Here is a 56,840-nt window from a genome sequence, read left to right as displayed (position 1 = left end):
CGACATCCCGATTGCACGTTCGGTCGGCCCGGTTGCGGACCTTCAGGTGCAGGTCCACCGAGGCACCCCGGACCACCTTCGCAGGCAGCGCCACAGCGGTCACCGAGAGTTCCGCGTCCGTGCAGGTGCCCTCGTCGGCCACGGGTGCGACGGCCGGCGGATTGTTTGTCAGGCTCGACCCGGGCTCGGGGGTCTCGGTCGGTGTGGCCGGACCGGCACCGGCGTCACCCGACGACGACGGCGGCGGCGAACCGGTCTGGGGCGTCAGCACCGAGGTAGTGGGCTCCGGCGTGCCGGAGACGCCCGGATCGGGCTGGTCGCCCCCGGTCGCATCGTTGCCGCCACGCGGGCCGTTGCACGAGTAGAGCAGCACAATCAGGAAAAGCAGGACCGCGCCGAGCACGACGGCGCGACGCCGCCAGTACACGGCGGGAGGCAGGGGGCCGACCGTCAGACGCATGATGCCCCCACCGTAGCGGCGTCGTGCAGAACGGACGGTAACGACGCGCCGAGGCAGAACGGAGCCATCGGAACCCATCCTCCACTGTCGACAGACCCGACCAGGGTCGTCACTCTTCGTACCGGCGCGGCCGGTTCAGAGATAGACCTTGCGCTGATAGATCGCGTGCGCGCCGGCCACCCGGTCCAGGAAGAGCAGCCCGGCGCAGTGGTCGATCTCGTGTTGCAGGGCGCGCGCCTCGAAACCGTCCGTCACCAGGCGGACCTGCTCACCGCTGCCGGGCAACGCCCCCTCGACAACGAGCCGGCTGGCGCGCTTGACGTCCCCGGTGAGATCGGGAACCGACATGCACCCCTCCCGGCCCGCCTTCCATCGGGTCGCCTCGACCACTCGGGCGTTGCAGAGCACGAACGTGCCGTGCACGGTGACCGCCTTGGCGTGCCCCGTCACGTCCACCGCGAACACCTGCGCTCCCACACCCACCTGCGGCGCGGCCAGACCCACGCAGCCCGGCGACACCCGCATCGTGGCGACCAGATCGGCAGCCAGCCGTACGGTCTCCTCCGCGGTCGGGTCGACCGGCGCACCGGCCCGGCTGAGCACCGGGTGCGGCGCGGAGACCACAGGCAACACCTGACCCGGGCCGAGCAGCTCCGGTGTCCAGTCACCGAGGCCCGTCGGTGACTGTGGGTCCAGATCCGGCCCGCCCACCTGCCCGCTCACAGCAGATCCGGGTCGGCGGGACGGAGAGTGACTTCCACGCCCAGGCCGGCGGCGACCTCCGCCAGCTGACCCGGAAGCGTGTCGGTGACATCGGCCGGCAGATCGACCTCGGCGACGACCACGTAGAGCGATCCCACCAGCCGGGTGCTCAGGTCGGTGACGTTGCCGCCGGCCACGGTCACGGCGCGGGTCATCGCGGCCACGATGCCCATCCGGTCCGCGCCGTGCACCGACATGACATAGCGCTCACCGGTGGGCGTGGTCTCCCCGTCCGGCCGCACCTGTCGTACGGTCGCCAGCAGCTGGCCGTCGGCGGTCAGCGGGCCCAGGGCGTCCTCGACCTCCGCGGCCGACGGACCGACGCAGATGAGGGTCATCGCGAAGTGCCCCCGTAGCCGGGTCATCGTGCTGTCGGTGAGGTTGGCCCCGAGCCGAGCGAGCACCTCGGCGACGTCGGCCACGATGCCGGGCCGGTCCCGGCCGATGACGGTGATCGCGAGCTCGTTCATCCGGGCATTCTCCCCGATCGTCGGTCGCCACTGGCCACGGCCCGCCCGGAGGTGTCCAATCGGCGGAACCGGAGCGCGTGACATCATCAGCGACGCGATGACGGAACCGACATTCGCCGGACTGGTGAGCCGGTGGTACGAGCACAACGCCCGGGACCTGCCCTGGCGCAAACCCGACGTCAGCCCGTGGGCGATCCTGGTCAGCGAGGTGATGCTCCAGCAGACCCCGGTGGTGCGGGTGCTGCCCGCCTGGCAGGCGTGGCTGGACCGCTGGCCCACACCGGCCGCCCTGGCACAGGACAGTCCGGCCGAGGCGATCCGCATGTGGGGACGGCTCGGCTATCCGCGTCGCGCGGTCCGGCTGCGCGACTGCGCGGTGGCGATCGTGGAGCGGCACGGCGGCGCGGTGCCGGACCGGTTGGAGCAGTTGCTCGCCCTGCCCGGCGTCGGCACGTACACGGCCCGGGCAGTGGCTGCCTTCGCGTACGGTCAGCGACACCCGGTGGTCGACACCAACGTACGCCGGGTGGTCTGCCGCGCGGTGGCCGGCGAGCCGGACGCCGGCCCGGCGACCCGCCCCGCCGACCTGGTCGCCACCGAGGAACTGCTGCCCGTCGAGCCGGCTGCCGCCGCCCTGGCCAGCGCCGCGATCATGGAGCTGGGGGCGGTGATCTGCACCGCCCGGTCACCCCGCTGCCCGGCCTGCCCGGTGGAGTCGATCTGCGCCTGGCGCGCCTCGGGCCAGGTCGCCCCGGCCGGGCCGACCCGACGACCGCAGCGGTACGCGGGCACCGACCGCCAGGTACGCGGCCTGCTGCTCGGGGTGCTGCGGGAGGCGACCGGCCCGGTGCCGCACCAACGCCTGGACCAGGTCTGGGACGACGACGTGCAACGGGCTCGGGCGCTGGCCGGCCTGGTCACCGACGGCCTGGTCGAGCCGGTCGGCGAGGCGTCCTTCCGCCTGATCGGCGACGGCCCACCGGCACCCGTGCCCGGCTGAGCCCGGCTCCGACGCGTCAGGGCCGGCCTCCATCCGGAGGCCGGCCCTGAGAGACTGTCGGGTAACTGGATGACTACGTCGTGATAAGTCGCTCGGCGTTGATGCGTCGGGCGGCTTCGCGGTCGGTTGCGTTGCTCCACCTGATCGCTTGACCGGCCAGACGTATCGCCATGAGTCGAATCATCGCGATCTTGATCATGGCCTCCGAGTTGACGGTCAGTCGTTCGTAGTCGCGGGCCAGGCGCCGGTTGCGGACCAGCCATCCGAGCGTCCTCTCCACCACCCAGCGGCGGGGTAGGACCTTGAAGCCTTTGATGTCGTCGGTGCGTTTGACGATCTCCACCAGGACGCCGAGCTGGGTCTTCGCCCAGGTCAGCAGCGTGGAGTCGATGCTGTTGGCGTAGCCGCCGTCGGCCCACACGAGGCCGATGGTGGTGAACGCCTCGGCCAGCCGCGCCAGGATCCGCCGGCCGCCGGGACGGTCGTTGACGGAGGCGGAGGTGACCACCACGACCAGGATCAGCCCCATCGTGTCCACGACCAGGTGCCGCTTGCGGCCGGTGGTCTTCTTACCCATGTCGAAACCGCGAGACTCGCCACCCTCACTCGACTTGATCGACTGGGCGTCCAGCACCGCGGCGGTCGGCTCCGGCTCCCGACCGGCCGCCACCCGCACCCGCCGACGAAGCTCGTCATGAACCCGGTCCCACGTCCCGTTCTTACGCCACGTCGTGAACCAGCGATGCGCCGCATCCGCAGGCGCCAGATCACGCGGCATCATCCGCCACGGGCAACCCGACCGCAGCACGTAGAAGATCGAGTCCAGGACCAACCGATCGTCGTACACCCGAGGCCGCCCACCTTTACGCAGGTCACGCACCGGTAGCAGCGGCGCGAGGACCGCCCACATCGCATCGGTCAGACTCGACGGATAGCATGAGCGGGCGTCATCCCCGCCGCGATCTTTGTTGCACACACATCAAGATCATGGCGGGGATGATCTATTTGTCGAGCACCCCACATCGACGCGTCTCGCCATAACCCATCGAGTCGGACCGGTTACCCGACAGTCTCTGAGAGTGTCTGGCCGATCAGGCTGCCAGCCGATCAGGCGGTCGACAGGTCGGGTGGCTGGCGGGTCAGGCGGAGTAGCCGCGGGTGGCGACCCAGTCGGCCAATGCCTCGATGTCGATCCAGTACTCGGCCTTCGCCGGGTCGGCGGAGTCAGCGATCTTCGCCTGGGCACCACCGTCCCGGTAACCGGTCACCGAGACGTAGTGCCCGCCCTCGAAGGAGTGCGTCCCGCCGTCGAGGTCGAACGCCGTGCCGGCGACGTTTGCCACCACACTGCGACCCTCGTCCACCGCGCGGACGATGTCGGCGCGCAACCGATCGGTCTCGGCACCGTCAGCGGCCCGGCCGGGGATCTCCACCGTGCGGTAGACGTCCTTACCGACCCGCTCGTTGAGCGCCTTGGTGATGTCGTACGCGGAGTCGGTGCCACGCTCGGTGGTACCCATCTCTCGGGCCAACTCGTCCTGCGGGACGTCCTTGTCCATGGCCGTCAGCGCGTTGCGCACCGCGGCCGGGCCACAGTAGTAGTAGTTGGGCTGCGCCTGATAGCGCACGTTGAGCTGCCGCTCACCCTTGGCGTGGCCGCGGTCGGCGACCGGCTGGCTGGAGTTCGGGGAAGCGGCGACTGCGCCGGTCGGACCGGCGACCACTCCACCAGCGACAACGGCACCGGCGACGGTCAGGGCGGCCTTGTAGATCAGAGTCGTCATGGTCATCGCCTTCCATCTCGGGGATCGACACGACACCCCGGAAAAGGGGAGGGGTGCGAATCGCGTCGGAGGGAAGTAGCAGCATGCCTCGGCGTCATTCGGCAAGGCCGCTGTCGGACGGCAACGGTCTCACCGGGTGGGTGCCGCCGCGTACCCCTCGTACAACCGCTCCTGGTGGGCGCACATGCCCCGGCAAACCGTGACCGTCGCCACAAGGTTGACGACTCTGACCGATGGCTCGGATCGTCTGCCCACGGTGGGGCCGGTCTGACGTTTTGTCCGGTATAGCCATGGCTGCCCGACGGGATCCGGTCGCTGCCGTGGCGCGAAAAGGCGGCGGCCCGGTGGCAGATGCCACCGGGCCGCCGTCGATGTGAGCTGGTAGAACTCAGGCCGCAGACTCGTCCGCACCGGTGGTAGCGGTGCCACCGAGATCAGCCGGGACGGCGTCCGGCACGTCGACCGGGCGCTCGGAGCCCTGGAAGACGAGCTTGGACTTGTCGATGTCGTTCGGGTCGCCCTCGCAGTCCACCACCACGATCTGACCCGGGGTCAGCTCGTTGAACAGGATCCGCTCGGAGAGGTTGTCCTCGATGTCGCGCTGGATCGTGCGGCGCAGCGGCCGCGCGCCCAGCACCGGGTCGAAGCCCTTGGCAGCCAGGTACTTCTTGGCGTTGTCGGTCAGCTCAAGACCCATGTCCTTGTTCCGCAGCTGGGTCTCGATACGGGCGATCATGATGTCGACGATCGACAGGATCTCCGTCTGACGCAGCTGGTGGAAGACGATGGTGTCGTCGATCCGGTTGAGGAACTCGGGCCGGAAGTGCTGCTTGAGCTCGTCGTTGACCTTCTGCTTCATCCGGTCGTAGTTCGACTCGGAGTCCTCCGAGGCCTGGAAGCCCAGAGAGACCGCCTTGGCCACGTCCCGGGTGCCCAGGTTGGTGGTCAGGATGATGACCGTGTTCTTGAAGTCCACGATCCGACCCTGACCGTCGGTGAGCCGACCGTCCTCCAGGATCTGGAGCAGCGTGTTGAACACGTCCGGGTGGGCCTTTTCGATCTCGTCGAAGAGCACCACCGAGAACGGCCGACGCCGCACCTTCTCGGTCAGCTGGCCACCCTCGTCGTAGCCGACGTACCCGGGCGGGGCACCGACGAGCCGGGAGACCGTGTAGCGGTCGTGGAACTCGGACATGTCCAGCTGGATGAGGGCGTCCTCGCTGCCGAACAGGAACTCGGCGAGCGCCTTGGACAGCTCGGTCTTACCCACACCGGACGGGCCGGCGAAGATGAACGAGCCCGAGGGGCGCTTCGGGTCCTTCAGGCCGGCGCGGGTACGCCGGATGGCCTTCGAGACCGCCTTGACCGCGTCCTCCTGGCCGATGACGCGCTTGTGCAGCTCGTCCTCCATGCGCAGCAGGCGCGAGGTCTCCTCCTCGGTCAGCTTGTAGACCGGGATGCCCGTCCAGTTGCCCAGCACCTCGGCGATCTGCTCGTCGTCGACCTCGCTGACGACGTCCAGGTCACCGGCCTTCCACTCCTTCTCCCGCTGCGCCTTCTGGCCCAGCAGCTGCTTCTCCTTGTCGCGCAGCTGAGCGGCGCGCTCGAAGTCCTGCGCGTCGATCGCGGACTCCTTGTCGCGACGCACCTGGGCGATGCGCTCGTCGAAGTCACGCAGGTCTGGCGGCGCGGTCATCCGGCGGATCCGCATCCGGGCGCCCGCCTCGTCGATGAGGTCGATCGCCTTGTCCGGCAGGAACCGGTCGGAGATGTAGCGGTCGGCAAGCGTCGCGGCAGCCACCAGCGCGGCGTCGGTGATGCTCACCCGGTGGTGCGCCTCGTAGCGGTCGCGCAGGCCCTTGAGGATCTCGATGGTGTGCGCCAGCGACGGCTCACCCACCTGGATCGGCTGGAACCGGCGCTCCAGCGCCGCGTCCTTCTCCAGGTGCTTGCGGTACTCGTCGAGGGTGGTCGCGCCGATGGTCTGCAGCTCGCCACGGGCCAGCATCGGCTTGAGGATGCTCGCCGCGTCGATCGCGCCCTCGGCGGCACCCGCACCCACCAGGGTGTGAATCTCGTCGATGAACAGGATGATGTCGCCGCGGGTGCGGATCTCCTTGAGCACCTTCTTGAGGCGCTCCTCGAAGTCACCGCGGTAACGGGAGCCGGCCACCAGCGCGCCCAGGTCGAGCGTGTAGAGCTGCTTGTCCTTGAGCGTCTCGGGCACCTCGCCCTTGATGATCTTCTGGGACAGCCCCTCGACCACGGCGGTCTTGCCGACGCCGGGCTCACCGATCAGGACCGGGTTGTTCTTGGTACGGCGGGAGAGCACCTGCATGACCCGCTCGATTTCCTTCTCGCGCCCGATCACCGGGTCGAGCTTGCCCTCGCGGGCCGCCTGGGTCAGGTTCCGGCCGAACTGGTCCAGCACCAGGCTGGTCGACGGCGCGGCCTCACCCGGCGCGGTGCCCGCCGCGGCCGGCTCCTTGCCCTGGTAGCCGGAGAGCAGCTGGATCACCTGCTGGCGGACCCGGTTCAGGTCGGCGCCGAGCTTGACCAGCACCTGGGCGGCGACGCCCTCGCCCTCGCGGATCAGGCCGAGCAGGATGTGCTCGGTGCCGATGTAGTTGTGGCCGAGCTGCAGCGCCTCGCGCAGCGACAGCTCCAGCACCTTCTTGGCCCGCGGCGTGAACGGGATGTGCCCGCTCGGCGCCTGCTGGCCCTGGCCGATGATCTCCTCCACCTGCTGGCGGACGCCCTCCAGGGAGATCCCGAGGCTCTCCAGGGCCTTGGCCGCGACGCCCTCACCCTCGTGGATCAGGCCCAACAGGATGTGTTCCGTACCGATGTAGTTGTGGTTGAGCATCCGGGCCTCTTCTTGGGCCAGGACGACAACCCGTCGCGCTCGGTCGGTGAACCGCTCGAACATGCCCTCGTGCTCCTCACGTGCCGTGCGCACTCGATCTTGGTGGTCAAGACTCTCGGCGGGGCCGGTGCGCGAGCGCCCGGGACGGGCGTCCGCGCCTCATTACTCTATCGCCGCGAACCGGCTCGGCTGACCTCGTGTGTCTGCGCGGTGGGCCCGGTACGCGTCGTTTTGCACAACCCTCCGCGCTCAGCGGGTGTTCCGGGCGGGGGGTCTGTACGCGCAGAGCGAAATTCGACGGACAGCCGTAAGCCATCGGGACCGCGCACGGAGGGGCCCCGGAGACCGGACGGCATCCCTTCCGACGCCATCCACAGGGTGTGGACAACACATCCACCGGCTGTGGACAACGCCCGACCCGCCGGCTTTAGTCCCCGCGGACGGGCCTGAAACGACGCCGACGCCGGCCCGGAATGTTCCTCCGGGCCGGCGTCGGCCGACGACCTTCGCGGGAGTCGTCTCAGTGACCCGCCTTGGCGTGGTACTCGTCGACGATCTCCTGCGGGATGCGACCCCGGTCGGAGATGTCCTTGCCGGCCTTGCGCGCCCAGGCCCGGATGGCCTTGTTCTGCTCGCGGTCGGCGGTGGCTCCACCGCGACCACGGGCGGCGCGCCCACCGACGACCACACCGCCACGGCCGACCTTGGTGCCGTGCGCGATGTACTGCGCGAATGCATCACGCAATTTGTCGGCGTTGGAACTCGACAGGTCGATCTCGTACTGAACGCCGTCGAGGGCGAACTTGACGGTCTCGTCCGCGTCCCCGCCGTCCAGGTCATCGACCAGCTTGTGAATGATCTGCTTGGCCACGTCCCACATTCCTTTCGAGCAGGGCTGATACTGCCATCTGCGACAGCAACAATAACCTGTCAGATGCTTGTCACGTCAATAGGACGCGGTAACGAGCCGACGAGTTCCGTACGACTACTCCGGGCGAACCAACGGGAACAGGATGGTTTCCCGAATTCCCAGGCCGGTCAGCGCCATCAGGAGTCGATCGATTCCCATTCCCATGCCACCGGCCGGCGGCATTCCATACTCCATCGCCCGGAGAAAGTCCTCGTCCAGCCGCATCGCCTCATCGTCGCCACGAGCGGCCAGTTGCGCCTGGGCGAGCAGCCGTTCCCGCTGCACCACCGGATCGACCAACTCCGAGTACGCGGTGGCCAACTCGAACCCGAACACATACAGGTCCCACTTCTCGGCCACGCCCGGCTCACTGCGATGTCCACGGGTCAGTGGGCTGGTCTCCTCCGGATAGTCGCGCACGAAAGTGGGCGCCTGAAGCCCTGGCACGACCAACTCCTCGAACAACTCCTCGGCCAACTTGCCCGGCCCCCACTTGGGGTCGACGCTCACGCCGACCTTGTCCGCGTACTCGACGAGGCGGGCCCGTTCGGTGCGGACCGTGACCTCTTCGCCGAGCGCCTCGGAAAGCACACCGAAGAGGCTCACCGAACGCCACTCGCCGCCCAGGTCGAACTCTTGACCGTCGGCGTGCGTCACCACGGTCGACCCGGTTGCCGCGATCGCCGCCTGCTGTACGAGATTCCGGGTCAACTCGGCCATCGTGTTGTAGTCGCCGTACGCCTGGTACGCCTCGAGCATCGCGAACTCCGGTGAGTGCGAAGAGTCGATGCCCTCATTACGGAAGTTACGGTTGATCTCGAACACCCGCTCGACGCCACCCACCACGGCGCGCTTGAGAAACAGTTCCGGCGCGATTCGTAGATACAGGTCGGTGTCGAGTGCATTGCTGTGGGTCACGAAAGGTCGGGCCGCCGCACCACCGTGCAGCAACTGGAGCATCGGGGTCTCGACCTCGATGAATCCCTTGTCGTGCAGCAAATCGCGCAGACTGCGTACCGCAGCCGCCCGGGTACGCACCATCTGGCGCGCCTGAGGGCGGACGATCAGGTCGACGTAACGCTGCCGTACCCGGGCTTCCTCACTGAGCGGCTTGTGTGCCACCGGCAGCGGGCGCAGGGCCTTGGCGGTGACCGCCCACTGCTCGGCCAGCACCGACAGCTCACCCCGCCGGCTGGTGATCACCTCGCCGGTGATGCCGACCAGGTCACCCAGGTCGATCAGGCGCTTCCAGTCGTCCAGTCGCTCCGCGCCGACCCGGTCCAGCGACAGCATGGCCTGCAGTTCCGTGCCGTCGCCGTCCCGCAGCGTGGCGAAGCAGAGCTTGCCGGTGTTCCGTACGAAGATCACCCGGCCGGTGACCGAGACCTGGTCGCCGGTCGCGGTGTCCGTGGGCAGGTCGGCGTAGCGCTCCCGCACCTCGGCGAGGCTGCTGGTACGCGGGAAGCTGACCGGGTACGGCTCGACGCCGTCGGCGAGCATCCGCTCCCGCTTCTCCCGGCGGACCTTCATCTGCTCGGGAAGGTCGTCGGCGGGGTCGACTGGCACGGGGCTCTGCTGGGTCACGGCACGCTTCCTCAGAGGGAGAATTCGGACGGGGTCAAGCCCAGAGCGTACTCAAGCCCCCGAACTCCCGTTACCGGATAACCCGCCCCCCATGACCCACCCCACCCAGCAAGCCGGTGCAGCCCGACTCAGACGTTCCGCTCATAGACCATGCGCAACCCCATCAACGTGATCATCGGCTCGTGGTGCGTGATCGTCCGGCACTCGTTGAGCACCAACGGCGCCAGCCCACCGGTGGCGATCACCGCCTTCAGCTCGCCCATCTCCTCGGCCATCCGCTCGACGATCCGGTCCACCTGGCCGGCAAAGCCGAAGTAGAGGCCCGCCTGCAGGCACTCCACGGTGTTCTTGCCGATCACCGAACGCGGCTTGGTCGCCTCGACCTTGCGGAGCTGGGCGGCGCGGGCCGCCAGCGCGTCGAAGGAGATCTCGATGCCCGGCGCGAACGCGCCGCCGAGGAACTCGCCACGACCGCTGATCACGTCGAAGTTGGTGGTGGTGCCGAAGTCGACCACGATCGACGGGCCGCCGTAGAGGGCGTACGCGGCCAGGGTGTTCACCACCCGGTCGGCGCCGACCTCCTTCGGGTTGTCGATGGCCAGTTGCACGCCGGTGCGTACCCCCGGCTCCACGATCACGCTCGGCAGTTCCCCGTAGTAGCGGGTCAGCATGGTCCGCAGCGACCGCAGCGCGGCCGGCACGGTCGAGCAGGCCGCCACCCCGGTGATCTCGACGGCGTCCCCGGCGAGCAACCCCCGGAACATCAGCCCCAGCTCGTCGGCGGTCGAGCGGGCGTCGGTCTTGATCCGCCAGGAGTGCACAAGCTGGTCGCCGTCGAAGGTCGCCAGCACGGTGTTGGTGTTCCCGATGTCGATGCAGAGCAGCACGCCACGCAGCCTAGACGGCCGGTCCTGCGGGGCTCACTCCGTACGCAGGTCCAGCGCGATGTCCAGGATCGGCGAGGAGTGGGTGAGCGCGCCGACGGAGAGGAAGTCCACGCCGGTCGCCCCGACCTCGGCGGCGTCGGCGAGGGTCAGCCCGCCGGTCGCCTCCAGCTCGGCGCGGTCACCAACAGCCGCCACCACCTCGGTGAGCAGCTGCGGGGACATGTTGTCCAACAGCAGGAACCTCGCGCCGGCCTCGACCGCCTCCACCGCCTCGGCGAGGGTGTCCACCTCCACCTGCACCGGTACGTCGGGGAAGGCCTCGCGGACCCGCCGGTAGGCCGCGGTGATCCCGCCGGCGGCGTACTTGTGGTTGTCCTTGATCATGGCGACGTCGTACAGGCCCATCCGCTTGTTCGTGCCGCCGCCCGCGCGGACCGCGTACTTCTCCAGCATTCGCAGGCCCGGCGTGGTCTTGCGGGTGTCGAGGACCATCGCCTTGCTGCCGGCCAACGCGTCCGCCCAGGCCCGGGTGTGGGTGGCCACCCCGGACATCCGGCTGAGCAGGTTGAGGGCGGTGCGTTCGCCGGTGAGCAGCACCCGGGTGGGGCCGGTCACCGTGGCCAGCACGTCGCCGCGGGCCACCCGATCGCCGTCGTGGGCCACCACGGACACCTCGACGGTACGACCACCGCCGGTCAGTTCGTCGGCCACCTCGAAAACGGCGGCGGCCACGGCCAGCCCGGCCACCACCCCGTCGGCCCGAGCCACCACGTCGACGGTGTCGGTCTGCGTCGCCGGGATGGTCGCCACGCTTGTGACGTCGAGCAGGTCCGGGCCGAGATCCTCGACAAGCGCGGTCTCGATGATCCGGCGCACCTGCTCGGGCGCAAGTCCGGCCGCGCGCAGCAGCCCTTCGGTCGCCTTGCTCATGCCCACCCCTGCGGCACCGTTGTCGCTCATCGTGTCTCCTCCCACCGCATGGCCAGCCGGTTCTGCGCCCCGATCGCGCCGACCAGGTGGCCGTGCCACCGCGCATCGGCCGACGGGTGGTCCTCCCGCCAGTGACAGCCCCGGGTCTCCTGCCGGGCGTACGCCGCGGCGACAAGCATCGTCGCCACCGTCAGCAGGTTCGTCGCCTCCCAGTCGGCGGTACGGGGCGTACCGCGCTCCGCGCCCAGCTCGACCAGTTCGGCGGCGGTCCCGCCGAGCGTCGCCGACGAGCGGAGCACGCCCGCGCCCCGGGTCATCGCCCGTTGCAGGACGGGTGTGGCCGCAGCCGGCAGCACCCAGCCGTCGCCGCCCCGCCAGGCCCCGGTCTCCGCCGGGCGGGCCTGCTCGGGCAGCCCGGCGGCGATGTGATCGGCGATCCGCCGGGAGAAGACCAGTCCTTCCAGCAGCGAGTTGCTGGCCAGCCGGTTCGCGCCGTGCACGCCGGTGCAGGCAACCTCACCGCAGGCGTACAGGCCGGGGATGGAGGTGCGACCGTGCAGATCGGTACGGACGCCGCCCGAGGCGTAGTGGGCGGCGGGCGCCACCGGGATCAGGTCCACGCCCGGGTCCACGCCGATGGCCTGGCAGGAGGCGACGATGGTGGGGAACCGGCGGGCCAGGAAGTCGCCGCCGAGATGGCGGGCGTCGAGGTGGACGTGGTCGGCACCGGTGGCCAGCAGCACCCGGTGGATGCCCTTGGCCACCACGTCCCGGGGGGCCAGCTCCGCCAGCTCGTGCTGGCCGAGCATGAACCGTTTGCCGTCGGCGTCCACCAGGTACGCGCCCTCGCCCCGCAGCGCCTCGGAGACCAGCGGCTGCTGGGCGTGGCCGTCGCCGGGCGTACGGGCCTGCTCGGGCACGATCAGCGCGGTCGGGTGGAACTGCACGAACTCCACGTCGGTGACCGCGGCACCGGCTCGCATGGCCAGGGCCACCCCGTCACCGGTGGAGACCGCGGGGTTGGTGGTCGCCGCGAAGACCTGACCCATCCCGCCGGTGGCCAGCACCACGGCCCGGCTCAGGATGGCGCCCACGCCGTCCTCGCTGCCCTCGCCGAGCACGTGCAGGGTGATGCCGCACGCCCTGCCGAGCCCGTCGGGGCCGTCGCCGGGGGCGCGGAGCAGGTCCAACACCAGCGCGTGCTCGACCAACCGGATCCACGGGTCACGGCGGACCGCCTCGTGCAGGGCCCGCTGGACCTCGGCGCCGGTCGCGTCGCCGCCGGCGTGGACGATCCGGTCCGCCCGGTGCCCGCCCTCCCGCGTCAGCATCAACGAGCCGTCGGGGTTGCGGTCGAAGGCGGCGCCGATGCGCATGAGTTCCCGCAGCCGGGTCGGCCCCTCCTCCACCAGCACACCGACCGCCGCCGGGTCGCAGAGCCCGACGCCGGCGATCTCGGTGTCGGAGGCGTGCATCGCCGGGGTGTCCGCCGGGTCGAGCACCGCGGCGATGCCGCCCTGGGCCCAGCGGGTCGAGCCCTCGTCGATGTTCACCTTGGTGACCACTGTGACGTGCAGGCCGGCCTCGCGCAGGTGCAGCGCGGCGGTCAGCCCGGCCACTCCGGAGCCGACCACGATCACATCGGTCGTCTCCACCCAACCCGGTGCCGGAGCGGACAGCAGGCGGGGCAGCGCCGGCAGGCCGACGGTCGGTAGCTCCATCCCCTCAGTCAACCCGAACGTCACTCGGCTCGGGCGGCGGGGGCGGGACGAGTGGTTCCGGCTACTTCGTCCGGACCGGCAGGCCGGCCGGACCGGCCCCCTTGAGCGAGCCGGTCACCTGCCGGTCGCTGAGCCAGAGGTAGCAACGCACCCCCCGGTCACCGGCCCGCCACCGCCCGGCGCTGGGCGGGCGGACCACCAGGTCGGTGCGGTAGAGCAGGTCGGTGCTGTCCGGCAGACCGGCGTAGCGGGCGAGGACGGTACGACAGCCGGCGTAGAACGGCGCCCACTCTGCACCGTTCGCCGGGTACGGGCGGTCAGGCGCCTGCCACACTCCGGCGAACTCGGCATTGTGGCGCTCGGCGCAGTCCACCTGCGCCAGGGCCTGCACCACCCCGGAGCGGTTGGTACGGGCCTGCTGGCACCCCAACCAGAGCGGTGACGGTGGCCGCAGGGCGTTGCGCAGCGAGCCGCTGCGGGTCACCACCTTGGCTCCCGCCTCGGCGGTGGTCACCTCCATCAGGTCGCAGCGGTACCAGCGCGACCCGGCGGCCCAGCCGGCCCCGGTGGGCACCGCGACCGCCAGTCGCAGCCGGCCGGCCCGCCAGTTGTCCCCCACGTAACCGTTGGTCCGCTGGTCACAGTCGGCGAAGGCGGTACGCAGTTCGGGTGAGGCGATCGGCGGCGGTTCGTTGCGTTCGGCGGTGAAGACCCCGACGTGCACCGTCTCCACCCGGTGCGGCGTGGCGCAGTCCACCGGCGCGTACGCCGCCACCGGCACCGCGTCGGCGAAGTCCGTCTCGTGGCAGACCTCGGCCGCCGGGGTGAACGCGCCGGGCGCAGCCATGGCCGGCCAGTCGTCGGTCAGGTCACCGTCGAGTCCGTCCGGCGCACCGCAGCCCGCCAGCACCGCCGCGACGGCCAGGGCCGCGGTCAGGGTTCTCGTCGCACGCTGCATGACGCCGCCTCCCCCAGCCAGCGGCCGTCCCCCGACGGCGGTCACAGCGTAACCAGAAATGACCTTCCGGTGACAGACCGGATTCCGGGGCACTGCGGGAGGCAGGCGTTAACAAGGGGCCCTTTCACCTCATGAGGCGTTAATAAGGTGCCCTTCCTTACACCGAGAGCGGGTTGGGGAGGGGGCTGCCGGCGGTGCCGGGGGCGGCGGTCGACGGGTCGGCACCCAGGTCGACGACCTTGTTGTCGGCGTCGACGTGCACCACCCGGGGGCGGTACGTGCGGGCCTCGGCGTCGTCCATCTGCCCGTACGAGATCAGGATGACCAGGTCACCCGGGTGCACCAGGTGCGCTGCCGCACCGTTGATGCCGATCACGCCGCTGCCCCGCCGGCCCGGGATCACGTACGTCTCCAGCCGGGCGCCGTTTGTGATGTCCACGATCGCGACCTGTTCGCCGGGCAGCAGGTCGGCGGCGTCGAGCAGGTCCTCGTCGACGGTCACCGACCCGACGTAGTGCAGATCAGCCTGGGTCACCGTGGCCCGGTGGATCTTGGATTTGAGCATGGTGCGGTACATCGGGACGCCTTTCGCGCTGATGTGTCTGGTCAGGAGGCCGGGTGCAGCAGGACGGGCGCGTTGTCGATCAGCCGGGTCTGGCCCACCCAGGCGGCGACGAGCAGCCGGGCCGGCCCTTCGACCGGCCCCGGTTCCAGGTCGGGGTCGGTGAGGACCAGGTAGTCGAGGCGGGCACCGGGCTCGCCGGCTCCGAAGGCGGCGTGCGCGGCGCTCAGCACCGCCCCGGCGTCGCGGCCCGCCTCGGCGGCCTCGGCACCGGCCCGCAGCGCCCGCGACAGGCCGAGCGCCACCTGCCGCTCCTCGCTGGAGAGGTAACGGTTGCGGCTGGACAGCGCCAACCCGTCGGGCTCCCGGACGGTGGGTACGCCGACCACCTCGACCGGCACGTCCAGGTCCCGACACATCCGCCGGACCAGGGTCAGCTGCTGGTAGTCCTTCTCCCCGAAGAACGTCAGGTCGGGGCGGGTGAGCTGGAGCAGCTTCAGCACCACGGTGAGCACACCGTGGAAGAAGCCGGGGCGGCTCAGCCCTTCCAGGTCCTCGCCGAGCGGGCCCGGGTTGAGCCGTACCTGCGGTGCGCCGCCGGGATACATGTCCGGCACCGCCGGGGCGAAGACCAGGTCGGCACCGGCCCGCCGGCACACCTCGAGATCAGCGTCGAGGGTCCGGGGATAGCGGTCGAAGTCCTCGGTCGGGCCGAACTGGAGCGGGTTCACGAAGATCGTCACGATCACGTGATCGGCGCGCTCCCGGGCCGCCCGCAGCAACGACTCGTGCCCCTCGTGCAGGGCCCCCATGGTCATCACCACCCCCACCGTCCCGGTGAGGGCGGCGCGGGCCTCGGCCAACTCGGCACGGGTGTGCACGAGCCTCGTCACGTGATCCATCGCCGCCCCACTCATGCCGCCACCCCGCTCTGATCCCGGTCGAGTACCCCGAACAGCGGCTCGGCATCCACCGGCCGCAGTCGGCCGGCGGCCATCGCCCGATCGGCGGTACGCCGGGCCAACGCCAGGTAGGCGGGGAGCGATTCGGGCGCGGTGGAGGCCAACTGCGTCAGGTGCCGGGCGACCGTACCAGCGTCACCCCGGGCCACCGGGCCGGTCAACGCGTCGTCGCCGAGGCGCAGCGCGTTCTCCAGCGCGGCCCGCAGCAGCGGAGCGAGCACCTTCTCGGGCTGCGCCACACCGGCGTCGCGCAGCCGGTCGGCCGCCTCGTTGACAAGCGTCACCAGGTGGTTCGCGCCGTGCGCCAGCGCCGCGTGGTAGAGCGGCCGGTCGGCCTCCCCGATCCACTCGGGCACCCCGCCGAGATCCGCCACCAGTCGGGCGGCCAACGGGCGCAGTTCGGCCGGCGCGGTCACCCCGTACGAGATGCCGGGCAGCCGGCTGAGGTCGTCGGGCGTACCGGTGAACGTCATCGCCGGGTGCAGCGCCAGCGGGCGGGCGCCGACCGCGACGGCCGGGGCCAGCACCGCGAGGCCGTGCGCCCCCGACGTGTGCGCGACCACCTGGCCGGGTCGCAACGCCCCCTCGGCGGCGAGCCCGGCGACCACCCCGGCCAGGGCGTCGTCGGGTACGGCGATCAGCAGCAGATCGGTGGCCGCCCGGGCGACCTCGACGGCCGGGCCACGGGAGACGGTGGGCAGCAGCAGCGCCACCCGCGCCTGCGATGCCCCCGAACTGCCGGTGGTGGCGACCACCCGGTGACCCACGGCCGCGAGCGCGGCCCCCAGGGTGGCACCGACGCGTCCAGCGCCGACGACGCCGACGGTGAGCACGGCGGGAATGGTGGCGAATGGCACGGTCGCGGGCCGCCGACGGGCGGCCGGGCGCGTGCGCAGCGGTGCGCTCATGTCACGATCCAGTCCTCGAGATGGGTACCGGTCGAGGCAAGTATGCGTCGCCGACGGGGATCCGAAACAAGGATGTGTGAAATCGTTCACCGCCGTTGAATCGGCGTGGTGGAAGCGCCGAAAGCGAGGACCGAGCTGATGGCAATGCGCTGGCATCAGGCGATGGAGCGGGCGCTCTACGGCACCGACGGGTTCTTCGTCTCCGGTGCGGGGCCGGCGGCGCACTTCCGCACCAGCGTGCACGCCTCTCCGGTCTTCGCGGGTGCGCTGCTCCGGTTGATCCATCACCTTGACGGGGTGCTCGGGTTTCCTTCCGTCTTCGACGTGGTGGATGTGGGTGCGGGGCGGGGGGAGTTGCTTCGGTCGCTGTCCGTTGGGGTTTCCGGGGAGTCCGCCCGCTCCGGGCGGTCAGGCTTGATCCCTGCGCGGGCGGGCTCCCCGGAAACCCCGACCACCACGGCCACCGTCCGGCCCTCACCCGTCAACCCATTGACGATCACGACGGGGTACGACGACAGCTGCGCGTCGGATCTCACCGTGGGCGGGTCGGTGCCGTTGGTCGAGCGGGTACGGTTCACCGCCGTCGAGCTGGCTCCGCGCCCCGATGACCTGCCCGAAGAGATCCGCTGGACCGACCGGATTCCCGCCGGTGTCACGGGTCTGCTGCTGGCCACCGAGTGGCTCGACAACGTCCCCCTGGACCTCGCCGTGCACTCCCAGCACGGCTGGCACTACCTCCTCGTCGACCCCACCTCGGGCGAGGAGACGATCGGAGACCCGCTCAGCCGAGCAGACCTCGACTGGCTCTCCACCTGGTGGCCCAGCCCTCTCGTACCTGACAGTGACAGCTCGACCGGGTCGGGTTTCCGGGCAACCCCCACGGACCGCACCCCAGTCCCGCTCGAACGAGTGGAGATCGGCAGGACCAGGGACGAAGCCTGGGCTGACGCGGTCGGCCACGTCGAACGTGGGCTGGCGTTGGCGGTGGACTACGGGCATCTGCGCGCGGAGCGGCCGGTCGACGGGACGTTGACCGGGTACCGGGCTGGGCGGCAGGTGCCGCCGGTGCCGGACGGGTCGTGTGACGTCACCGCGCACGTGGCCATGGACTCGGTCGCCTCCGCCGGTGAGCGGGTCGCCCGGTGTGCGTACCTCCTGGGGGCGCAGCGGGACGGGCTGCGGGCGCTCGGGGCCGACGGAGGGCGACCGCCGCTGAGCCTGGCCGCCGGTGACCCGGCCGGGTACGTGCGGGCGTTGGCCGCGGCATCGGCGGCGGCCGAGCTGACCGATCCGGCCGGGCTCGGTGGGCACTTGTGGTTGTGGCAGCCCGTCGGCCTGTCCACGGACCTGCTACCGGCGGGGTGTGCCGGACCGATCGACACCGCTGCGCCGTCGTGACCGGCCGGTCATGGCACGATGGCGGGCATGACCACGGGCGACCTGCGTGAGCTGACCGTCGGCACCGGCGCCGGGCTGGTGGCGGGCACCGGCGGGGAGCAACTCGGCACGGACATGGTGCTCAACATCGGACCGCAGCACCCGTCCACACACGGTGTGCTGCGGCTGAAGCTGGTCCTGGACGGCGAACGGGTGGTCGCCGCCGAGCCGATCGTCGGGTACATGCACCGCGGCGCGGAGAAGCTGTTCGAGGTCCGCGACTACCGGCAGATCATCGTGCTGGCCAACCGGCACGACTGGCTCTCGGCGTTCGCCAACGAGCTGGGCGTGGTGCTGGCCGTGGAACGGCTGATGGGCATGGAGGTGCCGGAGCGGGCGACCTGGCTGCGGATGGCGCTCGCCGAGCTGAACCGGGTGCTCAACCACCTGATGTTCCTCGGCTCGTACCCGCTGGAGATCGGCGCGATCACGCCGATGTTCTACGCCTTCCGGGAACGGGAGACGCTCCAGGCGGTGATGGAGGAGGTCTCCGGCGGGCGCATCCACTACATGTTCAACCGGGTCGGTGGGTTGAAGGAGGAGGTCCCGTCCGGGTGGACCGGTCGGGCCCGTGCCGCCATCGGTGAGGTACGCCGCCGGATGCCCGACCTGGACAACCTGATCCGGCGTAACGAGATCTTCCTGGCCCGTACGGTAGGCGTCGGGGTGCTCTCCGCGGCCGACGCCGCCGCCTTCGGTGCCTCCGGCCCGGTCGCCCGCGCCTCCGGGCTGGACCTGGACCTGCGCCGCGACGAGCCGTACCTGGCCTACGACCAGCTCGACGTGCCGGTGGTCACCCGCACCACCGGAGACTGCCACGCCCGGTTCGAGGTGCTGCTCGACCAGGTGTACGCCTCACTGGACCTCGCCGAGCAGTGTCTGGACCGGGTCGATCGGCTCACCGGGCCGATCAACACCCGACTGCCGAAGGTGCTGAAGGCCCCTGAGGGGCACACCTACGCCTGGACGGAGAACCCGCTCGGCATCAACGGTTACTACCTGGTGTCCCGGGGCGAGAAGACGCCGTGGCGGCTCAAGCTGCGCACCGCGTCGTACGCGAACGTGCAGGCACTTGCCACGCTGCTGCCCGGCTGCCTGGTGCCGGACCTGATCGCCATCCTCGGCTCGATGTTCTTCGTGGTCGGCGACATCGACAAGTGATCCGGCGGCCGGTGGCGCGGCGATCCGATCAGCGCCAGCGGTTGTTCGGATCCTGGACCGGCTGCCCGTAGCCGGTGTCCTCGGCCCGGTGACGCCGACCGTACGGCTCCGGTTCGGGCTGGTACGCCCGGGGCGGCTCGGGCTGGTGTCCGCGCTGTCGTGGAAGACGCCACTCGTCCGGGACCGGCACACCCCCGGCGGGCAGGCCGGGCCGCCGCTCCGGTTCGCCCCGGCCGTCGCGCCATCGCTCGTCACCGTCGGCGGCACGACGTGGTTCGGCGTGGCGCACGCTGGCCCAGCGGTCCGCCATCCGGTACTCGGTGCCGGTGTGGTCCGCGTTCACCTCGGCGTGGCGTTCACCGACCCGCAGTTCACGCCCCCGATCGTCGTCGCGTACGGCGGCCCAGCGGTCCCCGGCACGTAACTGCGCCCAGTACTCGCCGGTGTCGTCCGGACGCGACGGACCAGGTTCCACCTCGGCGGCGGCCGCCCACTGCTGCCCACCGTCATCCCAGCCCTGTTCGCCCCGGTACGCGGAGCCGCCCTGGTGTGCCGAGCGGTCGTGGGGTGCAGAGCCGTCCTGATACGCGAAACGGCCCTGATACGCAGAGCCGTCCTGGTAAGCGGAGCTGTCCTGGTGTGCGGAGCGGTCGTCACGGTAGGCGGACCGCTCGTCGGGTGGTGCGAACCGGTCGTCACGAGACCCGGACCAGGGACGGTCGTCGCGGGGCTCCGACCAGGCGGCGTGCTCGTCCCGGGCCGGTCCCGACCAGGCTCGCTCGTCGTCGCGGCGAGGGCGCTCGTCGCTGTCAGGCCAGTGTCGTTCGGCAGGGTCCGCAGGTCCGCCACGTGACCGCTCCCCTGCCGACCATGGGGTGGCGTAGCCGCCATAGCGGGGTGCCTCGCCCATCCCGCCACCGTCCACGATGGTGTGCCGGGTGGTGACATGCACGGTTTCGGTGTGGCGGACGACGCCCTGGCCTGTCGGCTGGGCCGAGCCGTAGACCCCGCCGGGGCGGGTCTGCCGCTCCCCCGCCACAGCCGGCGCGGGCCGCTCCCCGAAGGGAGGGGAAGCAGGCCGGTCTCCGAAGGGAGGTGACGACGCAGGCCGGTCTCCGAAAGGGGCTGACGGGGGCCGGTCCGTGAAGGGGGCGGACGGTGGAGGTTCCGGTGCCGCGACCCGGGCGCGGCCTCCGCCGACCGGTTCCGCACCGGCGGGCACAGCATCGACGGCTGAGGAACCGGCGGCGTCCGCAGTCCGGCGCAACCCGGCAATCGTCTGCTGGACCCGTTGGAGCTCGTCCAGCGCCTGATTGCCCCGCTGCGCGGCCGCCACGATCTCACTACGCAGTTCCCGCCGCAGTTCGTCGAGTTCCGCGCGCAGTTCCTCGGCGTGTTGCTCGTGACCGTTCTCGCTGCGCAGCGTGATGGAGAGCCCGATCAACACCACCGCCAGGATGGCCAGCAGCGCGGCGAACCGCAGTGGACCGTTCCCGTCGGCGACCAGCAGAATCAGCGCCGCGACCGGGGCCAGCGCCACCCCGCCCCAGAAGAGAGCGGTGAGTAACTGCTTGCTGCGCGGATCGGTGGGCACCGTTGCGGGCATGGGTCCGGAGCCTACCGAGAGTTGCGTTGGCTGGGAACGGGGCCAGTGGCAGCGATCGCTGCCGAAGTTCGACGCCGGCCGCTGATCTACCCGTGAGCAGCAACGACGGGCCGCCCCCGACCACCAGTCCGGCCGGGGGCGGTGTCGGTTCAGCTCGTGGCGTACGCCGCGTCGGTGGAGAAGACCAGGCCGACGCTGATCGTGCCGTTACGCAACCCGGTCTTGGTCAGCGGACCACCCTGGTCCAGCGAGGAGAACGAGCCGACCGAGAGGCCGTAGGTCTGCTCCAGCCCCGGCTTGCAGAACGGGCGCTCCTGGCACTCCGGCGGGCCACCCAGCACCGTGGCGGTACCCGAGCACTTCGTGGCCAGCTCGGACAGCGTCCGTACGCCGTACTTCTCGGCGAACTCCTTGGTCACCGCGAAGGCGTTCTGGTTCTGCGCCGGTGCCGGCTGGCCGAAGCTGAGGCCCACCTGCTCACCGAGACCGCGCAGGGCGGTGACGGTCTTCTCCACGTCGGGCGAGGAGACGGGGTCACTGCCGCCGCCGGTCTTGCCCTTGAGGAACTCGGCCATCGTCGCCGCGTACTCCGGGACGACCTGGATCTCACCCTTCTCCAGCGCCGGCTCGTACAGCTCCCGGTTGCCGATCTGCTGGACGGTCACCTGGTAGCCGGCCGCAGTCAGCTGGATCTTGTAAAGCTCGGCGATGATCTCGCTTTCGGTGAAGTTGCCCGCGCCGACCGTGATCTTTCCGCCTGGGCCCTTCTCCACCCCGTCGGCGAGCCCGTTGGCGTCGCTGAACTCCTGCGCCGCCGCCTGTGCGCTCTTGCGGTCCACGTCGACCGCCTTGTTGAGCTGCACCAGCTTCGGAGTGTCGAGCACCGCCGAGACCTTGTCGAGCGCTGCGACGAGCTGCGGGGTGGCGACCTTGGTGTTGATCGCCGGAATGATGTTGTCGGCATTCTGCAGGGCTTTGTCGTCCGTCAGCGCGATCAACTGCTCCCCGGCGACCGGGGCGCAGCCTTCGCCCGAGGCGGACTGCTGTGGCGCCTCGGTGCCGGACGAACCTGCCTCGCCGCAGCCCGCCAGCACGCCTGCCGCCGCAACGGCGCCGACAACGGCGATGGACAGTCTTCTACCTGCGCGCATGGACCCGCCTTCCGTGTCCCGGCGCGGCCCGTTCGGGCCGGCCGCGTGTCCGACGGGCGGCGATCTTGCGGCGGATCATCCCGCCGTCCCGCCTTCCGGCCGCCCGCTGATCCACCCAACATCCTGCCGAGCGCCACCGACAACTTCTGCGCCACGTTCGTCACCGGAACGTCACCATCCGTCGGCGCGACAGCGGACGTGACCCCGCGCCGCCAGCCCTTCATCGACCGTGGCGGGCGTCACCATCCAGGCGCGGCGCCACCACAGGGGCGCGACGTCACCACCGTGGCGGGCGTCACCATCCAGGCGGCGGCGTCACCATCCAGGCGGCGGCGTCACCAACCGAGGCGATCCGGTCAGCCGCCGGTGACCGCGTCCGCGGCGCGACGTGCGGCGCGGCGCCGGGCGCGGCGCAGCGGACGTGGGGTGACCAGCCGCTCGACAAGCCCGAAGATCAGCTCCGCGCTGACCGCGAGCCCGGCGACCAGCAGGCCACCGGCGAGGATCTGACCACCGCCCACCGCGATGCTCAGGCCGAACCCGAGCCGGATGATCTCGCCAAGGCCCCCGCCGTTGACGAAGGTCGCCAGGGCCGCCGTGGCGACCACCTGGACCGCGGCGGTCCGGAACCCGGCCGCCAGGTACGGAATCGCCAGCGGCAACTCCACCTGACGCAGCACCTGCGGCCCGGTCATCCCCATGCCCCGGGCCGCCTCCCGGGTCTGCGGATCGACCTGCCGTACGCCGGTGTAGGCGTTGGCCAGCAGCGGTGGCACCGCGAACACCGCCAGGGCGACGACCACGGCCGGTCGACCGAAGCCGAGGAAGGTCAACGGGAGGATGGTGAGCAGGGCCAGGGTGGGCACCGCCAGCGTCACGTTGGAGACGAGCACGACCAGCCCGCCGCCCCGGCCGACATGGCCCAGCCACAGCCCCAGCGGCCAGGCCACCAGGCAGCCCAGCAGCACCGCGGCGGCCGAGATGGTGACGTGCTCGCCGAGCCGATCCAGGATGCCACCCGGGTTCGTCCAGTTCAGCGGGTCGTTGAGCCAGACCACCGCCTGCTGTACGGGATTCATCGGCACCTCCGCATCACGCCCGCCGGGCTCGCGACCCTCATCCGACCCGCCCGCGCAGCCACGGGGTGAGCAGCCGGCCGACGCCCATGAGGAGCAGGTCGAGCACCAGGGCCAGCAGTACGCAGAGCAGCGTCCCGGTCATGATCTGGGCCTTGTAGAAGTTGTTGTTGAACCCGGCGAAGATGATCTGCCCGAGCCCACCCCGCCCGATCACCACGCCCACGGTGATCAGGGCGACCGTGGAGACCGTGGCCAGCCGCAGGCCGGTGAGGATGCCGGGCAGGGCCAGCGGCAGTTCGACCCGCAGCAGGCGACCCCAACGGCCGTACCCCATGCCCTCGGCGGCCTCCCGCACTTCCGCCGGCACCTGGTTGAGCCCGGCCACGGTGTTGCGGACGATCACCAGCAGCGCGTACAGCACCACCACGCTGAGCACGGTAGCGACGCCGATGCCCAGATAGGGCGCGACGAACGCGAACAGGGCCAACGACGGGACGGTGTAGAGCACCCCGGTGAGTGCGACAATCGGCCCGGTGAGCGGTCGGAACCAGTACGCCACCACGGCCAGCGGGACGGCGATGAGCGTGGCGATCAGCACCGCGCGCAGGGTGAGGGTGGTGTGGTCCCGTAGGGCGGCCAGCACCGTGTCAGAGTTGTCCCGCACGTACTGCCAGGAGAACCACGGGTTACCCGGGTCGGCCCGGTAGCTCAGGCGGAAGGACATACGTGGACGGTACCCCGGTCGCCGACGACGGCCAGCGCGCGGCGTCGATCACTCTCGACGGCATCGGTAAGCGTTATCCGGACGGCACCGAGGCGGTCCGCGACCTCAGCCTGCACGTCGACGCGGGTGAACTGGTGGTCCTGATCGGGCCGTCGGGTTGCGGCAAGTCGACAGTGCTGCGGATGATCAACCGGCTGATCGAGCCGACCAGCGGGCGGATCATGCTCGGCGACGCCGACGTCACCCGGACCGATCCGGTGCGGCTGCGCCGACAGATCGGTTACGTGATCCAGAACGTCGGGCTCTTCCCCCACCAGACGGTGGCGGCGAACGTGGCCACCGTGCCCCGGTTGCTCGGCTGGTCCAGGGACCGCGCCCGGCGGCGGGTCGACGAGTTGCTGGAGTTGGTCGGGCTGGACCCGACGCAGTTCGGCCGGCGCTACCCGCACGAACTCTCCGGTGGTCAGCGACAGCGGGTGGGCGTGGCTCGGGCGCTCGCCGCCGACCCGGTGGTCCTGCTGATGGACGAGCCGTTCTCCGCCGTGGACCCGATCGTGCGTACCCGGCTCCAGGAGGAGTTCCTGCGCCTGCAGGCCGAGGTGCGTAAGACCATCGTCCTGGTGACCCACGACCTGGACGAGGCCGTCCGGCTCGGTGACCGGATCGCGGTGCTCTCCGAGGGGGGTCGGCTGGAGCAGTACGACACCCCGGCGACGCTGCTCGGTGCGCCCGCCACCCCGTTCGTCCGCGAGTTCGTCGGCGCCGATCGGGGCATCCGCCGGTTGGTGGTCACCCCGGTCACCCGGGAGGTGCTCGCACCGCTGCCCAGCGACGGTGTGGCGGGCCTGCCGGCGGTGGTCCTGGGCGGCTCGGCGTACGACGCGCTGGCCGTGCTGCTCACCTCGGCCGGTGGACAGGCCGTGGTGACCGAGCAGGGCCAGCCGGTCGGTCTGCTCAGCCGGGAACGTGTCCTGGCGCTCGCGGAGCCGACCGGCTGATGTGACTGGCACCGGGCCGGCCACCTGAACCAGGTCACGGGGCCGGCCACGGCGTCAGCGACGTCCCCGCCAACCGCCCAGCGTGGCGATGCCGATGATCCAGCCGGTGAACAGGCCGTACTCCGCACCGTCGCCGGCGGCCTGCAGCGCGCCGAGCAGCGAGGGGTTGCTCCGGATCAGTGCGGTGAGCAGGGCCGCCAGGGCCGCTGCGAAGACGTACGCGGCCCAGCCGGCGAAGAACTGGCTGAGCGTGCCCCGGGCGCGGGCCAGCTGGGAACCCGGAAGCAGGTAGAGGAAGACGAAGGTCAGGACGACCAGGAGGATCGCCTTCAGGTCCGCCGCGATGATCTCCTGAATGGAGTCGGACGAGTCGAACCGCCAGGCGGGCCAGGCGAGCAGTCTGAGGAACCACCCGCCGGCGCTGTCGGGATCGGTGTTGTCTCTGGCCCAGTCGGCGTACCAGGGGCTGCCGAAGACCAGGACCAGCAGGAGCGCGGCGAGGGTGCCGGCCCCTGGTGCGGACTTGTATCGGTTGGTGAGAGCCATGGCCCGCTAGTTCCCAGCGGATCGACATGAACAAACGCGAGGGCGCGTTTTGTGACGGTATGCCGGGACGAGCGGATGTCGCGGTCAGCAGCCCTCGGTCAGTGCTTCATCAGATAGTCGATGAAGGCGGCGCGCAGCAACGGCGCGGACTCCTCGTAGCCGTGACCGGTCATCTCCCGCCACAGCGCCACCGCCTCGTCGACCGTCGGCCCCACCGAGTTCGGGGCACCGTCGAGCGCGGCAGCCTCGTCGGCGTTCGGCAGATGCCGGAGCACCGACCAGAAGAACTTCACGTCCCGGCGCTCCCGAGCCACCGTGAACGCCTGCTCCCGCAGCTCCTCGGTGCTGAGCGCGTCCAACTCCTCGAACGACCGGCCGCCGGAGCTCGATGATGTGTCGGTCATGCGCCGAGCCTAACTGCCGAGATCACATCCGGCTCGCCGACGACGCGCCAGACCATCGTTCACCTGTCGTCGGCCTGCCAGATCGGCGAGTTGGTCTCCCAGCGGCGCGGGCCCCACGGATCGGTGGGGTCGCCCGTCGACTGCGCCGGCAGGACGGGCGGCCAGTCGCCGACCGGCTCCGGCTGGGACATCGCCCAGCCGCCGGCACCGCCCGCCGGGTCCCCGGCCGCCGGCGGAGACACCGGGCGGGGCGGTCCGACGACCGGCCGACCGTACCGCTCGACCAGCCGGGTCACCGCCAGTCCGACCGCCAGCGCCGCCCCGCCGACGACCCACCGGCTCACCGTCCAGCCGCGGGCCTGCGCGTAGGCGAGGAACAGGCCGACTGCGCCGACCGTCAGCAGCGTGCCGAACACGCCACCCCGCAGACCGAAGGCGCTGGTGCCGGCGAGCAGCACGGCACCGACGGCCAGCACGGTCCAGTCCAGCCCGTCCCCCGGCGTGACCGCGTCGTCGCTCGACGCGAGCAGAGCGCCCGCGAGCATCGCCAGCACGGTGGAGCAGACGTACCCTCCGGTGGTGACGACGGCGGCCGCCACCCCTCGCCGTCGGGCCGGGTCCGCGACCGGGCGAAACCGGCCCACCAGCCGGCGGATCGGTCCGATCGCGCCGAACAGCCCGCCGATCACGGTGAGCGCGGCGAAGCCCACGAAGAGCTGCCCGGCGATGTCGCGCGGGTCGTAGTCCCCCTGGACCAGCACCGGAGCGGCACGCTGCTCGATGTAGACGACCACGCCGGCCGCCGCACCCAGGCTCGCGGCCCAGCCGGGGACGTGCAGCAGCACGACCACCAGCCCCAGCACCAGGCCACCGACCGCGGCCACCGCGGCGGGGGTGCCCACGGCGATGAGCAGGCCCCGGTCGCTCTGCTCGGCGAAGTTCAACCCGGCGGCGACCGCCACCGGCCCGATCGCGAGGTTCACCGCCGCGGTGCGCAGGGTCAGCCCGGCAGCCAACGCCAGCAGACCGAGGGCGACCACGTCGACGATGAGGGCACGCAGCCCGCTGCCGCGCAGTGCCGTCGGGTTCTCCAGCCAGAGCAGATAGACCAGGGCGGCGAAGCCGAGCAGCAGGAGCGTCTCCCAGAGCACGTAGACCCCGAAGCGGTCCCCGCCCGGCTCACCGTTCTGACGGTCGTCGACGACGGTGTCCGTGTCGACGGTGGATCCGACCGGAGCCGACTCTGACTGCCCACTGCGGCCTGGTTCGTCGTACGCCATCATGCCTGCCTTCCAGCGGCCGCCCGGACTGCTTCGACGAAAGGGCATATTGGTGGTGACCGCTTGCCCTGCGGTCGCAGGCACCGTACCCGCGAGCGCAGCCGGACGTAACCCCTGTGCGGCAGGTGGGTCTAGCGTCGACCCGGCTGCGACTCCCAATCGTCGGGCTCATGGTCGTCGTCCGGCCGTTCCGGAACCCGGCAGGACCGCTCCAGCCAGAGCGCCGCCGCCACCAGAGCGGCCGAGGCCACCAGCCCGGCGATGCCGGCCGGCCGATCCTGCTCGGCGGCCCGCGTGGACTGGACCAGCAGCCAGCCGGCCAGCCCGGCGTAGAAGCCGGCGAAGATCGCCCCCACCAGGGCGGAGGCCTTGGCGAGGACGACGAACCGGGCGACCATCAGCGGGTTGACCGGTTCGCGGCCCGGTCGCCGCTCGATCCGCCCCCGGGTGTTGATCGCGGCGTACGCCTCAAGCACGGCCAGCCCGGCCAGGGTGACCACCGGCAACCACGGCAGCGGCGGCAGCCGGTCGTAGTAGATGCTGCTGATCAGCAGCCAGGCGACCGCCGCAGCGGCCAGGGCGGCGACCACCAGGGTGGAGATCCGCGTGGGGCGCATCCGCGACTCGTCGGGCGGTGGGGTCTGTGTCATGTCCGCCGCCTGCGCGGCGTGCCGTCACGACGTGCCACGGCACCGCGTTGATCACTCGCTCGCTGCCGCTCGCTCATGTGGTCGACTCTAACGCCAGATCCGGTCGGGGACGCAGTTCCGCGACCTCGGCCGCCGCCGGTCCGGAGGTCAGCAGATCGGTCAACCAGCCGTGTCCGGGCAGCTCACCGTACGGCTGGATGTCGATCCACGGGCGCAGCACGAAGGCGCGCAGGTGCGCCCGGGGGTGCGGCAGGGTCAGCTCCGGGTCGGCACTGAGCACCGGCTCGCCGTCGTCGGTCCAGACCGCGATCACGTCGACGTCGAGCGTGCGGGGGCCGAACCGACGGTTCGGGTCGCGTACCCGCTCGGCCGCCTGTTCGGCGGCCCGCGCCCGGGTCAACCAGTCGTACGGTCCGGCCTGCGGGTCAGCCACCAGCAGCACGGCATTCAGGTACGCCGGCTGGTCGGTGTCGCCCCACGGCGGGGTCTCGTACACCCCGGACGCCATCAGCACGTGCTCGCCGAGCACCGTCACGGCGGTACGCAGATGCGCCATGCGGTCCCCGAGGTTGCTGCCCAGGGAGAGGACGGCCCGGCTCATCGGGCCCGACGCATCGTGACGGCCACGTCGGTGAAGGTGTGCGGGATCGGCGCCTCGGGTTTGCGCACGGTGATCGTCGCGGCGTCGACCCGTGGGTCGGCCAGGCACACCGTGATCAACCGGTCGGCGAGGGTCTCGATCAGGTTGACCGGCTCCCCGGTGATCACCGCGACCAGCCGCTCGGCGAGTTCGCCGTAGTGCACGGTGTCGCTCACCTCGTCGGAGCGGGCCGCCGGCGCGAGATCCAGTTCCAGGACCGCGTCGACCACGAACTCCTGGCCGGCGACGCGTTCGAAGTCGTACACCCCGTGCCGCCCGTGGGCCCGCAGCCCGGTCAGCTCGATCCGGTCCGTCATCGCCATACCCCCTGCTGATCGCCGGCGGAACCCGCGCCCGCCAGCGCGGTGCCGGCTGCCGGAGCCAGTCGTGGACGACCGGTCGCCTGCCAGACGGCCAGGGCGTCCACAGTGGCGCGCACGTCGTGCACGCGTACACCCCAGGCGCCGGCGGCGACCGCCAGCAGGCTGGTGGCGACGGTGGCCGACTCGCGACCGCCGGTGGGTCGGGGTACGCCGTCGGGTCCGGCCAGCAGCAGACCGAGGTACGACTTGCGGCTCGCGCCGAACAGCAACGGATAGCCGAGTTCCAGCAACTCGGGCAGCCGAGCGCTGAGCTGCCAGTTGTGGGCGGCGGTCTTGGCGAATCCGAGCCCCGGATCGATCACGATGCGATCGGCGGCCACCCCGGCGGCGAGCGCGGCCTCCACCCGCTGGCCGAGTTCGGCGCGTACGTCGGCGACCACGTCGTCGTAGGCGGCCAGTTCGGTCATCCGCCGGGAGTGACCTCGCCAGTGCATCAGCACCCACGGGCAGCCGGCGTCGGCGACGACCCGGGCCATGTCGGGATCGGCGAGCCCACCGGAGACGTCGTTGACCACCACCGCACCGGCCGCGAGGGCCGCCGCGGCGACCCGGGCACGGGTGGTGTCGATGCTGACCGGCACGCCGGCGCCGGCCAACTCCCGGATGACCGGGACCACGCGGGCCACCTCGGTCTCGGCGTCGACGCGCTCGGCACCGGGCCGGGTCGACTCGCCACCGACATCAACCAACCCCGCACCCTCGTCACGCAGCCGGACGCCGTGTGCGACAGCGGCCCCGACGTCGGCGTAGCGTCCGCCGTCGGAGAACGAATCGGGCGTGACGTTCAGGACGCCCATCACCACCGGGGCCGGGGCCCGCACCAGATCGGTCACGACTAGACGGTACCGGTCGCCGAGACCGCCGTGATCGACCCGGGTCAGGGCACTGACATGCGAATTGAAACATGTGTACGATCGGTCGTCCGGGCGGTATCGGGCAGACTCTTCGCGGCTTGTCGCAAAGGGGGGCGGCCCGTACGCTGTGGAATTGCCCAGCATCGAGATGGCGACGCTTGGAGGGAGGGCCAAAGCGGGGTAATCCGCCCAAAAATCGCCACCTACCGTGGCGAGCTACGCACGCAGGGTCTCGGCCGCTGCGCAGAGTAAGCACCGATCCCGCAAGGCTTGCCTACTGCACCACCGCGGCGCCGCCGGCCGCGACTTGGGGAGGTTCCAGTGATCGCCATCGAGCTGATGGAATCGGCGTCGAGCAACGCCGCCCACCTGCTCACCGCCCTGGCATCGTCGATTCCACTCGCGGCAGAGGAGCCGAAGGGAATCAACACCGAGGGCGTCGTCACCTTCTTCGCCAGCAAGATCGCGCCGATCCTGCTCGCCGTGCTTGGCGTCATCTTCATCGGCCGAGCCAGCCGAGGCGAGATTTCGAAGGTGTTGACCAGCTCCGCCATCGCGATCGTCGGACTGGCATTCATCGCCGGAGCCGCCACTCTCTTCTTCATCGGCGACTTCCTGATCAACCTGATCTTCGAATAGGCGCGGGCACGAGATGCGGCTGCGCACCGACGACGACATCTACCGGGCCCGCCTGGTCTATCTCGGGCCGCCCGGCTACACCCTTCCGGTCCACCTGCCCTACGCCCAGTATGGGCTCTTCATGCTGCTCGTTCCCCTCTACATGTTCATCCACTGGCTGTTCACGTTGCAGGTCGAGCTCTTCCCCGCGTGGGAGATCGCCCTCGCCATCGTGACCACCTCGTTCGTCTTCCGGTACGTCGATCCGGACCGGCCAGCGCGCATGGTGATCCGCACCGCGCTGACCGACTGGCGACGCACCCGGGAGCCGGCCGCCGAGCAGCGCGACCCGCGCCTGGTCGGAAGCGGGATCAGGATCCGGGAGGAACTGGCATGACCGGCTGCACGCCGTACCGGCCTTCGGAGGGTTTGCCGGCGACAAGCGAGGCGGATCCGCAGCCGCCTCGCCGCCATCGGGTGACCACTGCGAGCACGGGCAGGGCGATCGCATGAGCCGCTCCTCCACGCCGGGGTCCCCGGCCGGGCGTTCGGCCGCACCGCACGGTAACCGTGCGCGATCGCTCGACTACCCACAATCCGCGGATCCCGAGGAGGCCTCGCTCAATCCGGCGCTGGCCACCACCCCGGGGCACGGCAGCGTGGGAGTCTTCCAGGCACCCCGCCCGCCGCAGCGCCGGTCGGCACCGGCCGAGCCCTCGCCGGCCCTACCCGCCACCCGCGACAGCGCCGACATCGACTCCCCGTTCCTCGACCTCTTCGGTGGCACCTACGCCCGGCCCGGGTCCGCACTGCGCGGCAACGGCCAGCCGCCCCGGGCCCTGCCGCAGCAGGCGACCCCCGCCCCGCAGGCTCCGGTGACCCGCCGGCCGGCACCCACCCCGCTACCCGCGCCACCCGTCCCGCCGACGCCTATCGCCGCCCCGGAGCGCCCCGCCGACAGCCCTCGCCCGGTGGCCGGCCCGGCGATCGCGCCCCCCGCGCCGCCTCCGCCGCCGCCCGTCACCACCGCCACGTCGACCAGCGACAGGTTGCCGAGCGCCCGTCCCCCCGCCGACGACCGTCCGCACGACGGGCCACCGGTGGACGCCGCGGCCAGCCGCCGAGCCGGCGCACCGGCCACCCGGGTCGCCAGCCCACCCCGGCAGCGCTCGGCCGACCGTCGGGACCGACCGACCAAGCCGGTCCGGGTCCGCGCCCCGAAGATCAAGTTCGGCGACCGTGATCCGGCGGTGGAACTGGCGATCACCGAGATCGCCGGTCACCTGACCTTCACCCCGAACACCGTCACCGCCTGGTACTGGCTGCCCGAGGTGCGCTGGGCCTTCCGCCCGGACGCGGAACGCGAGGCGCTGCTCTCGGCGATCTCCGAGCAGTACGCCGGCCTGGCCGGGTTCCGACTGCACCTGCGCCGCACCACCCGCCCCTTCCCGGCCGACGAGTGGGCCCGCACCATCGACGCCCACACCCACTCCCCGCTGCCCGACGTGCCCGGCACGCCGGGCTGGGCCGACCACCTGGTGGCCGCCCAACGGCACCTGCTCTCGGTCAACCATGCCGAGGGCCAGACCTACCTCGGCGTCACCTTCGCCCGTCGCTCGCTCGGCGACTCGCTCACCGAACGGTTGCTGCGCACCTTCGGGCGTGGCGTCGCCGAAGGCGAACGACGCAAGCTGGGCCGTACCGTCGAGCAGTTCGACGAGGTGCTCGGCGCGTTCGGCATGCGGGGCCGGCGGGTCACCGCACAGGAACTGGAATGGCTGCTCTACCGCTCGGTGGCGCTCTGCATGGCCCCTCCGGGTGCGCTCTCGCCGATCACCGACGGGCGCTGGGAGCGCGGTGACCTGCTCGCGCTGACCGAGCAGGTGGAGCGTTACCGCACCCCGTACGGCTCGACCGTGAAGCTGGTCAACCGGATGACCGGCGAGGAGCGGCACGTGGCCGTGCTCGCGGTGGGTCGAATGGAGCCGCTGGAGATCCCCGAGCGGCACGAGCCGTGGCTGCACTTCCACGAGCGGCTGCCGTGGCCGATGGAGCTCTCCACCCGGGTCGACATCCTCGGCTCCGGTGACTCCTTCCGTAACCTCGAACACCGGCTCCGGATGATCCGGTCGCAACAGCTCGACTACGCCGAGCACGGCATCGACGCACCACCGGAGTTGGAGCGGCTGGCCAAGCGGGCACTGGTGATCGGCGACGAGATGACCACCGGCCTGCCGGTGGACTCCGCTCGGGCGCACGGCTGGCACCGGATCGCGGTGGGTGGGCGTACCCGGGAGGAGTGCCTGGAGCGGGCCCGCCGGTTGATCCAGCTCTACTCCCGGGAGCTGCGCATCTCCCTGCAGCACCCGAAGAACCAGGACTGGCTGGCCCGGGAGTTCATCCCCGGCGAGCCCATCGCCAACACCGGCTATGTCCGGCGGATGCCGGTGCACCTGCTGGCGGCGGCGCTGCCGCAGGCCGCGTCGACGGTCGGCGACCGCCGCGGCGACCTGATCGGACGAACCGCCGGCACCTGCCGCCGGCCGGTCTTCCTCGACCTGCACTTCCCCATGGAGGTACGGGAACGCTCCGGCCTCGCGGTCTTCGTGGCCGAGCCGGGTGGTGGCAAGTCGACACTGCTCGGCGCGCTGGGCTACCTGGCAGCCCGGCGCGGCGTGCAGGTGACCCTGCTCGACCCGTCCGGCCCGCTGGCCCGCCTCTGCGCGATGCCGGAGCTGCGGCCGTACTCGCGGGTGCTCAACCTGACCGGCTCCGAGCACGGCACCCTGGCGCCGTACTCGTTGATCCCGACGCCGCTGCGCAGCGAGTTCGGTGCCGGTGCCGCCGGGGACCGGGAGTTCGAGATCTCGGTCTCCAACGCTCGGGCCGAACGCCGGATGCTGGTGCAGGACATCTGCATGATGCTGGTGCCGCCGCAGGTGGCCCGCGAGGCGTCCACCGCGACCCTGTTCCGGCACGCCGTACGCCAGGTGCCGGCCGAGGAGACCTCCACCCTGGACGACGTGGTCACCTGCCTCGCGCAGCTCGACGACGACGCCGGGCGGGAACTGGCCAACCTGCTGCTGGACACCGCCGAGATGCCGCTGGCCATGCTCTTCTTCGGCCGCCCCCCGGACGGACTGCTGGGCGCGGACGCGGCGCTCACCGTGATCACCATGGCCGGCCTGCGGCTGCCCGATCTCAAGATCGAGCGGGAGTACTGGTCGGCCGAGGAGGCGTTGGCCCTGCCGATGCTGCACACCGCGCACCGGTTGGCAGTTCGCCGCTGCTATGGCGGTTCGATGGCGTCCCGCAAGCTGGTCGGCCTGGACGAGGCCCACTTCATGGAGGGTTGGCGGTCCGGCCGCTCCTTCCTCGTCCGACTCGCCCGCGACTCCCGCAAGTGGAACCTCGCAGCGCTCGTCGCCTCCCAGAACCCTCGCGACATCCTCGGCCTCGACGTCCAGAACCTGGTCTCCACCGTCTTCGTCGGCCGGATCGCCGAGGACGCCGAGATCGCGTCGGAGGCGCTGCGCCTGCTGCGGGTCCCGGTCGACGACGGTTACGAGGCGACCCTCGCCTCGCTCTCCACCGCCGACGCGACCTCCTCGCACCGGCTCGGCTTCCGCGAATTCGTGATGCGTGACGTCGACGGCCGGGTGCAGAAGGTCCGAGTCGACGTCTCCTACGTGGATGGACTTCTGGAGCACCTCGACACCACCCCCGCCGCCATCGCTGCCGCCGCCGGGGTGCTGCCGACCGTGCTGCCTGACCTGGAGGCATGACAATGGCGAGGGCCCGGGCACGGATCACGGCGCTCCTCCTGGCGATCGGCGTACTCGCCGGTGCCACGATCAGCTGGCCAGGGCTCACCGCCACACCCGCGTACGCCGGCCCGGTCGCCTACCAGGCCCCTGCCAACCTGTGCACCACCGAGGAATGGCAAGCCGACTTCCGCGCCTGCGTCGCCAAGCTCCAGCAGGTCGCGGAGAGCGAAGCGACCTGTCTGAACCCACCGACACCGACGGCCCCGGACTCCGGCATTGCCGGCTGGTTCGCGTCCCGGCCCGAGGCCTCCAAGCTCGCCGGCCCCAAGGGCTACTACAGCGACTACGGATACGCCGGCTACAGCTACACCACCTACAAGATCGAGACTGGCTGCGCGACCACGCTGCTGCACCCGGACTACAAGTTCACAAACACCATCGCCAACGGGGAATTCATGATCGCCACCGCGATCATCGGCGCCTCGAACGCGTTACGGGAACGCGCCTGGGACCCGGGGACGATGTGGGGCTGGGCGGATCCGCTTGTGGACCAGGCCACGAAGGCGATCTACCAGAAGGTGTTCAGCGTCTTCGGCATCATCACGCTCTGCGTGGTCGGCCTCTACCTGCTCTGGCGCTCCCGCCAGTCGGACATGAGCAGCGCGATGACTACCGCGGGATGGGCGCTCGTGGTGATGGTGGCGGTCACGGCGCTGGCTGCCTGGCCGGTCAAGTCCGCGAACCTGGCCGACGGTGCGCTCATCTCCACCCTCGGCGTCGTACACGACGCCGTCGGACCGGCATCCAAGGACACACCTCCGGACAAATGTGATGACCCGGATCCGGCGGCCTGCAAGGACAACCGCCCCCCTGCGGTGCGGGCGAGCGACACCGCCACGGAGGGCATGCTCTACCGGAACTGGCTGCGCGGCGTGCTCGGCTCGGCCGACAGCGAGACCGCCCGCAAGTACGGCGCGGCGCTTTACGATGCGAAGTCGCTGTCGTGGGACGAGGCGGAGAAAATTCGGGCCAACCCCCGGACCCGCGAAGCCACCATCAACGCGAAGAAGCAGCAGTGGATGACGGTGGCAGCGCAGATCGAGCGAGAGGACCCGGAGGCGTACGAGTACCTGCAAGGTGTTCGAGACATGGACCGGGTCGGCGCGGGCTTCATCGCGGTGCTGGCCGCGCTGCTCTTCGCGATGTTCGACCTGACCGCCTCGCTGCTCGTCCTGCTCGGCTTCCTGATCTTCCGGTGGGCGGTGATCGCCGCACCGATCCTGGGCACCATCGGCCTGCTCCGACCGGCCAGCGCCGGTCTGCGCCGGCTGGGCAACGCGGTGGTGGCCGCTCTCTTCAACATCGCGATCTTCGGAACCGGTGCGGCGATCTACCTTTTCGCGGTGGACCTCATCATGAGCACGCCCACCCTGCCCGGCTGGCTCCAGGTGGTGCTGGTCTGGCTGTGCGGTGTGGTGGGTTGGCTGCTGTTGCGCCCGTATCGGCGGATCACCCAGCTCGGCGGCAAGGACAGCAGCGAGGCGGTCAGCTCGGCCGGCTCCTGGCATCGGCGGTTCTTCCGCGACATGCGTACGGCGGCCCGACTTGATGTCGCCGAGCCGGGCGGCACCACCGAGCCCGCCGTGGGGCGGCGCCGCACCGTGGTGGTGGAACAGCCGAAGGTGCGGCCGGAAGCGCGCCCGGACCCGGTTCCGAGCGGTGCACCTTCCGCCGCTGAACGTTCGGAAAGCCGCGGAGCCAGCGACGACCGAGGCAGGAACGAGGAACAGCCGCGTCCCGAGAAGCAGCCGGTCGCACCCCGGCCCAGGCGTCGGCAGCCCGCCGCATGGACCGAGCCGGACGTACCCGAGGAGAACCCGTCCTTCGCCATCTACCGTCCGGGCTCGGCTGAACGGACACCCGAGAAGCCAGCACCCCGAATCCGCTCCGAGGCTCGGTGACCGCAGTGCGGCGGGTCATCGAATTCCTGGTCACTCGGCTGCTGCGCTCCCGACTCGGGGTCGCCCTCGGCATTGCCGTACTGGTGCTCGGCGTGGTCGGTGCGGCCCGGCTGGTCGCCGGCCCTGCCGACCCGACGACCGGTTTGAGCAACCGGCCGTCCGAGCCGATCACCACGGTGCATCCGACCGCCGGTGACGACGGTGCGATCTCGACCACCACCACTCCGACCCCGGTGACCAGCCCTGGCGAGGCGAAACCGGAACAGGTCGCGAAACGTTTCGTGGCGGCCTGGCTCGGCGGATCGGGCCTGACCGCCGAGGACTGGCACGAGGGCCTCCGTCCGCTCTCCACCGCCACCCTGATGGACAAGCTCGCTGGTGCCGATCCGGCCGGCGTTCCGGCTGGTGAGGTGACTGAGGAAGTGACCATCCGGCCGCGGAGCGAGACCTTCGTGGAGGCGCTGATCGCGCTCGACAGCGGACGCCTCCGACTCGAACTGGTAGCGCCGCAGGGGCGGTGGCTGGTGGACGCCGTGGACTGGGAGCGGTCATGACCGATGCGAATCCTTCCCGCCGCCGACCGGTGCGGATCGGCGCGTTGGCCGCCGCACTCACCGCGACGCTGGCGTTCCTGTGCTGCACCGGGGGTGCCGGTGCCTTCTTCCTGACCGAGTTGGGCGGCGACGCGGCCGAACAGATCACGCCGGCGAGCCTGGAATGCACCGGAGACTTCACGGTCGAAGTGACCGGCAAGATGCCCCGGATCCCGCAGTACGGGGAACGCCAACTCCGCAACGCCGCAGTGATCATCAAGGTCGGCCAGGACATGAAGGTGCCGGCCCGTGGCTGGGTGATCGCGGTGGCGACCGCCATGCAGGAGTCCCGGCTGCTCAACCTGGCCAACCGCACGGTCGCCGAGTCCCAGGACATCCCGCACGAGGGTATCGGCGCCGACCACGACTCGGTGGGGCTGTTCCAGCAACGCGCGTCGTGGGGCACCGTCGCGCAGCGGATGAATCCCGAGTACGCCTCTCGGAAGTTCTACGAGAAGCTGGTGGACCTGCCCGACTGGCAGAAGCTCCCGCTCACCGTGGCCGCCCAACGCGTGCAGATCAGCGCCTTTCCCGACGCGTACGCCAAGCACGAGGAGCTCGCCGCCCGGATCGTGGACGCATTGGCCGGTGGCGCGGCCCGGACCGCCCTGATCGCCGGGCAGGAGGTGTGTGACGCGGCCGCGTCGGGTGAAATCGCCGCCTCCGGCTGGACCGCACCGATTCCGGGTGGCGTCGGCTCCGGTTTCCGCACGGCGAGCCGGCCCGGTCACAACGGGGTGGACATCGCCGCACCGAAGGGCACCCTCATCCGGGTCGCGGCCACCGGTCGGGTCCTGGTCTCCCGCTGCGATCCGGACTGGCGAGGCAGGCTCAGCTGCGACGTGGACGGTTGGCCGAACAAGGGTGGCTGCGGTTGGTTCGTCGACGTCCTGCACGCCCAGGGCATCGTCACCCGCTACTGCCACATGGTGAGTCGTCCCCGGGTCGCCGCAGGGGAGACCGTGGAGGCTGGTCAGGTGATCGGCGAGGTGGGCAGCAGCGGCAACTCGTCCGGTCCGCACCTGCACTTCGAGGTGCACACGGATGGCGACCGCAGCAGCCGCAGCGCCATCGACCCGGTGCCGTTCATGCGGTCGAAGGGTGCTCCGCTCAAGGGCGCGGAGTAGCCTTTCTCCGTCATGACCGAGCCACTACCGGACCCGTTCGCCGATCAGCCGGACTGGGCACCGCAACCGCCCCGGCCCGTGGAGATCGTTCCGGCTGCCGGCCGAGTGGACCTACGCGGACAACGGGTGCTGGTCGGGCTGCCCGGCCTCGGTTGGCGAGGTGACCTGCGGGCCGACGAGAAGGTGGTGCAGAACAGCCGCACCTACGTGCCCGTCATACCCGAACACGAGTGGTATCGCGCCGAGTCCGACCAGGTGGAGGTCTTCGCTCCGCTGGTGCCCATCGAACGGGTCTGGGTCGAGACGCTCGGCTCAGCGGCCAGTACGCCGACAGTGGATGGCGGGGGCCTGCGGCTCGTCTCGCTGGATGCACCGGCACACCGGCCGCCGACACCGGTCTTCGAGGCGGACTCGGTGGTCGGTCGTCGGGTGGTGCACATGGTCGGCGGCGTTGAGCAGCGCGACCTGCGCGCGGTCACCGAGACCTACTCGGGTGCCGAGGGCGACATCTGCGTACGGGTCGCGCCGGAGATGGAGTGGTACCGCTGGGCCTGGCGCGGCCAGCCACCAACCACGTTGGAGGTTCCCGTGCACCTGTTGTGGGTGGAGTGAGTTCTCAGACCAAGCGCCCGCTGCAGACACGCCATCCAGCGGCCGTGTCGCTGACCGCGAATGCCCACTCTTCCCGTCTACTGCTTCGCGAGATGCCGTCGGAAGAGCTTGAGATCGTCAGAGTGGTCGTCACCAACTGCTGCCCCGCTGTGTCCGACTGAAACAGGGTTCCCCAGCTGACTCTCACGACAACACCAAAGTTCGCCTCTCGCTGAAGAATTTCATCTCGCAGTTGATGGATGGCCGAGAGATCGGACGCACCTTCGCATGTGAAGAGGTCGGCCCGGACATCATTTCGGTCGACCAAGAACGCGCGCAAATAGTTGTCCACCGCGACGTCGGGCGCGCTGCGGTCGGGGGTGGTGGCGCGGTCGTAGACGAGGTAGCCGACGACGCCGCCGCCCAGACACATCGCCGCGAGCACCCCGGCGACCACCGCCAGCACCGTACGGACCCGCCGACGCGGTCGCTGTGGTGCTGGCGCGATGGTAGGCGGTGCCAGCTCCTCTGGCGGGGTCCGTTGCGCCGGTACGCGGGAGACCTGGGAACCGGCGGGGGGCGGCACTGATTCCACTCCCTGAGGCTATCGGCTGGAGGCTGTGGACCCAATGCCCCAGATTCAGCAGATCGTGACGGACCCCTGCCGACCGGTGAGATTCACGACAACACCGGCGCAGCACCGGCACGCGTCCCAGAGGTCCGGCGGTGGCTGGGATACCGTCGTCTCTGCTCGGCCGGGTGGGTGCCGACCTCGGGCGGGAGGAGGTGAACGCGGTGGGCGGTCCGAAGGTACGGGCCCTACGTGCCGCCGCGTTGCACCGTCGGGCCGCCGCGACGGTCGCGGCCGCGGCCACCAGTCTTGACGACACACGCCCAGCCCCAGCGGACCAGCGCCGCCAGTACGCCCTGGCCGAACGGTTGCGTACCGCTGCCGCCGTACTCGCACCGGGCTGGGCGGGCAACCCACTGGACGGCATCGAGTCGACGACCCGTGCCGGGGAAGCTCCGCCGCCCTTCGTCCGGGTCGGCACTGCCGCGCCGTTGGACGATGCCCGCTTCCCCGCCCTGGTTCCGCTGCTCGGCACCGGCCACCTGACGGTGGACACCGACGCGCAGGACCCACGGGTGGCCTGCATGTTGCGGGGGTTGATGCTGCGGCTGGTGGCCGCGACACCGGCCGGGACGCTGCTGGTACGGGCGGTGGATCCGACCGGTGACGTGCTGGCGCCGTTCGGGGCGCTCGGTGACGCCGGGCTGCTGTCGCCGCCGGCCCGGGATGTCGCAGGGCTGCGTGCCCTGCTCGACGAGGCGGAGCGGTGGGTGACGCCGGGCTCTACCGGGCCACGCCGACATGACCGGTTGCTGCTGCTGGTGCTCGCCGGGCTACCCGAGCCCACCGGAAACGACGAGTTGGCCCGGATCGAGTCCCTGGCCGAGCAGGGGCCGGCCGCCGGGTTGCACCTGGTGGTGGCGGGGTGGCCGACTGTGGACCAGGCTCCGCTGCCCCGGGCCACGGCACTGGCGATGCGCACCGGGTACGCGTTGCTGGGCGACGCGCCCGGCGCCGCCTTCGCCGCAGCCGGCTCCGACGGCGGGTTGAACTCGCCGGTGTTCGTCGAGCCGGACCCACCGGCCGGGCTGGTGGAGGAGGTGTGTCGGCGGCTCGCCGCGCAGGTCGAGGCCGGCACCCGGCTGTCCCTGGCGAGCCTGCTGCCCTCGGGTGAGGACGAGGTGTGGCAGGCGGACGCGACCGAGGGGATGAGCACCACGGTCGGTGACGCCGGTGGCCGGGCGGTGTCGCTCGGCTTCACCGAGTTGACGCCACACTGGCTGGTCAGTGGCCGGTCACGGGCCTGCCGGTCGACGTTTCTGACCACCGCGCTGCTCGGTCTCACCGCCCGGTACGGCCCGGACGAGTTGTCGTTGTACCTGGCCGATCTCGGCGAGGGCGAGTCGTTCGCGGAGTTCCTCCAGACCGAGCGCGACAGGTCCTGGGTTCCGCAGGTGCGGGCGGCGGCGATGGCTGCCGATCGGGAGTACCTGCTCGACCTGTTCGACCAGCTGACTGCCGAGGTCCAGCGACGGGCCGAGGCTTCCGCCCGCGCGGGCGGGCAGCGGTTCGCGGAGTTGCGCCAGCATCAGCGGCTGCCCCGCATCGTGTGCGTGGTGGACAATCTGCCCCTGCTGTTCGCCGAACGGGATCGGCTGACCGTCGACGCCGCCGCCCGGCTGGACACCTTGACCAGGACCGGTCGGTTGCACGGCGTGCACCTGGTCCTCGCCGGTGAGGCCGATCTGGGCCTGGGCGTACGCACCGAGGGCGGGCAGCGTGATTCGCTGCTCGGCCAGTTCCCGGTCCGGGTGGCGTTGCCCGGGGGCGGAGCGGTGCTGGAGCCGACGAACGATTCGGCGGCCGGGCTCCCGGCGGGCAGCGCGGTCGTCAACACCGCCGGTGGTCTGGGTGGGCCACGGGGTGCGATCCGCGGACACGAGCGGATGATCCGGTTCCCTGATCCGCAGGACGAACCGGAGGTAGTGGAGGGGCTACGGCACCGGCTCTGGTCGGCCCGTACGGAGGGTGCCGTCCCGCCGGTGGTCTTCGCCGGCTACGCCCGTCCGCAGTTGGGCAATGATCCTCGCTACCGGTCGGCCCTTGCCGGACGGTCGTTGGCGCCGGCGGCGCTGTTGGGGCGGGCGGTGGATGTCGCGCGGACCACGGCGGCGGTGCCGTTCGGGCCGGCCGCCGGTCGGAACCTCGCGGTGCTTGGTCCTCGACCCGACGGCAGCCGGCTGCTCTCCGTGGCCGCCCGCAGCACCGCAGCTCACCATCCGCCGGGAACGGCGCGCTTCGTGATCGCCGTACCGGATGTCGAGGCTCGGCCTTTGGCCGACGCGCTGGCCACTGAGTTGGCCGCGAGGCATCCGGTCGAGACGGTCGACCTGGCCGGGTTGGTGGCCGTGCTGGACGCCGGGGCGCCGGCCTACCTGGTGGTGTTCGGGCTGGACGTGGCGCCGGCGGAGGACCTGCCGCCGGCTCGACTGCGGATGGTGCTGCGCGAGGGGCCGCCGGCCGGGCAGCATCTGCTGGGCTGGTGGCGTACGGTGCCGTCGTTCGCGGCGCTGATCGCTGCCGAGGAGACGGTCGACAAGCTGACCGCCGTGGCGGTGGCGGGTGTGCCGGGTGCTCAGCTCACGCCGGTCTTCGGCCGGCCGGTGGAGTGGCGGCCGCGCCCCGATCGGGTGGTGCTCTGGGACGGCCCGGATGAGCAGGGGGTCGTGCTGGTGCCGTACGACGTGCCGGAGGGCGGGAAGCAGGCATGACGATCAGCCAGGCGGGGACCACGCCCGTGCGTCCCGGTCGACAGCGGACGGCCGCCGCACCGACGTCCGAGGAGTCGCTGCCGACGGCGTGGGCGGACTATCTGGCCGCCGCCCGCCAACTCGACGGGGTACGCCGCGACGCGGCGACCGCCGCGAGCGAGCAGGCGCGCACGGTCCAGGCGGCCCGGGACGAGCTGGTCACGGTACGCACCCGCTTGGCTGCCCAGGAGGCCCGGCTGTGTGAGCTGGGCGTACCGCCGATCTCGCTGGCACCGACTCCGCCGGAACTGTCGGAGGCGACCCGGTCGATGTCCGGTGGCCCGGCGGCGGTGCTCGCCTCGTTGCGGGAGGCCCGGCGGTGGGCGTACGGGGTCGACGACATCCTCGCCGCGCGTGGCCTGTCGCGGGTGGCGCACTTGTCGCCTCGCCCGCGCAACCTGCTGGTGTACGGCCCGCTGGGGCTGCTGGTTCCGTTGCTGCTGATCGCGATCTACCTGGCCGCCGGCACCGGTCCGGTGACCATCCTGGCTCTGGTGGTGGGGCTGCCCGGCCCGGCGGTCGCCTTCGGGGCGGGGTGGCTGGCGGTGGGGCGGCTGTTCCCGTCGCGGCCCGGGGAGCGGGTCGACCGGACTCCCCGGTTCGGTGCCCTGGCCTGCCTGATTCCGGCGGTGGTCGCCACCGCCGGAATCGTCCTGGCCATGCTGGCCACCTGACCGGCCGCCACCGCCCACAGAGCAGCGTCGGCCCATCATCGGCGAAGGCCAGTCAGCGTAGAAGGCCAGTCAGCGAAGGAGACCGGTCAGCGGGGGTGGATGAGCGCCATCGCCTCGGCACGGGACTTGGCGTCCCGTTGCAGGGTGCCACGCACCGCCGAGGTGATCGTCTTGGCGCCGGACTTCTGGATGCCGCGCATGGCCATGCACATGTGCTCGCATTCCAGGACGACCACCACCCCGCGCGGCGCGAGTCGGTCCATCAGCAGGTCCGCGATCTGCGAGGTGAGCCGTTCCTGCACCTGCGGGCGACGGGCGTACACCTCGACCAGCCGGGCCAGCTTGGACAGGCCGGTGATCCGCCCGTCCGGGCCGGGGATGTAGCCGATGTGGGCGCTGCCCCGGAACGGCAGGAGGTGGTGCTCGCAGAGGCTCATCACGTCGATGTCCCGGACCAGCACGAGTTCCTCGTGGTTGGCCTCGAAGGTGGTGGTGAGCACCGTGGCCGGGTCGACCCGCAGGCCGGCGAAGAGTTCGGCGTAGGCGCGGGCCACCCGGGCCGGGGTCTGCTGGAGCCCGTCCCGGTCGGGGTTCTCGCCGACCGCGATGAGGATCTCGCGGACCGCCTTTTCGATGCGGGCGAGGTCGATGATCTCCTCGACCGGTCGGCCGGTCAGCCGGCCGTTGACCAGCCGTGCGGCGATGTAGTCGAGGGTGTCGTCGGGTTCGGTTGAGGAGGCGGCCAGCCCCCGCTGCGGGGGGCTGGCCGCTGGGTCGTTGGTGCTCAGTGCGTGCCGTCCGAGTTGTTGGAGTTCGGGCTACCGACGGTGGCCTGCGCCCCGTCGGCCTCGGCCTGCACCTTGAGCGCCTCCTTCTCGGCCGGGGTGAGTACCGGCGGCTCCGTGGAGGGCTGACGCTTGCCGAAGCCGTTGTACGGCGCCATCGGCGGCCGCTTGACCACGCGGGCGCAGATCCGGGCCATGTCGGCGGTGGAGAGGGTTTCCTTCTCCATCAGCTCGAGGACGATGTTGTCCAGCACGTCCCGGTACTCGACCAGGATCTCCCAGGCCTCGTCGTGGGCCAGTTCGATGAGTGCCCGCATCTCGCCGTCGATCTCGGCGGCGACGGCGTCGGAGTAGTCCCGCTCGTGGCCCATGTTGCGGCCGAGGAACGGCTCGTCGCCGCTGGTGCCGTACTTGATCGCACCGAGCTTGGAGCTCATGCCGTACTGGGTGATCATCGCGCGGGCCAACGCGGTGGCCTTCTCGATGTCGTTGCCGGCACCCGTGGTGGGCTCGTGGAAGACGAGTTCCTCGGCGGCCCGCCCGCCCAGCGCGTACGCCAGGGTGTCGATCATCTCGGCGCGGGTCTGGGTGTACTTGTCCTCCGTGGGCAGCACCAGGGTGTGGCCCAGGGAGCGACCACGCGACAGGATCGTCACCTTGTGCACCGGCGCGGCGTGCGGCAGCGCCCAGGCGACAAGCGCGTGCCCACCCTCGTGGTACGCGGTGATCTTCTTTTCCTGGTCGCTCATCACCCGGGTACGACGCTGCGGGCCGGCGATGACCCGGTCGATCGACTCCTCGAGCGACTCGTTGCTGATCGCCCGCTGGTCCTTCCGCGCGGTCAGCAGGGCCGCCTCGTTGATCACGTTGGCCAGGTCGGCGCCGCTGAAGCCCGGCGTCCGCTTGGCCACCGAGTCGAGGTCGACGTCCGGCGTGAACGGCTTGCCCTTGGCGTGCACCCGCAGGATGGCCTTGCGACCCTCCATGTCGGGGGCGTCGACCGGGATCTGCCGGTCGAACCGGCCCGGGCGCAGCAGCGCCGGGTCGAGGATGTCCGGCCGGTTGGTCGCGGCGATCAGGATGACGCCGCCCTTGACGTCGAAGCCGTCCATCTCGACGAGCAGCTGGTTGAGGGTCTGCTCGCGCTCGTCGTGGCCACCGCCCATGCCGGCGCCACGGTGCCGACCGACGGCGTCGATCTCGTCGACGAAGACGATCGCCGGGGCGTTCGCCTTGGCCTGCTCGAACAGGTCGCGGACCCGGCTGGCACCGACACCGACGAACATCTCCACGAAGTCGGAACCGGAGATCGAGTAGAACGGCACCCCGGCCTCACCGGCGACCGCCCGGGCGAGCAGCGTCTTACCGGTACCGGGCGGGCCGAACAGCAGTACGCCCTTCGGGATCTTCGCGCCGAGCGCCTGGTACTTGCCCGGGTTCTGGAGGAAGTCCTTGATCTCGTGCAGTTCCTCGACGGCTTCCTCGGCCCCGGCCACGTCGGCGAAGGTGGTCTTCGGCGTGTCCTTGGTGATCATCTTCGCCTTGGACTTGCCGAAGTTGAGCACCCGGGAGCCGCCGCCCTGCATCTGCGACATGAAGAACAGCAGCAGCAGCACGAGCAGCACGATGGGCAGCAGGTTGACAAGCAGGCTGACCCAGATGCTGTCGGACGACACCTCGGTGTCGGCCGGCCCGGTGACCCGGTTGTTGGCCTTGGCGTCGAGGACCTGGTTCCAGACCTCGTTGCCGACCTCGTACGGGAACTGGGCCTCGATCAGCTTGGTTTTGGTCTTGCCGAACTCGGCCTCCTGGGCCAGCTCGAGTTGGATCGTCTGTTCCTTGTCCTGGAACACGACCTTCTCGATGCCACCCTTGTTGAGCTGGTCGAGCGCGACTGAGGTGTCCACCCGGTGGTAGCTGGGACCAGAGGTGAACAACTGACTGAGCACAACGGCGCCGAGGATGACCAGGATGACCCAGAACACCGGTCGGCGGAAGAAACGCGTACGTTCCATGCTTTTGTCGAGCGCCGAGACGCCCGCATCCTCCTGATCGACGTCCTGACCGACTGTTGGGTGTCGCCGCCGGGGCGGCTGCCGTAGCCGCCGTGCGGGCCGGCCTCGACCCCGGGGCGCGAAATTGCCGCGCCACGGTCATTCGACGGTACACCGTGCGAGACGGATGTGAGCTGGCGAGCCCAGCACTTACGCGCACGGCGAACCGGGAGTCGACCGGCATGGTGGGGAGCGGAGTCCCCACCACCGTGCTCCACGGTAGCCAAATCACCTGAAAGCCCGCTGTATGTCAGACGGGGCGATTCGGCCGGTGCGGGGTCAGCTGCGGGCGTACACCTCGGGCTTGAGGACGCCGACGTACGGCAACTCGCGGTACCGCTCACCGAAGTCGAGACCGTACCCGACGACGAACTCGGTCGGGATGTCGAAGCCGACGTACTTGACCGGCACCGTCACCTTTACCGCGTCCGGCTTGCGGAACAGGGCGACCACCTCGACGCTGGCCGCCGACCGGGACTCCAGGTAGCGCAGCAGCCAGGAGAGGGTCAGCCCGGAGTCGACGATGTCCTCCACCACGACGACGTGCCGGCCGGCGATGTCCCGGTCCAGGTCCTTGAGGATGCGCACCACGCCGGAGGAGGTGGTGCCCTGCCCGTACGAGGAGATGGCCATGAAGTCCAACTCCGCGGGCGGACCCTGGCGGCCCAGGGCCCGGGCGAAGTCGGCCATGAACATGACCGCCCCCTTGAGCACACAGACGAGCAGCAGCCCGTCGGTGACGTGGGCGTAGTCCGCGGAGACCTGCTTGGCCAGTTCCGCGGTCTTCTCGCGAATCTGCGCCTCGGAAATGATCACGTGGTCGATGTCGGCGTCGTACCAGGAGCCGTCAGCCATGCCACTAGCCTGCCGTACGCCCTGGGTGGGTCGTCGGCGGGGCCGCCCCTTTCGTGGGACGACCCCGGGCGATTTTTGCGACGAAGCTGACCAATCACCTCAGTGGGGACCGGATCACCACCGGCGACCAGCGTCGGAGGGCTTCCAGTCGGCCGAGTCCCTGCTGTCGGCGGTCAGGCCGGCGGCCGAGGCGGAGGTGAGGACGACGAGGAGGAACAGCACGAAAAGGAACTCCATGGCGGCGCTCGCTTTCACAGTGTTTCTGGTGTTTTGTCGCCGCCGGTGCGCACCGACTGATACGAGTCTGCGCTTCGCGCCCCCGCACGAACAGTGGCAGGAATGCCACTGACCCTCGATTTCCCGCCACTGCTGCGGTTACCCTCGTCACATGCTTCACTCGGTGGCCGTACTGGTGCTTGATGGCGTCGCGCCGTTCGAGCTCGGCGTACTGGCCGAGGTGTTCGGCACCGACCGCACCGCCGACGGCCTGCCCGGCTACCGCTTCGACGTGTGCAGCCCGCAGGGCGCGACAGTGCGTACCTCGGCCGGTTTTCAGTTGGTGCCCAACGCCGACCTCGGCCCGATCGAGCAGGCGGACCTGGTGGCGGTTCCCGCACACCACGGCGACACCGCCGCGCACCCCGAGGTGCGTGCGGCGCTGCGCCGAGCCGCCGACCGTGGGGCGTACCTGTTCAGCGTCTGCACCGGGGCGTACCTGCTGGGCGAGGCGGGGCTGCTGGACGGCCGGGAGTGCACGACCCACTGGCGGCACGTCGACGAGTTGCAACGCCGACAGCCCGAGGCGCGGGTCCGCTGCAACTCGCTCTACGTCCAGGACGGCCGGCTGCTCACCAGCGCGGGCACGGCCGCGGGCATCGACGCCTGCCTGCATCTGGTACGCCAGGAACACGGCTCGGCCGCCGCCACCCGGCTGGCCCGGCGGATGGTGGTACCCCCACACCGCGACGGCGGGCAGTCCCAGTACGTCGAGGCGCCGATCGCGAAGGTGCCGCAGGCCCCCACCCTGGAGCCGCTGCTGGAGTGGCTGATTCAGCGGCTGGACCGGCAGTTGACAGTCGACGAGCTGGCGGCCCGGGTCGGCATGGCACCGCGCACCTTCGCTCGCCGGTTCCGCTCCGAGACCGGCACCACCCCGCACGACTGGGTGACCAACCAGCGGATCCTGCTGGCCCGCCGCCTGCTGGAGGAGACCGGGCTGACCGTGGACGAGGTGGCCGACCGGACCGGTTTCGGTAACGCCGCCGCGCTACGCCACCACTTCACCCGCCGGGTCGGTGCCACCCCGAACGCCTACCGGGTCACCTTCCGCGACCGCGTCCCCGCCGGCTGACCTCAGTCGGGCGCGGGTAGCAGACGGTCGGCCTGGCGCACCACCCGTAGTCCGCCCGGCAGGTACGCCGCCCCCTGGCCCCGCCAGGCGGTGACCAGCGCGTCGAGCGCGGCGATGTGCCGGTGGGACAGCGCGGCCGGCGGTGAGCCCAGCTCGTGAGCCCAGACGCGCAGCACCCGGCCGCGTACCGCACCGGCCAGGTCGGCCAGGGACTTGGTCGCCAGCCCGCCGTCGGGGTGCCGCGCCGCGAGCAGCGCATCCTCGGCCAGTTCGTCAAGCACCGCGTTGTCGGCCGCCACCAGCCGGGCGGTCCGGGCGAGGTTGTCGACGACACCGGGGCCGAGCGTCCGGACCAGCGCCGGCAACAGCTGCGCCCGAACCCGGGATCGGGCGTACGCGGGGTCGAGGTTGTGCGGGTCCTGCCACGGCGTCAGGCGCAGCGCCGCACACGCCGCCCGGGTCTGCTCGCGGCTGATCTCCAGCAGTGGCCGTACCAGGGGCACCCCGCCCAGATCTCGGGTTACCGGCATCCCGGCCAGCCCACGCGGGCCGGCCCCCCGGGCCAGCGCGAGCAACACCGTCTCGGCCTGGTCGTCGCGGGTGTGCCCGGTGAGCAGGGCCGCAGCGCCATGCCGCCCGGCCGCCTCGACCAACGCCTGGTAGCGGGCCTCACGAGCCGCCGCCTCGGGCCCTCCGGGTCGGCCGGCCACCTCGACCCGGACCACCTCCACCGGCGACAGACCGGCCTGTTCCGCCCAGCGAGCCACCGCCTCGGCCCGCTCGGCCGACCCGGTCTGCAACCCGTGATCGACGGTCACCAGACCGGCCACCCGACCCGATCGGGGCGCGACGAACGCGGCGGCGGCGGCCAGTGCGAGCGAGTCGGCGCCGCCGGAGCAGGCGACCAGCACCGGACCGTCCGCCGGCAGTTCGGCAAGCGCCCGACGAACCGCGACCCGGATCGCGGCGACGGACGGGGAGATCGCGGCCATCGTCGCCGGCTCAGTCGGCGGGCGGCTTCGGCCCGACCGGGCCGTGTACCCGAGCCACCCAGGCGTCGGGTTCGCTCAACTCGCTCAGCCGGGGCAGGGTCAGTGGCGATTCGAAGATCCGGTTGAAACCGGCCATGCCGACCCGCTCGACCACCGCGTGCACGAACTTGCGGCCCTCGGCGTACTGCCGCATCTTGACGTCCATGCCGATCAACCGGCGGACGGTCTTCTCCACCGGGTTGCCGGCCTCCCGGCGCCGGTTGAAGCCGGCCCGGATGCGCTCGACGCTCGGGATCACCTGCGGGCCGACACCGTCCATCACGAACTCGGCGTGCCCCTCCAGCAGGGTCATCAGCGCGGTCAGCCGGTCCAGCACCGCCCGTTGCCCGGGCGTCTGCACGATGTCCAGCACGCTGGAGCGGCCCTGCGGGTTGCGCACCACGTCAGCCAGGGTGCCCATGCCGCGACGCAGCCGGTCGAGCAGATGCTCGCTGCCCTGCGCGGCATCCACGAACGCCTGCACCTCGCCGAGGAAATATCCCCGCATCCACGGCACCGCGGTGAACTGCGTACGGTGGGTCACCTCGTGCAGGCAGACCCAGAGCCGGAAGTCGCGGGGGTCCGCCTGAAGCTTGCGCTCCACCTCGACGATGTTCGGCGCGACCAGCAGCAACTGGCCCGGATCGGCCGAGAAGACCTCGTACTGGCCGAGCACCCGGCCGGAGAGGTACGCCAGCACGGTGCCCGCCTGCACCCCGGTCACCCGGGAGCCGACCGCCTCGGTCAACGCGCCGGGCTGCTTGTCCGAGGCCAACCGACCGACCAGCGGTGTGATCACCTCGCGCAGGCCGGCGACGTTTGTGGCGGCCCAGTCCCGCCGGTCGACCACCCGCACCGGCGGATGGGCCACCTGCGAGGTGAGCCCGGTGTAGTCGGCCACGTGCCCGGCCGCCTCGTCGGTCAACCGGCGCAGCTCGGCGACCACCTCGGTGGCCTCGTCGTACGACACCCGAGGGCCGGTCTTGCCCAGGGCCCCCGCGGTCGCAACGGCCAGATCCCAGTCCACGAACTGCGCCATGCCACCCACCGTACCCGCGCCGGCACGCCCGTCCACGCCCTCGACGGCGGTACGGGTCAGCGGCAGCCGCAGGTGGCCAGGGCGGCGGCGATCCGGTCGAGTGCCCCACGGGCCGGTTCCATCCCGTCGGCCGGGACCCGATCGGTGAGCACGGCGAAGGTCAGTGGTCGACCTTCGGCCGTCGTCACCACTCCCGCGATGGCGTGCACACCGGTCAACGTGCCGGTCTTGGCGCGGACCGTCCCGGCCCCGGCGGCGGTGCCGGGCACCGAGCCGTACCGGTCGCGCAGCGTGCCCGACCAGCCGCCGACCGGCAGCCCACCGAAGATGCCGCCCAGCTCGGGGTGGTCCGGGCTGGCCGCGAGGGCCAACGTCTCGGTCAGCAACGTGGGACTGATCAGGTTCCGCCGGGACAGGCCGCTGCCGTCGGCGAGGGCCAGGCCCTCGGTCGGCAGGCCCAGCTCGGACAGCACCTCGGTCATCGCCGAGGCGGCACCGGCGAACGAGGCCGGGCGGCCACGCGCCAGGGCGACCTGGCGGGCCAGCGCCTCGCCGATGATGTTGTCGCTGTCGCTGATCATGATGTCGACCAGCCGGATCAGTGGCGGCGACTGCACCACGCCGAGTTGCGCACCCGGGCCGGTGGCGCCGACCGGCGCACCGCTCGCTTCGGGCGCATCAGTCGCTTCCGTCGAGCCGGCCGGGGGTGCCGGCGCGGTGGCGCTGCGTACCTCGTTCTCCGGAACGCCGAGCAGCCGGGCGAACGTCCGCCCGGCGGTGAGGTCCGGCTGGCTGACCCGCTCGGCCCAGCCCTGGCCGGCCTTCGGATCCTTGCGGGCACCGTCGAGCATCAACGCGGTCATCTGCGCGCCGTATCCACCGGTGGGGATGTCGTCGTCCCAGCCCGGCTCCAACCGCGGCCCGGAGTAGAGCGAGGAGTCGACGACGACCCGGGTCGGCGCCATCCCACCCAGCGCGGTACGCACCTGCTCGGCGAGGTCCTTCAGGCTTGCGGCGCCGGGGTAGAAACCCTTGGCGCCCGCCGCCAGGGTGGGATCCCCGCCGCCGACGAGCACCACCTCGCCCGGTCGCGCGCCGGCCACGGCTGTGGTCGGGATCCGGTATCCCGGGCCGCGAGCGGTGAGCACGGTCACCGCGGTCAGCAGCTTCGTCACCGACGCCGGCACGGTGCCCGTACCGCCGCCCCGCTCGAACAACTGCTGGCCGGTCAGCGCGTCGGTCACCGACACGTGGACCCGACCGCCAAGCGCGGTGTCGGCGATCAGCGGGTCGAGCACGGCGCGCAGCCCGTCGGTGGCGGGCGTCGGCGCGCCGACGTCGGTGCCGGCCAGCACCGCTACCGGCGACGGTTCCGGCGGCTCGGCGCTCGGCGCGGCGGGGTCGTCGGCCAGCCAGCGTTCGACCGGACCGGGACGCACCACCACGAGGCCCACCACGGCCAGCACCAGGACCAGCACCGCGGCGAGCAGCACCGGCAACCGGCGGCGCGACGTCGGTCGGGGCTGCTCGGGAGGTACGCCGGACGGCACGCCCGGTCCGCCGCCGACACCGGGCGGCGGTGGGCTGGAAGCCCTGGTCGGGCCCGCCCCTGCGCCGACCGTCAGCGGCTCGGTCCGTTCCGCATCCCGCAGCGGTTCGCCGGTGGGGGGACCGGTCGGCGCGGCCGGTTGCGGCCGGAGGACCTGGGCCTCGGGCACCGGTACCCGCCCGGCTGCCGGTTTCGGGGGTGGTTGGCGGGAAACGCCGTCACCTGCGTCGTCGGGTCGATAGTGTGAATCTTCCCTCCCCACGACCCCCTCCTCCCCGCCCGGAACCGGCCTGGGTGACACTACTTCGGTCCGAAGACTATGCGGCGGCCGGAGTATGCGGGTGGGTATTCGCCTGTCCGGGGGTGCGGCCGCCGGTTCCGTCAAGCCAGCGTGGGCGAATGAGGAGCGTGCAGATGGATTTCGACGTCACGGTTGAGATCCCGAAAGGTCACCGCAACAAGTACGAGGTGGACCACGTGACCGGCCGGATCAGGCTGGACCGCACCCTCTTCACCTCCACGCAGTACCCGGCCGACTACGGCTTCATCGAGGGCACCCTGGGCGAGGACGGCGACCCGCTGGACGCGCTCGTGCTGGTCCCCGAACCGACCTTCCCGGGCTGCCTGATCCGCTGCCGCACCATCGGCATGTTCCGGATGACCGACGAAAAGGGTGGCGACGACAAGGTCCTCTGCGTGCCGTACGAGGACCCGCGGCAGGAGCACCTGCGCGACATCCACCACCTCGGCGAGTTCGACCGGCTGGAGATCCAGCACTTCTTCGAGGTGTACAAGGACCTGGAGCCGGGCAAGTCGGTCGAGGGCGCGACCTGGGTGGGGCGTACCGAGGCCGAGGCCGAGATCCAGGCGTCGTACCGGCGGGCCCGGGAGGCCGCCGAGCGCGGCGAATCCACGCACTGACGGACGTTTCGACAGCCCGGGGCCTGCTCAGCCGAGCAGGCCCCGGGCTCGTTCGTAGAGGCCGAGCACGGCGCAGGCGATCGGCACCACGGAGACCACCAGCGCGGTGTCGGTGAGGTCGGCGAGGCGACCGAGGTACGGCGAGACCGGCCGCCGGGCGTACGTGGTGCCGCCGGCCACGATCAGCAGGGCGACCAGCAGTCCACCGGCTGCCAGGAGCAGGTGACCCCGCTCCCCCGCCGCACCGGCCAGGTTCGCGCCGAGGAGCAGGTACCCGGCCAGCCCGGCGAGCACGGGTGGCATCCGGTGGCGTACCGCCACGAACAGCCGGGCCCGCAGCAGCAGCACCGCCGAGGTCACCGCGACGAGCAACCGGCTCGCGGTGTCCGAGCCGCTGAGCACCAGCGCGGCGGCCACCGCCAGCAGGCCGTGCCCGATCAGCATCCCGGTCAGCATCTCCTCGGTGCGGGCCACCGCCGCGTACACCCGGCTGCGGTCGGGGAGGTCCCGGACCCGGTCCGCGTCGTCCGGCGAGCCGGTGGGCAGGGTGATCGGCGGCAACGGGACCTTGCCCAACCGGATGGCCAGCAGCGGGACGGCCCCGATCCCGAAGGCCAGCACGCAGAGCAGCACGGCCGCGGTGCCGGCCGGGTGAAGCCACAGGCCACCGACGGCGGCAGCGGCACCGACCGCGCCGACCACCACGCCGGCCACGAAGATCCGTAACCGGGTGGCCACCCCGAGCAACCCGAGCACCGAGGCCAGCAGCAACGCCACCGAGGCGGCCAGCAGTTCCGCAGCGCCGATCCAGCGCAGCGGACCGAAGGGGCCGACCGGGTCACCGGAGCCGACGGCGAGCGCACCGGCGGCTGCGGCGTACGGCAGCGCGTACCCACCGAGGGTGGCCCCGGCCGGGCCGTCTCCCTGCGCCCGGGACAGCACCGTGCCCGCCAACACGAGCAGTGTCGCCATCAGGGCCGCCGCGAACCAGCCGATCGGATGCTCCGGACCGCCGGCCAGAAGGGCGAGCAGGCCGACGGCGAGCGGGACCGCCGCCCCGCCCAGTGCGGCGGCCCGGGTGGCTCGGGGCGACCAGGCACCACCACGACGACGGGCACCGTCGGCGATCGCCTCGACCACGTCGTCGTAGTCAAGTTCGGGCCACTGCACGCTGGCCGGCACCAGGTGCAGCATCTCCCCGTCGCGGACGCCCTGGGCGAGCAGCGCCTGCCCGGCCGTCAGCGCGGTGCCGTCGGCCCGTCGCAGCAGCCAGCCGCCGTGGCGCTCCCCGTCGTCCGCCAGCCCTTCGCCCGCGTGCCGGAGCACCTCCGGCAGCAGTTCGGCGAGCGGCACATGCTCCGGCAGGGCCACGTCGACCCGCCGCTGAGGCGTGCTGACGGTGATCCGGGTCAGCCCGACTGTCATCGACCGGCCTCCATGCTGAGTGGGGCGACGGCTGCGCGAACGGGAGCACTTTACCTACGATGAGCCAGCTTCGGGTCACCGAGCGCGGTCAGGAGGTCGCGTGTCCACTGTCGTCATCCGGCGGCCGCCCCGGCGTCCGGCACCGCAGATCCCGGTCGGTGAGCTGCCAGTCGAGGCACCACCGGAGATACCCGCCGTCACCGGTGGACGTTGGCACCAGATGTTGATGGTGCTGCCGATGCTCGGCGGCACCATCGCCATGGCCATGATGTTCGGCCGGGGCGGCGGCGCCTACTCGTACGTGGTGGGGGCCATGTTCGGGCTCTCCTCGCTGGCCATGCTCGTCACCAGTTGGGGCAGCGCCTCGGGCAGCCCCCGCAAGTCCGAGATGATGGCGGCTCGCCGGGAGTACCTGCGACACCTGGCGACGTTGCGGCGGCAGGTGCGACAGGCTGCGGCGCAACAGCGCACCGGGCTCTGTTACCGGCACCCGGACCCGGGGCTGCTCTGGTCGACGGTGGACAGCCACCGGGTGTGGGAACGCCGGCCCACCGACGCGGACTTCGCCGTCGTCCGGGTCGCGGTCGGGCCGCAGACCCTGGCCACGCCGCTGATTCCACCTGTCACCCGCCCGTTGGAGGAGTTGGAGCCGATGACGGCGGGCGCGCTGCGCCGGTTCCTCGACGCGTACTCGGTGGTGCCCGACCTGCCGGTGGCGCTGTCGCTGCGCAGTTTCGCCCGCGTGTTCGTCCGGGGCACGCCGGCCGGGAACACCGGCTCGCCGGCCGCGCAGGCACTGGTCCGGGCGATGCTCACCCAACTCGCCGTCTTCCACGCGCCGGACGAACTCCTCGTCGCCGTCTGCGCCGGGCCGGAACGCCGCGACCGCTGGGAGTGGACCAAGTGGCTGCCGCACGCCCAGCACCCGACGCGCAGCGACGCCCTCGGTCCGGTACGCCTGGTGACCAGTTCGGCGATGGAACTGGAGCGTCTGCTCGACGAGGTGCTGGCCAGTCGGCCCCGGTTCAGCCCGGCCGGGCCCGCCACGGACGGCCCGCACCTGGTGGTCGTGCTGGACGGCGGTGACCTCACCGGTGCCACCGAACTGGCGGGCGACGGTGGCATCGACGGGGTCACACTGATCGATCTGGACACTCCGCCGCCTCGGCTGCTCGACCGGTTCGCGCTGCTGCTGGAGCTGCGCGAGGGCCGGCTGCACTCGCATTCGGCGGACGAGGCCGCCGAGGTCGGCACCGCCGACGCTCTGAGCATCGTCGAGGCCGAGGCGGTGGCCCGCCGGCTGGCACCGTTGCGGCTGGCCGCCGCCACCGGCGGCAAGGATGCGGCGCCCGGTGTCGAGCCGGGTCTGCCGGAGCTGCTCGGCCTCGGCGACCCGGCGGGCTTCACCGCCGAGCAGGGTTGGGCCCCCCGGTCGGCCCGCGAGCGTCTGCGGGTGCCGCTCGGGGTCGGCGTCGACGGCGGTGCGGTCGAGCTGGACCTCAAGGAGTCGGCGCAGGACGGGATGGGCCCGCACGGCCTGCTCATCGGTGCCACCGGCTCGGGCAAGTCCGAGTTGCTGCGTACGTTGGTGCTCGGGCTCGCCGCCACCCACTCGTCGGAACAGCTCAACTTCGTGCTCGTCGACTTCAAGGGCGGCGCGACGTTCGCCTCCTTCGACCGGCTGCCACACACCGCAGCGGTGATCACCAACCTGGCGGACGCCCTGCCGCTGGTGGACCGCATGGTCGACGCGATCAACGGCGAACTGGTCCGGCGGCAGGAGCTGCTGCGCCGGGCCGGCAACTTCGCGAGCCTGCGCGACTACGAACGGGCCCGGGCGGCGGGCAGTCCGCTGGCCCCGCTGCCGTCGCTGCTGTTGATCTGCGACGAGTTCTCCGAACTGCTCTCCGCCAAGCCCGACTTCATCGACCTCTTCGTCCAGATCGGCCGGTTGGGCCGCTCCCTCGGCGTGCACCTGCTGCTCGCCAGCCAGCGGTTGGAGGAGGGCCGGCTGCGCGGCCTGGACACCCACCTGTCGTACCGGATCGGTCTGCGGACCTTCTCCTCGCTGGAATCGCGCACCGTGCTCGGGGTGCCGGACGCCTACGAACTGCCCCGTACGCCGGGGCACGGTTATCTGCGCTTCGGCACCGAGCCGTTGCTGCGGTTCAAGGCCGCGTACGTCTCCGGGCCGGTGCGGCGGCGGGGGACGTCGGCCTCGGCGGCAGGTCCGGACCGGCCCCGGCTGCTCACCTTCTCCACCCACTTCACGCCGGCTGCGCAGCCGCCCGTCCCGGCCGTCACCGCCGAGCCGGACGAGGAGACCGGTCAGACCCTGCTAGACCTGCTGATCGGCCGGCTCACCGGGCAGGGTCCACCGGCCCATCAGGTGTGGTTGCCGCCGCTGGACGGCGCCCCCGCGCTTGACGAGCTGGTCGGGCCCCTCACGATCGATCCCGGCCGGGGCCTGACCTTCGGCAATCCGGAGCTGCACGGTGCCCTTCAGGTGCCGGTGGCGGTGGTCGACAAGCCGTACGAGCAGCGTCGTGACCTGCTCTGGTTGGCGCTGGACGGCGCAGCCGGCCACGTCGCGGTGGTCGGCGGTACGCAGAGCGGCAAGTCCACCGCACTCCGTACGCTGATCTGCGCGCTGGCGCTCACCCACACCCCGGCCGAGGTGCAGGTCTACTGCCTCGACTTCGGCGGTGGCGGGTTGGCGGCGGTACGCGACCTGCCGCACGTCGGTGGGGTGGTCGGGCGGGCCGATCCGACAGGCGTACGCCGCACCGTGGGTGAGATGGCCACCCTGCTGGCGGAGCGGGAACGCGCCTTCGCCGAATCCGGGGTCGAGTCGGTGGCCGCCTGGCGGCAGCGCCGAGCCGCCCGACTCGCCGGCGGGTCGGCCGAGGGTGACCGGTTCGGTGACGTCTTCCTCGTCGTCGACGGCTGGGCGACCCTGCGCGGCGAGTACGACGACCTGGAACCACTGATCACCGATCTCGCCACCCGGGGCCTGTCGTACGGGCTGCACGTGGTGGCGACCGCGGTGCGCTGGCTGGACTTCCGCCCCGCCATCCGGGACCTGTTCGGATCCCGCCTGGAGTTGCGGCTCGGTGACCCGTCCGACTCGCTCGTCGCCCGGCGTGCGGCGGCCGACGTGCCGGAGCAGACGCCGGGGCGCGGCATCACCGCCGCGAGTCTGCACTTCCTCGTCGCGTTGCCCCAGTCCACCGGCTCCGATACCGCTGCCCTGGTGAAGCAGATCGGCGGGGCCTGGTCCGGGCCGTCCGCTCCCCCGGTGCGGCTGCTACCGGCGGTGCTGCCGTACGCCGATCTGGATCGCGACGCCGCCACCGGGTTGCGCATCCCGATCGGGATCGCCGAGGCGGACCTGCGCCCGGTCGTGCTCGACTTCACCACCGAACCGCACTTCGTGGTCTA

At 71.4% G+C, this 56,840-nt stretch carries 50 protein-coding genes and 1 pseudogene (2 of these 51 cut by a window edge); 16 read left to right on the top strand and 35 right to left on the bottom strand.

Annotation, left to right across the window (positions count from 1 at the left end):
* The 3 genes from Vgi01_RS05070 to Vgi01_RS05060 all read right to left on the bottom strand — a co-directional run.
* A protein-coding gene (locus Vgi01_RS05070) for a hypothetical protein (protein WP_204290283.1) crosses the window boundary here: on the bottom strand, positions 1 to 460 show its 5' portion. 266 nt of this gene lie to the left of the window's left edge; the window shows 460 of its 726 coding nt (coding positions 1–460); the start codon lies at positions 458 to 460; its stop codon lies off the left edge, out of view.
* A gap of 135 nt (positions 461 to 595) precedes the next feature.
* Positions 596 to 1,156, bottom strand: coding sequence for a peptide deformylase (locus tag Vgi01_RS05065; RefSeq protein WP_102656023.1), 561 nt, complete (start codon positions 1,154 to 1,156; stop codon positions 596 to 598).
* Positions 1,157 to 1,179: 23 nt separating this feature from the next.
* The gene (locus Vgi01_RS05060) at positions 1,180 to 1,692 is read right to left on the bottom strand and encodes a glycine cleavage system transcriptional repressor (protein WP_102655963.1); all 513 of its coding nucleotides are present in this window, start codon (positions 1,690 to 1,692) and stop codon (positions 1,180 to 1,182) included.
* 97 nt (positions 1,693 to 1,789) lie between these two features.
* On the opposite strand from Vgi01_RS05060, the gene Vgi01_RS05055 reads away from it, so the two are divergent.
* Complete coding sequence (locus tag Vgi01_RS05055) at positions 1,790 to 2,692, top strand: iron-sulfur binding domain-containing protein (protein ID WP_204290282.1); 903 nt, start codon at positions 1,790 to 1,792, stop codon at positions 2,690 to 2,692.
* A gap of 154 nt (positions 2,693 to 2,846) precedes the next feature.
* On the opposite strand, the pseudogene Vgi01_RS05050 reads toward Vgi01_RS05055, so the two are convergent.
* The 12 genes and pseudogenes from Vgi01_RS05050 to Vgi01_RS04995 all read right to left on the bottom strand — a co-directional run.
* Positions 2,847 to 3,668 (bottom strand): annotated as a pseudogene (locus Vgi01_RS05050) (IS5 family transposase); the annotation flags it as partial.
* A gap of 163 nt (positions 3,669 to 3,831) precedes the next feature.
* Positions 3,832 to 4,482, bottom strand: a complete 651-nt coding sequence (locus tag Vgi01_RS05045) for a C39 family peptidase (protein WP_102655965.1) — start codon at positions 4,480 to 4,482, stop codon at positions 3,832 to 3,834.
* Between the two features lie 382 nt (positions 4,483 to 4,864).
* Positions 4,865 to 7,405 carry an ATP-dependent Clp protease ATP-binding subunit gene (locus Vgi01_RS05040; RefSeq protein WP_102656024.1) on the bottom strand — a complete coding sequence of 847 codons (2,541 nt, stop codon included), beginning with the start codon at positions 7,403 to 7,405 and terminating at the stop codon, positions 4,865 to 4,867.
* Positions 7,406 to 7,862: 457 nt separating this feature from the next.
* Positions 7,863 to 8,213, bottom strand: a complete 351-nt coding sequence (locus Vgi01_RS05035; protein WP_013736254.1) for a histone-like nucleoid-structuring protein Lsr2 — start codon at positions 8,211 to 8,213, stop codon at positions 7,863 to 7,865.
* Positions 8,214 to 8,327: 114 nt separating this feature from the next.
* Positions 8,328 to 9,836: a lysine--tRNA ligase gene (lysS, locus tag Vgi01_RS05030; protein ID WP_204290281.1), complete on the bottom strand. Its 1,509-nt coding sequence runs from the start codon at positions 9,834 to 9,836 to the stop codon at positions 8,328 to 8,330.
* Positions 9,837 to 9,964: 128 nt separating this feature from the next.
* Positions 9,965 to 10,723 carry a type III pantothenate kinase gene (locus Vgi01_RS05025; RefSeq protein WP_102655967.1) on the bottom strand — a complete coding sequence of 253 codons (759 nt, stop codon included), beginning with the start codon at positions 10,721 to 10,723 and terminating at the stop codon, positions 9,965 to 9,967.
* Positions 10,724 to 10,756: 33 nt separating this feature from the next.
* On the bottom strand, positions 10,757 to 11,653 hold the full coding sequence (gene nadC, locus Vgi01_RS05020; protein ID WP_204290421.1) for a carboxylating nicotinate-nucleotide diphosphorylase: 897 nt from the start codon (positions 11,651 to 11,653) through the stop codon (positions 10,757 to 10,759).
* A 26-nt stretch (positions 11,654 to 11,679) separates the two neighbouring features.
* A complete protein-coding gene (locus tag Vgi01_RS05015; protein ID WP_204290280.1) occupies positions 11,680 to 13,374 on the bottom strand; it encodes an L-aspartate oxidase in 1,695 nt (564 codons plus the stop codon).
* Positions 13,375 to 13,435: 61 nt separating this feature from the next.
* A complete protein-coding gene (locus Vgi01_RS05010; RefSeq protein ID WP_204290279.1) occupies positions 13,436 to 14,332 on the bottom strand; it encodes a septum formation family protein in 897 nt (298 codons plus the stop codon).
* A gap of 157 nt (positions 14,333 to 14,489) precedes the next feature.
* Positions 14,490 to 14,909, bottom strand: a complete 420-nt coding sequence (panD, locus tag Vgi01_RS05005) for an aspartate 1-decarboxylase (protein WP_102655970.1) — start codon at positions 14,907 to 14,909, stop codon at positions 14,490 to 14,492.
* 29 nt (positions 14,910 to 14,938) lie between these two features.
* On the bottom strand, positions 14,939 to 15,787 hold the full coding sequence (gene panC, locus Vgi01_RS05000; RefSeq protein WP_102656026.1) for a pantoate--beta-alanine ligase: 849 nt from the start codon (positions 15,785 to 15,787) through the stop codon (positions 14,939 to 14,941).
* A 20-nt stretch (positions 15,788 to 15,807) separates the two neighbouring features.
* Positions 15,808 to 16,764 carry a Rossmann-like and DUF2520 domain-containing protein gene (locus Vgi01_RS04995; protein WP_204290278.1) on the bottom strand — a complete coding sequence of 319 codons (957 nt, stop codon included), beginning with the start codon at positions 16,762 to 16,764 and terminating at the stop codon, positions 15,808 to 15,810.
* Positions 16,765 to 16,908: 144 nt separating this feature from the next.
* On the opposite strand from Vgi01_RS04995, the gene Vgi01_RS04990 reads away from it, so the two are divergent.
* Both Vgi01_RS04990 and Vgi01_RS04985 read left to right on the top strand, forming a co-directional pair.
* Positions 16,909 to 18,162, top strand: coding sequence for an SAM-dependent methyltransferase (locus tag Vgi01_RS04990; protein WP_204290420.1), 1,254 nt, complete (start codon positions 16,909 to 16,911; stop codon positions 18,160 to 18,162).
* An 18-nt stretch (positions 18,163 to 18,180) separates the two neighbouring features.
* Positions 18,181 to 19,362 carry an NADH-quinone oxidoreductase subunit D gene (locus Vgi01_RS04985; protein WP_199180039.1) on the top strand — a complete coding sequence of 394 codons (1,182 nt, stop codon included), beginning with the start codon at positions 18,181 to 18,183 and terminating at the stop codon, positions 19,360 to 19,362.
* Between the two features lie 28 nt (positions 19,363 to 19,390).
* Here the strand turns inward: Vgi01_RS04985 and Vgi01_RS04980 are convergent, their stop codons facing one another.
* From Vgi01_RS04980 to Vgi01_RS04965, 4 genes are all read right to left on the bottom strand, one after another.
* The gene (locus tag Vgi01_RS04980; protein ID WP_204290277.1) at positions 19,391 to 20,968 is read right to left on the bottom strand and encodes a hypothetical protein; all 1,578 of its coding nucleotides are present in this window, start codon (positions 20,966 to 20,968) and stop codon (positions 19,391 to 19,393) included.
* Positions 20,969 to 21,117: 149 nt separating this feature from the next.
* The gene (locus Vgi01_RS04975) at positions 21,118 to 22,119 is read right to left on the bottom strand and encodes a glycine betaine ABC transporter substrate-binding protein (protein ID WP_102655974.1); all 1,002 of its coding nucleotides are present in this window, start codon (positions 22,117 to 22,119) and stop codon (positions 21,118 to 21,120) included.
* Positions 22,120 to 22,475: 356 nt separating this feature from the next.
* Positions 22,476 to 23,198, bottom strand: a complete 723-nt coding sequence (locus Vgi01_RS04970; RefSeq protein ID WP_102655975.1) for an ABC transporter permease — start codon at positions 23,196 to 23,198, stop codon at positions 22,476 to 22,478.
* Positions 23,199 to 23,235: 37 nt separating this feature from the next.
* Positions 23,236 to 23,922, bottom strand: a complete 687-nt coding sequence (locus Vgi01_RS04965; protein ID WP_102655976.1) for an ABC transporter permease — start codon at positions 23,920 to 23,922, stop codon at positions 23,236 to 23,238.
* Between the two features lie 2 nt (positions 23,923 to 23,924).
* Here Vgi01_RS04965 and Vgi01_RS04960 point away from each other — a divergent pair, with 2 nt between their 5' ends.
* Complete coding sequence (locus tag Vgi01_RS04960) at positions 23,925 to 24,920, top strand: ABC transporter ATP-binding protein (protein ID WP_102655977.1); 996 nt, start codon at positions 23,925 to 23,927, stop codon at positions 24,918 to 24,920.
* 54 nt (positions 24,921 to 24,974) lie between these two features.
* Here Vgi01_RS04960 and Vgi01_RS04955 read toward each other — a convergent pair whose 3' ends face one another.
* The 7 genes from Vgi01_RS04955 to folP all read right to left on the bottom strand — a co-directional run bounded on the left by Vgi01_RS04955 (position 24,975) and on the right by folP (position 29,656).
* Positions 24,975 to 25,466, bottom strand: coding sequence for a hypothetical protein (locus Vgi01_RS04955; RefSeq protein WP_102655978.1), 492 nt, complete (start codon positions 25,464 to 25,466; stop codon positions 24,975 to 24,977).
* A 98-nt stretch (positions 25,467 to 25,564) separates the two neighbouring features.
* Positions 25,565 to 25,870 (bottom strand): hypothetical protein, encoded by a 306-nt coding sequence (locus Vgi01_RS04950; RefSeq protein ID WP_102655979.1) that lies wholly within the window; start codon positions 25,868 to 25,870, stop codon positions 25,565 to 25,567.
* Positions 25,871 to 25,929: 59 nt separating this feature from the next.
* Entirely contained in the window at positions 25,930 to 27,150 is a 1,221-nt protein-coding gene (locus Vgi01_RS04945) for an ABC transporter permease (RefSeq protein ID WP_233196555.1), read from the bottom strand.
* Positions 27,151 to 27,281: 131 nt separating this feature from the next.
* A complete protein-coding gene (locus Vgi01_RS04940) occupies positions 27,282 to 27,767 on the bottom strand; it encodes a DUF3180 domain-containing protein (RefSeq protein WP_373306879.1) in 486 nt (161 codons plus the stop codon).
* A gap of 106 nt (positions 27,768 to 27,873) precedes the next feature.
* Positions 27,874 to 28,401 (bottom strand): 2-amino-4-hydroxy-6-hydroxymethyldihydropteridine diphosphokinase, encoded by a 528-nt coding sequence (gene folK, locus Vgi01_RS04935; RefSeq protein WP_102655982.1) that lies wholly within the window; start codon positions 28,399 to 28,401, stop codon positions 27,874 to 27,876.
* Positions 28,398 to 28,757, bottom strand: a complete 360-nt coding sequence (gene folB, locus Vgi01_RS04930) for a dihydroneopterin aldolase (protein ID WP_102656028.1) — start codon at positions 28,755 to 28,757, stop codon at positions 28,398 to 28,400. Before folB ends, folK begins: the two co-directional genes overlap by 4 nt.
* A complete protein-coding gene (folP, locus tag Vgi01_RS04925) occupies positions 28,754 to 29,656 on the bottom strand; it encodes a dihydropteroate synthase (RefSeq protein ID WP_204290276.1) in 903 nt (300 codons plus the stop codon). The genes folB and folP overlap by 4 nt, the downstream gene beginning before the upstream one ends.
* A 342-nt stretch (positions 29,657 to 29,998) precedes the next feature.
* Between folP and Vgi01_RS04920 the strand changes: the two genes are divergently transcribed.
* The 7 genes from Vgi01_RS04920 (at position 29,999) to Vgi01_RS04890 (ending at position 38,355) form a co-directional block, all read left to right on the top strand.
* Positions 29,999 to 30,316 (top strand): hypothetical protein, encoded by a 318-nt coding sequence (locus Vgi01_RS04920; protein WP_013736277.1) that lies wholly within the window; start codon positions 29,999 to 30,001, stop codon positions 30,314 to 30,316.
* Positions 30,317 to 30,329: 13 nt separating this feature from the next.
* Positions 30,330 to 30,692 carry a hypothetical protein gene (locus Vgi01_RS04915; protein WP_013736278.1) on the top strand — a complete coding sequence of 121 codons (363 nt, stop codon included), beginning with the start codon at positions 30,330 to 30,332 and terminating at the stop codon, positions 30,690 to 30,692.
* Positions 30,693 to 30,804: 112 nt separating this feature from the next.
* Positions 30,805 to 34,080 (top strand): ATP-binding protein, encoded by a 3,276-nt coding sequence (locus tag Vgi01_RS04910; protein WP_204290275.1) that lies wholly within the window; start codon positions 30,805 to 30,807, stop codon positions 34,078 to 34,080.
* A gap of 2 nt (positions 34,081 to 34,082) precedes the next feature.
* Positions 34,083 to 36,023 (top strand): MFS transporter, encoded by a 1,941-nt coding sequence (locus Vgi01_RS04905; protein ID WP_204290419.1) that lies wholly within the window; start codon positions 34,083 to 34,085, stop codon positions 36,021 to 36,023.
* Positions 36,020 to 36,577 (top strand): hypothetical protein, encoded by a 558-nt coding sequence (locus Vgi01_RS04900; protein ID WP_204290274.1) that lies wholly within the window; start codon positions 36,020 to 36,022, stop codon positions 36,575 to 36,577. Before Vgi01_RS04905 ends, Vgi01_RS04900 begins: the two co-directional genes overlap by 4 nt.
* Positions 36,574 to 37,743, top strand: a complete 1,170-nt coding sequence (locus tag Vgi01_RS04895) for a M23 family metallopeptidase (RefSeq protein ID WP_204290273.1) — start codon at positions 36,574 to 36,576, stop codon at positions 37,741 to 37,743. The genes Vgi01_RS04900 and Vgi01_RS04895 overlap by 4 nt, the downstream gene beginning before the upstream one ends.
* Positions 37,744 to 37,755: 12 nt before the next feature.
* Complete coding sequence (locus tag Vgi01_RS04890; RefSeq protein WP_204290272.1) at positions 37,756 to 38,355, top strand: hypothetical protein; 600 nt, start codon at positions 37,756 to 37,758, stop codon at positions 38,353 to 38,355.
* 4 nt (positions 38,356 to 38,359) lie between these two features.
* On the opposite strand, the gene Vgi01_RS04885 is transcribed toward Vgi01_RS04890, so the two are convergent.
* Positions 38,360 to 38,920, bottom strand: a complete 561-nt coding sequence (locus tag Vgi01_RS04885) for a hypothetical protein (RefSeq protein WP_204290418.1) — start codon at positions 38,918 to 38,920, stop codon at positions 38,360 to 38,362.
* 200 nt (positions 38,921 to 39,120) lie between these two features.
* Between Vgi01_RS04885 and Vgi01_RS04880 the strand changes: the two genes are divergently transcribed.
* A complete protein-coding gene (locus Vgi01_RS04880; protein WP_204290417.1) occupies positions 39,121 to 41,676 on the top strand; it encodes an FtsK/SpoIIIE domain-containing protein in 2,556 nt (851 codons plus the stop codon).
* Positions 41,673 to 42,389 (top strand): hypothetical protein, encoded by a 717-nt coding sequence (locus Vgi01_RS04875; protein ID WP_204290271.1) that lies wholly within the window; start codon positions 41,673 to 41,675, stop codon positions 42,387 to 42,389. The genes Vgi01_RS04880 and Vgi01_RS04875 overlap by 4 nt, the downstream gene beginning before the upstream one ends.
* 86 nt (positions 42,390 to 42,475) lie before the next feature.
* Here Vgi01_RS04875 and folE read toward each other — a convergent pair whose 3' ends face one another.
* The 4 genes from folE to Vgi01_RS31095 form a co-directional block, all read right to left on the bottom strand.
* Complete coding sequence (gene folE, locus Vgi01_RS04870; protein ID WP_102655991.1) at positions 42,476 to 43,135, bottom strand: GTP cyclohydrolase I FolE; 660 nt, start codon at positions 43,133 to 43,135, stop codon at positions 42,476 to 42,478.
* Positions 43,136 to 43,173: 38 nt separating this feature from the next.
* The gene (gene ftsH / locus Vgi01_RS04865) at positions 43,174 to 45,189 is read right to left on the bottom strand and encodes an ATP-dependent zinc metalloprotease FtsH (protein ID WP_204290270.1); all 2,016 of its coding nucleotides are present in this window, start codon (positions 45,187 to 45,189) and stop codon (positions 43,174 to 43,176) included.
* 318 nt (positions 45,190 to 45,507) lie between these two features.
* Positions 45,508 to 46,083: a hypoxanthine phosphoribosyltransferase gene (hpt, locus tag Vgi01_RS04860; protein WP_013736289.1), complete on the bottom strand. Its 576-nt coding sequence runs from the start codon at positions 46,081 to 46,083 to the stop codon at positions 45,508 to 45,510.
* Positions 46,084 to 46,197: 114 nt separating this feature from the next.
* Positions 46,198 to 46,320, bottom strand: coding sequence for a hypothetical protein (locus Vgi01_RS31095; protein ID WP_275409867.1), 123 nt, complete (start codon positions 46,318 to 46,320; stop codon positions 46,198 to 46,200).
* Positions 46,321 to 46,471: 151 nt separating this feature from the next.
* Here Vgi01_RS31095 and Vgi01_RS04855 point away from each other — a divergent pair, with 151 nt between their 5' ends.
* Positions 46,472 to 47,434: a GlxA family transcriptional regulator gene (locus Vgi01_RS04855; RefSeq protein WP_204290269.1), complete on the top strand. Its 963-nt coding sequence runs from the start codon at positions 46,472 to 46,474 to the stop codon at positions 47,432 to 47,434.
* Between the two features lie 2 nt (positions 47,435 to 47,436).
* Here the strand turns inward: Vgi01_RS04855 and tilS are convergent, their stop codons facing one another.
* The 3 genes from tilS to dacB are packed head-to-tail and all read right to left on the bottom strand — an operon-like array spanning position 47,437 to position 51,054.
* On the bottom strand, positions 47,437 to 48,426 hold the full coding sequence (gene tilS, locus Vgi01_RS04850) for a tRNA lysidine(34) synthetase TilS (protein ID WP_204290268.1): 990 nt from the start codon (positions 48,424 to 48,426) through the stop codon (positions 47,437 to 47,439).
* Positions 48,427 to 48,436: 10 nt separating this feature from the next.
* A complete protein-coding gene (locus Vgi01_RS04845; RefSeq protein ID WP_102656030.1) occupies positions 48,437 to 49,504 on the bottom strand; it encodes an Rv3626c family coenzyme F420 biosynthesis-associated protein in 1,068 nt (355 codons plus the stop codon).
* 56 nt (positions 49,505 to 49,560) lie between these two features.
* On the bottom strand, positions 49,561 to 51,054 hold the full coding sequence (gene dacB / locus Vgi01_RS04840) for a D-alanyl-D-alanine carboxypeptidase/D-alanyl-D-alanine endopeptidase (RefSeq protein WP_239088817.1): 1,494 nt from the start codon (positions 51,052 to 51,054) through the stop codon (positions 49,561 to 49,563).
* Between the two features lie 413 nt (positions 51,055 to 51,467).
* On the opposite strand from dacB, the gene Vgi01_RS04835 reads away from it, so the two are divergent.
* Positions 51,468 to 51,974: an inorganic diphosphatase gene (locus tag Vgi01_RS04835; protein ID WP_013736295.1), complete on the top strand. Its 507-nt coding sequence runs from the start codon at positions 51,468 to 51,470 to the stop codon at positions 51,972 to 51,974.
* Positions 51,975 to 52,001: 27 nt separating this feature from the next.
* Here Vgi01_RS04835 and eccD read toward each other — a convergent pair whose 3' ends face one another.
* Positions 52,002 to 53,399 (bottom strand): type VII secretion integral membrane protein EccD, encoded by a 1,398-nt coding sequence (eccD, locus tag Vgi01_RS04830; protein WP_204290267.1) that lies wholly within the window; start codon positions 53,397 to 53,399, stop codon positions 52,002 to 52,004.
* 100 nt (positions 53,400 to 53,499) lie between these two features.
* Between eccD and eccCa the strand changes: the two genes are divergently transcribed.
* Positions 53,500 to 56,840, top strand: partial view of a type VII secretion protein EccCa gene (eccCa, locus tag Vgi01_RS04825; RefSeq protein WP_204290266.1) — the 5' portion only. It continues 610 nt past the right edge of the window; 3,341 of the gene's 3,951 nt are visible here — the first part of the coding sequence; its start codon is at positions 53,500 to 53,502; its stop codon lies off the right edge, out of view.

It is taken from the genome of Micromonospora gifhornensis (assembly GCF_016863515.1).
Classification (GTDB): Bacteria; Actinomycetota; Actinomycetes; order Mycobacteriales; family Micromonosporaceae; genus Micromonospora; species Micromonospora gifhornensis.
Note: the sequence above shows the minus strand (reverse complement) of the source record. Positions and strands in the feature narration are given on the sequence as shown.

What these genes read in the sequence shown, in the direction of transcription:
- hpt (WP_013736289.1), bottom strand. Translation starts at nt 46,083, where the DNA reads ATGGCTGACGGCTCCTGGTACGACGCCGACATCGACCACGTGATCATT.
- Vgi01_RS04910 (WP_204290275.1), top strand. Translation starts at nt 30,805, where the DNA reads ATGAGCCGCTCCTCCACGCCGGGGTCCCCGGCCGGGCGTTCGGCCGCA.
- Vgi01_RS04990 (WP_204290420.1), top strand. Translation starts at nt 16,909, where the DNA reads ATGCGCTGGCATCAGGCGATGGAGCGGGCGCTCTACGGCACCGACGGG.
- Vgi01_RS04940 (WP_373306879.1), bottom strand. Translation starts at nt 27,767, where the DNA reads ATGCGCCCCACGCGGATCTCCACCCTGGTGGTCGCCGCCCTGGCCGCT.
- Vgi01_RS05040 (WP_102656024.1), bottom strand. Translation starts at nt 7,405, where the DNA reads ATGTTCGAGCGGTTCACCGACCGAGCGCGACGGGTTGTCGTCCTGGCC.
- eccD (WP_204290267.1), bottom strand. Translation starts at nt 53,399, where the DNA reads ATGACAGTCGGGCTGACCCGGATCACCGTCAGCACGCCTCAGCGGCGG.
- Vgi01_RS04915 (WP_013736278.1), top strand. Translation starts at nt 30,330, where the DNA reads ATGCGGCTGCGCACCGACGACGACATCTACCGGGCCCGCCTGGTCTAT.
- Vgi01_RS04995 (WP_204290278.1), bottom strand. Translation starts at nt 16,764, where the DNA reads ATGAGCGCACCGCTGCGCACGCGCCCGGCCGCCCGTCGGCGGCCCGCG.
- folB (WP_102656028.1), bottom strand. Translation starts at nt 28,757, where the DNA reads ATGACGGACCGGATCGAGCTGACCGGGCTGCGGGCCCACGGGCGGCAC.
- Vgi01_RS04985 (WP_199180039.1), top strand. Translation starts at nt 18,181, where the DNA reads ATGGCGGGCATGACCACGGGCGACCTGCGTGAGCTGACCGTCGGCACC.
- Vgi01_RS04845 (WP_102656030.1), bottom strand. Translation starts at nt 49,504, where the DNA reads ATGGCGCAGTTCGTGGACTGGGATCTGGCCGTTGCGACCGCGGGGGCC.
- Vgi01_RS04970 (WP_102655975.1), bottom strand. Translation starts at nt 23,198, where the DNA reads ATGAATCCCGTACAGCAGGCGGTGGTCTGGCTCAACGACCCGCTGAAC.
- Vgi01_RS04835 (WP_013736295.1), top strand. Translation starts at nt 51,468, where the DNA reads ATGGATTTCGACGTCACGGTTGAGATCCCGAAAGGTCACCGCAACAAG.
- Vgi01_RS04855 (WP_204290269.1), top strand. Translation starts at nt 46,472, where the DNA reads ATGCTTCACTCGGTGGCCGTACTGGTGCTTGATGGCGTCGCGCCGTTC.
- nadC (WP_204290421.1), bottom strand. Translation starts at nt 11,653, where the DNA reads ATGAGCAAGGCGACCGAAGGGCTGCTGCGCGCGGCCGGACTTGCGCCC.
- Vgi01_RS04965 (WP_102655976.1), bottom strand. Translation starts at nt 23,922, where the DNA reads ATGTCCTTCCGCCTGAGCTACCGGGCCGACCCGGGTAACCCGTGGTTC.
- folK (WP_102655982.1), bottom strand. Translation starts at nt 28,401, where the DNA reads ATGAGCCGGGCCGTCCTCTCCCTGGGCAGCAACCTCGGGGACCGCATG.
- Vgi01_RS04895 (WP_204290273.1), top strand. Translation starts at nt 36,574, where the DNA reads ATGACCGATGCGAATCCTTCCCGCCGCCGACCGGTGCGGATCGGCGCG.
- Vgi01_RS04950 (WP_102655979.1), bottom strand. Translation starts at nt 25,870, where the DNA reads ATGACCGACACATCATCGAGCTCCGGCGGCCGGTCGTTCGAGGAGTTG.
- Vgi01_RS04945 (WP_233196555.1), bottom strand. Translation starts at nt 27,150, where the DNA reads ATGGCGTACGACGAACCAGGCCGCAGTGGGCAGTCAGAGTCGGCTCCG.
- Vgi01_RS05010 (WP_204290279.1), bottom strand. Translation starts at nt 14,332, where the DNA reads ATGCAGCGTGCGACGAGAACCCTGACCGCGGCCCTGGCCGTCGCGGCG.
- ftsH (WP_204290270.1), bottom strand. Translation starts at nt 45,189, where the DNA reads ATGGAACGTACGCGTTTCTTCCGCCGACCGGTGTTCTGGGTCATCCTG.
- Vgi01_RS05015 (WP_204290280.1), bottom strand. Translation starts at nt 13,374, where the DNA reads ATGGAGCTACCGACCGTCGGCCTGCCGGCGCTGCCCCGCCTGCTGTCC.
- Vgi01_RS31095 (WP_275409867.1), bottom strand. Translation starts at nt 46,320, where the DNA reads ATGGAGTTCCTTTTCGTGCTGTTCCTCCTCGTCGTCCTCACCTCCGCC.
- tilS (WP_204290268.1), bottom strand. Translation starts at nt 48,426, where the DNA reads ATGGCCGCGATCTCCCCGTCCGTCGCCGCGATCCGGGTCGCGGTTCGT.
- Vgi01_RS04890 (WP_204290272.1), top strand. Translation starts at nt 37,756, where the DNA reads ATGACCGAGCCACTACCGGACCCGTTCGCCGATCAGCCGGACTGGGCA.
- Vgi01_RS04955 (WP_102655978.1), bottom strand. Translation starts at nt 25,466, where the DNA reads ATGGCTCTCACCAACCGATACAAGTCCGCACCAGGGGCCGGCACCCTC.
- Vgi01_RS04905 (WP_204290419.1), top strand. Translation starts at nt 34,083, where the DNA reads ATGGCGAGGGCCCGGGCACGGATCACGGCGCTCCTCCTGGCGATCGGC.
- Vgi01_RS04980 (WP_204290277.1), bottom strand. Translation starts at nt 20,968, where the DNA reads ATGCCCGCAACGGTGCCCACCGATCCGCGCAGCAAGCAGTTACTCACC.
- Vgi01_RS05045 (WP_102655965.1), bottom strand. Translation starts at nt 4,482, where the DNA reads ATGACCATGACGACTCTGATCTACAAGGCCGCCCTGACCGTCGCCGGT.
- Vgi01_RS05060 (WP_102655963.1), bottom strand. Translation starts at nt 1,692, where the DNA reads ATGAACGAGCTCGCGATCACCGTCATCGGCCGGGACCGGCCCGGCATC.
- panD (WP_102655970.1), bottom strand. Translation starts at nt 14,909, where the DNA reads ATGTACCGCACCATGCTCAAATCCAAGATCCACCGGGCCACGGTGACC.
- Vgi01_RS05055 (WP_204290282.1), top strand. Translation starts at nt 1,790, where the DNA reads ATGACGGAACCGACATTCGCCGGACTGGTGAGCCGGTGGTACGAGCAC.
- Vgi01_RS04875 (WP_204290271.1), top strand. Translation starts at nt 41,673, where the DNA reads ATGACGATCAGCCAGGCGGGGACCACGCCCGTGCGTCCCGGTCGACAG.
- Vgi01_RS04975 (WP_102655974.1), bottom strand. Translation starts at nt 22,119, where the DNA reads ATGCGCGCAGGTAGAAGACTGTCCATCGCCGTTGTCGGCGCCGTTGCG.